Source organism: Brevibacillus sp. SYP-B805 (assembly GCF_011059135.1).
Lineage (GTDB): Bacteria > Bacillota > Bacilli > Brevibacillales > Brevibacillaceae > Brevibacillus_F.
Genome location: NZ_JAALGD010000002.1, coordinates 172,467 through 228,864 on the forward strand (window position 1 = coordinate 172,467; position 56,398 = coordinate 228,864).

The window sequence follows — 56,398 nt, forward strand, 5'->3', positions numbered from 1 at the left end:
GACGATGTCATTCTGCTGCTTAGAGCTCACCGATTTCACTCTCCTTTACCCCGTACCAGAACGGCTTCTTGAACATGTTCGCACGAATGAGCAGCCACAGCAGGAAACGGGATCCGAACACGTTGGTGAAAAGGCTGACGATCAGCGTCATGGTCAAGGTGACCGCGAATCCCTGAATCGAGCTGGTTCCGAAGAAGAACAGCACGGCGGCAGCGATCAGCGTCGTCACGTGCGAGTCGATGATGGTAATAAACGACCGGCGCTGGCCCGCACGGAAGGCGGACAGAATCGTCTTGCCGGAGCGGATCTCTTCCTTGATGCGCTCATAGGTAATGATGTTGGCATCCACCGCCATCCCCACGGAGAGGATGAATCCGGCGATGCCGGGCAGCGTCAGGGTCGCTTGCATCCAGTAAAGGACCACCAGACATAGATATACGAATCCGGCCAATGTGATATTGGCGATCATGCCGGGCATGCGATAGACGAGCAGCATGAACAGCACAATCAGCGCTCCACCGACATAGCCCGCATAAATGGTTTTTTGCAATGCGAGGGCACCGAGGCTGGCTCCCACCGAGGTAACCTGCTTCTCGATCAGCTTCGCCGGCAGTGCCCCGGAATTGAGAATATCCGCAAGCTCCTGGGCGGAGTCCACGGTATAGTCACCGGTAATCTGGGCACTGCCGCCCGTAATCACCGACTGGATAACCGGATTGGTCAGCATGTTTTCATCCAGGAATATAGCCATATGCTTGTGAAGGTTTTCCCGTGTCACTTTGGCCAGCTTGTCGGGATCGGAGAACTTCAGCAGCACCATCGGCCGTTTCAGTTCGTCAAAGCCGACCGATGCCCCGCCCGGCGCCAGGTCGCTGCCGCGCAGCAGGATATTGCCTTTCTCATCGCGGAACGTCAAGACAGCCGGTTTGCCGATCAACGCGCGCAGCTTGTCCTGATCCGCCACCTGCGTGGCGATTTTGACCCGAATCCGGTTCGGCAGCTCAATGCTGACATCAGGCTCTGCCACTCCGCCGATATTGACCCGCTTTTCCACCATCTGCGCGGTTGCCTTCAACAAATCCGTTGTTACCTTCTGATTGGCTTCGAGCGGCTGCACCTCATACAAAATCTCGAAGCCGCCCTGCAAATCCAGCCCCAGCGTAATGTTTTTGGCTGTCGGTACCGTCGTGGTGACGATCAGCGCGGCCAATACGCCCACCACAGCCAGGAACACCAGAAATCTGCTCCATTTGATCACGTCTCTGTTACCTCCCCTTGGGTTCGTCACATCCGGACTCCCCACATGCAACCCCTATGTAGTCAATATGCCCATTATAGCCAAGTGGGTAAAACAGGTCAAATTGCTGCCAAAACTTACGAATGATTCCGGTAGATGTTCATCATCTGCCAGTTCATATATTTGGTAATTTTCAGCGACAGGATATCGTTGACCAGCCGATGGATGGGCGGCAGTTCCTTGTAGCCGGCCGACACGCATTCCCAGACATCCTTGGCGGTGATGTTTTCGTAGCCGAGAAGCCCAAATTCTTCGGCCTTGCTTTTGCACAGATTGTATACCTGGAGAAACAGTTCGTCTTCCGTCAACCCGATGAAATCGCTCATACCATCACTCCCTTTAAAGTAGTCATTCTCCCGCCGGCACGTCCATATTTATAGAACAGAGAACGATCCATAAAGGAAAGGGCATTTACATGAGACAATCGTTTTTTTACGGAACCGTTATTCTGATCGTGTCGGGTGCCGTCACCAAGATTCTCGGTTTTGCCAATCGCATCGTCCTGTCGCGCATCATCGGCGCGGAAGGCATGGGGCTGTATCAGATGGTCGTTCCCATCCTGTATTTCCTGATCACGCTCACCACATTCGGGCTGCCGGTGGCGATTGCCAAACAGGTCGCAGAATCGGAAGCGGCCAACGACCACAAAAAAACACGCCGGGTGCTGCTGCTGTCCCTGTTCATCTGCGGAGGCATCAGCCTGTCTGTCTGCCTGATCCTCCTGCTCGGAGCCAAGTTGCTGACAGCCCGCCTGTTTACGGATGCCCGAGCCTCCGTGGTGCTGCTGGCAGCCGTTCCGGTCATCCCCATCGCCAGCATCTCGTCGGTTCTGCGGGGGTATTTCCAGGGAAAGCACAACATGATCCCGACTGCCGCTTCCCAACTGCTGGAACAGGTCGTGCGGATGACGCTCGTCGTCGTGATGTCGCTCTCGTTCATGCATCTTGGTGTGGAGTATGCCACGGCGGGGGCGGTAGCCAGCATCATCTTCGGCGAATGTGCCGGATTGTGGTACATCATCTGGCAGTATCGGCGCAGCAGCCGCCAATCGGCGGAAATGATGGCCAAAACGCCGCTGCTGGCCTCGCTGGCGGAAAGCAGGGAAAACCTGCGGGAACTGCTGGCCGTTTCCTTCCCGGTGACGATGAGCCGGCTGGTGGGCTCCCTGGCATACGTCCTGGAGCCGATGATCGTGCCGTTTGCCCTCTTGTACGCCGGCATCCGGACGGCCGAAGCCACCGCCCTGTACGGCCAGTTTGCGGGAATGGCCGTTCCTTTGCTCCTGTTTCCAACATTTTTAACCTATTCCATGTCGATTTCGCTCGTTCCTGCCGTCGCGGAAGCAGCCTTCCAAAAAAACGCGCCGCTGGTACACCACCGGATCTATCAGGCGATGCGGATCACCCTGGTGATCGGCGCCCCCTGCACCGTCCTGCTGTATGTATTTGCCGAGCCGCTGTGCGCCCTGCTCTACGGCAGCGCCGAAGTGGGCATCCTGTTGAAGGAAATGGCCCCTTTCTCCGTGTTTCTCTTCTTTCAGGCTCCCCTCGCCTCCGCCCTGCAGGGGCTGGACTGCTCCCGCACCGTCCTGAGAAACACGCTGATCGGCGCCGTTGTCAAAACAATCGCCATGTTACTTCTTACGGCCCAGCCCGCCTTTGGGATTCATGGAGCCGTCATTTCCCTGAATCTCGGCATCACGCTGGTCACGCTCCTTCATTTTGCCAGCCTGATGAAAGGCATCGGCTTCACCATGGATGTGACCGAATTCGCCAAGATCGGATCAGCCATGATTGTCATGGGCTACAGCGGCTCCTATATGGCGTCTCACTGGTTCGCCGATCTCCCCGTAGGCCGAATGCTGGCCGTCTGCTCCCTGGCGAGCTGCCTGCTGTATCTGCTGATGCTGGTTGGACTGCGGGTCCTGGGCAAGCAGGACGTCAGGCGCATTCCCTGGATCGGCGAACAGCTCGCCCTGTTTTTTCCCCGCCGTTAGCTAGCGCTGCGGGCGGGGCTTGTCTTTCAGATCGATAAACAGCACCCCCTGCCGGTCAATGGAGCAAAAGCTGATCTCCTTGATGTCCTTGATGCCGTGCTTGCGGATTTCCTTTTTGAGCCAGAATTTGTTCTGCCCGATCTTGCGCAGGGCTTCATCGCGGATCTTGCCGTCCATGACCAGCGGAATCGGCAGCCCGGCATATTGGATCGGGGAGACGGGATTGGGTTCCGGGAGATGCACCTCTTCCCGCGTGGCAGGCTTCTTCTCCCTTTTCGGAAAGACGCTGACCTGCCCGGTCGGCTCCAGCAGGGCGAACTCCACGTCCGCCAGGTTGCTGATGTTTTTTTGGCGCAGGTGAACCATCAGATCGTCGAGGTTCATGCGGTTCCGTTTCAGCGCCTCTTCCCTGATCTGCCCGTTCTCGATGATCAACTCGGCGGTACCGTCGACGACATCGCGGAACTTCTTGCTTTTCAAGGAGAAAAACGCCAGCACAATTTCCAATATTCCGATCAACAGCATCGGGGCATAAAAATAGACCCCGGGCTTTTTCACATCTTCAATGGCGAGCACAGCCATTTCCGCCAGCATGATGGAAATGACCACATCAAACACGGAAAGCTTGCCCAGCTCCCTTTTTCCCATGATGCGCAAGAGCAGCAGCAGGAAAAAATACGTAAAAAGGGTGCGCAGCAAAATGGTGGTCATCTGTTCCACTTTGTCCGTACCTCCCGCGTCGAGTATCGTTTTTAGTCTCGACGCCGGGTACCGTCGCTATGCGCGGGCGCGGGCGGGAATGATTGGCTCTCGCCCTACAGCCATTTTCGTTTCTTAAAGATATGCAGCATGAAAAACGTCATGATCAGCATGATGGCCAATGCCAGAACCAGCATGTACGGCTCCGCCTTCTCGCCCAGCCAGGTGAAGGTGTTCATCCCGAACAGGCCGGTAACGAACGTCAGCGGCAGAATGATCGTGGAGATGATGGTCAGCACGCGCATGGTTTCCGTCGTTTTGGCGCTGATGATGGTATAATAGGTATCAAGGGCGCCGTTCACCAGATCGCGGAACGTCTCCGTCGAATCGGCGATCCGCTCCAGGTGGTCGGTCAAGTCGATGTAGAAGGGAAGGTTCTCTTCAGAGATGTCAAAGGAATAGCGCCCGTTCACATTGGCAAAAATCCGCTTCTGCGGGATAATTACGCGCCGGATCAGAATCAGCGTCCGCTTCAGCGCCAGAAACTCTTCCGTGATCTCTTCCATTTGGTGCTCGTAGATCTCGTCTTCCAGCTCGTCAATCCGCACGCTGATCCGGTCCATGATGGGGAAATATTCATCCGTGATCCCATCGACGATCGCGTACAGCAGATAATCAGGTCCCCGGTTCAGGTAGGCGTTGCTGCGGTGGCAGTGGGCGGCGATCCTGCCGATCGTGTTCATGGGCGATTTATGAATCGTGACCAGGTAGTTGGGGCCAAGGAACACATTCAGCTCCACCGTGGTAATCTCATTGTCGCTTTCCTCATTGTAGCGCAAGGCGTGGAAGACAAAGAAATAATAATCATCATATTTGTCCACCTTGGCGCGAGGGCTGACGTGCAGACAGTCTTCAATAGCCAGCGGGTGAAAGTCAAAGATTTTGGCAATGTACTGCAGTTCGTTGTTTCCCACATCGTACAGATCGATCCACAGCAAATCTTCCGGTGAACGCAGCCATTCGTCTTTTTTCTCCAATTCCACATCGTGGTACATCTTCTGTTCCGAATGATTGTAAAAGTAGGTCTTGATCATCGTTTTTCACCCCCGTCTGGTTCCCCATCCATCATACGAAAATTCTCCCTGATGTTCAACGCGGAAGATGAATACCCCGCCCAAGCCCTTCATATAGATGGTACAAACATTACCTGCGAGGGAGGGGTTTTTCTGCGCAGTACATCCGCCTCTGTCATGACCGGCCTGGTCTACACCTTCTGCCTGGTTCTGATCGGTTCGCTGATTACCGCCCTGCTGCTCGCCTTTACCAGCCTGCGGGAAAGCACGCTGCCGTATTTCACCTATACCATCAATGTGATCAGCTTGCTGGTAGGGGGCTTCATCACCGGGCGCCGCTGCGGAGCAAAGGGCTGGTACTATGGGGGGCTTACCGGCGGCGCATACTTTCTGCTCGTGCTGTTGGTCGGTTTTTTGGGCTTTGATGTGTCCATGAAACTGACGACGCTGTTTTATCTGATCGGGGCGTTTGTCATCGCGGCGGCAGGGGGCGTGATCGGAGTCAATTCCGCCGCCCGCCGGTGAAGGATCAATCCCCCGGGCAGGAAATGAAGAAAGGCCGCCCTGCTGTGGACAGCCTTCCCGTATGCTATGTAACCTGCCTTACGATTTGGCGCCTTCCTTTTCCGCCTTGTCGGCATCGCCTGCCGATGTTGCGGCTGCGCTGGACTGCACGCTGTTGATGGCGCCCCGGTCGAAGGTGACGTTGACGTTGTGGGCGACCCGCAGGGTGACGGTATCGTCGGTGAGGTCCTGGATGGTACCGTGCATGCCGCCGATGGTTACCACCTTGTCACCTTTTTTCAACGCGCTGAGCATGGCGTTGCGCTGCTTGGCGCGTTTCTGCTGCGGACGGATCAACAGGAAATAAAAGATGACGATCATGATGATGATTGGCACAAACTGTCCGATGCCTTGCTGCATGGGCATGGAAACTCCTCCTTTGAGCGTTAAAATGATCTATCTTCACCCAATCCATATTGGGCGAAAAACTGGTCCCGAAAATCGCCGAGCCGGTCTTCCGCGATCGCCTGACGCACCTGCTCCATCAGTTTCAGCAGAAAATACAGGTTGTGATAGGTGGTAAGGCGAATGCCAAACGTTTCCTCCGCCTTGATCAGGTGGCGGATGTACGCCCGGGTGTAGTTGCGGCAGGTGTAGCAGTCGCATGCCGGATCCAGCGGGGTAAAGTCGCGCGCATACTTGGCGTTGCGAATCACGAGCCGCCCCTGGCTGGTCATGCATGTGCCGTTTCGGGCGATCCGTGTGGGCAGCACGCAGTCGAACATGTCGATGCCGCGAATCGCTCCTTCGATCAGGGCGTCCGGGGAACCAACGCCCATCAGATAGCGCGGTTTATTCGCCGGCAGCAGCGGCACGGTGTAATCCAGCACCTCGTACATCAGCGAAAACGGCTCTCCCACGCTCAGGCCGCCGATCGCATAGCCGGGAAAATCGAGCGAGATGAGATCGCGGGCGCTTTGTTCCCGCAAATCCCGGTACATGCCGCCCTGGACGATCCCGAACAAGGCCTGTTCCTGCGGGCGCTGATGCGCCTTGAGGCATCGCTCCGCCCACCGGGTCGTCCGCTCCATCGACTGCTTCACATAATCGTAGTCGGCCGGATACGGCGCGCACTCGTCAAAAGCCATGAAAATGTCTGCACCCAGCGCATTCTGGATCTGCGTCGCCTCTTCGGGGCCGATGAACAGCTTTTCCCCGCTCAAATGGGAACGGAAGGTGACGCCTTCTTCCGTAATCTTGCGCATGTTGCTCAAGCTGAAGACCTGAAAGCCGCCGCTGTCGGTAAGGACGGCTCCCGGCCAGTTCATGAACTTGTGCAGACCGCCCGCCTCACGGACGATATCGTGGCCGGGACGCAAGTACAGATGGTAGGTGTTGCTTAAAATAATGCCGGCCCCCATCTCGCGCAGCTCTTCCGGACTCATGGTTTTGACCGTGGCCTGCGTCCCGACGGGCATGAAAACGGGCGTGTCGATCGTGCCGTGGGGTGTATGCAGCTTGCCTAAGCGGGCGCCGGTTTGTTTGCATGTTTTGATCAGTTCATAGCGTACAGCCAATCTCTTGCACTCCTTGACGTTACTGTCTGTCCATGAGGAAGCTTTTCTTATTATAGAGGGAATGGCAAAGAATCACAAGGAAAGATGCATTCGTTTCTCAGACGATCAGCATCGCGTCCCCGAAACTGAAAAACCGGTACTCCCGCGCAATCGCCTCCCGGTAGGCGGCGAGGACGTTCTCCCGCCCGGCCAGCGCGCTTACCAGCATCACCAGCGTCGATTTGGGAAGATGAAAATTGGTCAACAGCCCATCCACCACCGAGAAGGTAAAGCCGGGATAGATAAAAATGTCGGTCCACCCGGACTGCGGCCGCAGCCTGCCTCCGTGTTCCCGTCCGACGGTTTCGAGCGTTCGGCAGGACGTCGTGCCGACCGCGATGATCCGCCTGCCCGCCTCCTTGGCATCATTGACGATCCGCGCCGTCTCTTCGGAGATCTCGTAATATTCGGCGTGCATCACGTGCTCTTCCACCGTATCCGCACTGACCGGCCGAAAGGTGCCCAACCCCACGTGCAGCGTCAGATAGGCCAGCCGTACCCCTTTTTGCTCCAATTCGTTCAGGTACTCCCGGGTGAAATGGAGGCCGGCGGTCGGCGCGGCGGCAGACCCCCGTTCCCGCGCGTATACCGTCTGATACCGTTCCTTGTCTTCCAGGCGGGCATGGATATAAGGAGGAAGCGGCATGGAACCCAATTGATCCAGGATTTCATAGAAAATGCCGTCATACTGAAACCGGACGATCCGACCGCCGGTATCCGTAATCGCTTCGCATACGCAGCGGAGCAGCCCTTCCCCGAAAAGAATCTCCGTCCCGATCTTGACGCGCTTGCCCGGCTTGACCAGCGTCTCCCAGCGATCTTCCCCGAGCGAGCGAAGCAGCAGCAGCTCGATGTGGGCCCCCGTATCCGCCTTCACGCCGATCAAGCGGGCGGGCATCACACGGCTGTCATTCAGCACCAGCACATCCCCCGGCTGCAGATACTCGCGCAAATCGACAAACCTGCGGTGCGCGATGGCACCCGTCCGCTTGTCGAGAACGAGCAGACGGGAAGCGGTGCGCTCCGCCAGGGGATGCTGGGCGATCAGTCTTTCTGGCAGTTCAAAATCAAATTGATCTACGTTCACGTCCAAAACTCCCTTATGCCTAAAATAATCCACCCGGCAATAGCGGGGCTATCGCCGGGCTTCCTTTTATCGTCCGATTTCCACTCCATAGTAATAGTGTTGCAAAATCTGCCGGTAGTCATACCCGTCCTCCGCCATCGCCTTGGCGCCAAACTGGGATACGCCCAACCCGTGGCCGAAACCGTTCCCGCGCAGCAGGAAAGCCTGCTCCTTGGTGGCTGTCCTCCATGCGCCCGCGCCGCTGTAGATGAGAAAGGCTTCCGCATAGCCGTTGGGTGCCTCCGGTACAAGGCTGCTGCCGATGGCGTAGAGTCCGGCGCTGCGTGGGTAGGTCACCTTGCGGCCGTTCGCTCCCAGCACGGTGTAGGAGCCCATCTCCTCCACCTCAAACTTGGTGCTGCGCAGGACGCTGCCGCCCTGGGCAAAGATGGAACGAATGGCGTCCGGCGACGACACCGTAAGCGGGATGCCGTCCGCCTCCATCGCCAGCACCCTTCCGGATGGACCGCGCGCCGTGACGCGGAGCGAGCTGATGTCATGGCGGAACTGCTCCGCCTTGTTCCGTTTCTGGCTCTCATTGATCATGGCGGTGATTTCCTGAGGCGTATACGGTCCGCGCGTCCAGGCATACGCATTCTCCTCGGGCTCCTGCCCGATGATCGTCACCTGCGCGCCGACGGGAAGCGTCTGCAGCACCTTGTGATAAGCGGTGCTCGGCCCGGAACGGAAATTAAGCTGATCGGTATTCACCACGGCAAGAGGCAGTCCGAGCGCATTGCTCTCCCCTGTCAGGGTGACCAAATCGCTGCGCACGTATCCGATCGTGCCATCCGCCAGCGCCACCTCATACCAGAGATTGGCATCCACCAGCGGCGCAACGTCGGGGCTGTCTACCGGACGCAGGTAGGGGACAGGATTCCCCCATACCTCCGTGCCGTCGGCGGTCATCCCTCCGGCATTGGAGTAAAAAAGCGCTTCGACAAGCTTGCCGCCATACGTGATCACTTCGCCGGCCGTTGCGTCCACAGCCTTGCGAATGTCCGCCGCCTCCCGGTCATAGCCGTAATAGGCCTGCTCCATCACCGTATCGGAGACATTGGCCACCCCGTATTTGTTCCCTTGGCCGAGCGCGCGGGTACGGGCCAGAACCGCCTGCGCCTTCAGCGCTTCCAGGGGCCAGCCGCTTGCCATCTCCGAACCGACCACCCCGTACAGATACTCCTCCAGCGGCAGCTCATTCACCAGCGTCAGGTGTCCTTTGTACGAGGAGAGCTCCATCTTGCCGCGGTACCTGCGCTGCTCCCGTTCCTCCACGCCGATGAGCGGCGGCTTGCCTTTCTGCGCGGCCACCGTTACCTTTGCCTGCGGCGAGAATGCATAGAATGGGATCGTTTTCGTTCCGCCTCCGGTCAGCACTTCCTGATCAAGCAGGAGATAGGTATCTACCGCAGGCTCCCGATAGGAAAAGCCGGGGAAGAGCGACTCCGCCTTTGCTTTCAGGGAGGAGAGCCTCTCTTTGGAGACTTCGTCACCGATCCAGACGGCGTAGCTCGTCTTCGCCTTCTCCCCTACCCAGACGGTATGGGCGGGTACCCCGGACAGTTCAAAGGCCGCTTCCCAGTCGCGCGCCTCTTTCAGGGACGCATATCGGCCCGCTTCCAGCCGGAACGGCCCTTTTACCACAGGGGTTCCTCCCGCAGCCTGGGCAAGTGTTTTCGCCTGCGCGGCCGCACTTTGATAATCGCTGTAGGAGCCGCTGACCACCTGGTAGCGATCGCTGCCGCCGCGCTCTTCCTGCAGAATCTGCGCATCCGCCTTGCGCTGGCTCAGGCGCTGCGCGATTCGTTCCGCCTCCCCCAGATCATCCGTCTCAGCCACAACCACCTGATATTCATCCACGCGAAAACGGATCGCTTGCTCATCCATCTTAGGGATAGCGATGGCATCCTTTTTCCCTGTAAGCGTCACGGCAAATCCGCTGTCGCTCGTCAGGGTGACAGCGGGCACCGTGCCGCGATACCCCTGACCCGTGTCCACAAACAAGGCGACGCGAATGTTTTTCGCCGCCGCTTCCAGGGGGGCGGCAGGCCATATCAACGAGAGTGCGATCCATCCTGCGAGGAACTGCCAACCCTTCTTCGCCAAACGTTTACTCATGCGCATCCGTTCCCCTTACGTCTTCATTGTCGAAATCTGCACGTAAGGTGGTATTTTTCGACAACCGTTGTGTCATCTCCTGCCCTTTTGCGCAATTTGGGTCAAGAGTAGGAGGTGTTCCGGTTTTGCAGGGAGAAAGAAGCTCCCTGCTTCCATTCGATCAGGGAGCTAGATTATTGAGAAAGCTTGACTTTTTAATCAAGGCTCAGAGTGATGGCAAAGTCCTGTCATGGATGACGGTTCCCGCTCGACCCGCGAAGAAGTTGGCCGTGGTTAGAAGCGAGTCTCCATGTGCGAGCGACTTTACCCAACCATCCAGCGAAGGGACGTGAGACACCGGCGCGCTTCCTTGCAGGTTGGGTATCGGAGCGAGCAACAGGAGGTCGCTTCAAAAGTAAAACGGCTGCCGACTTTATCGCTGGCCTGACTCCCTGCCCTTGTGAAGGCAGGGAGCTTTTCGCGTCCGGTTTATTTGAACAGCCGGAACAGATAGCTGGCCAGCGACAGCAGGATGCTGATCACGATGCAGGTGACGATCGGAAAATAAAACCGGACATTTTCCTTTTCCACCACAATATCGCCAGGCAGGCGTCCCAGCGGCAGGAAGCGGCCGCCCACCTGCCACAAGAGCCCGACAACCACCAGCACGATTCCCGCGATAATCAACAGTTTCGCAACCGGATTCACGCTTTCATCTCCCGTCCAAAGTGTTGATACGCATGCGGCGTCACCGTTCGTCCGCGCGGTGTCCGCTGAAGAAAGCCGATCTGCAGGAGATACGGCTCGTATACATCCTCGATCGTCTGCGGCTCTTCCCCGATGGTGGCGGCAATCGTGTCGAGTCCGACCGGCCCGCCTCCAAACAGGTCGATGATGGCGAGGAGCAGCTTGTGATCGATATGATCCAGTCCGCAGCTGTCCACCTGCAGGCGTTCCAGCGCCTCCTTGGCAATCTCGTGGGTAATCACCCCTTCGCCCTGCACCTGCGCGAAGTCGCGCACCCGTTTCAGCAGCCGGTTGGCGACGCGCGGCGTGCCCCTGGAGCGCCGCGCAATCTCCAGCGCGCCTTCTTCCCGGATGCCGATCTGCATGATATCGGCCGCGCGGGAGACGATGAAGGCCAGTTCCTCCACCGTATAATACTCCAGCCGGTTCACCACGCCGAAACGGTCCCGCAGCGGGGAGGAGAGCATGCCGGCACGGGTCGTCGCCCCCACCAGGGTAAACGGCGGCAGATCGATGCGCACGCTGCGGGCGCTCGGCCCTTTGCCAATGATGATGTCCAGGGCAAAATCCTCCATGGCCGGATAAAGCACCTCTTCCACGCTGCGGTTCAGGCGGTGGATCTCGTCGATAAAGAGCACGTCGCCTTCCTGCAGGTTGGTCAGGATGGCGGCCAAATCTCCCGGCCGCTCGATGGCAGGCCCGGAAGTGGTGCGGATATTGACTCCCAGTTCGTTGGCGATGATCTGGGAGAGCGTGGTTTTGCCCAGTCCCGGCGGCCCGTACAAGAGAACATGGTCAAGCGGTTCACGCCGCATTTTGGCCGCTTCGATAAAGACCTTCAGATTCTCCTTCACCTGCTGCTGCCCGATATACTCCGCCAGGTAACGGGGGCGCAGACTTCCTTCCACCATCTCGTCCTCCCACTGCATGTGGGTGGTGATAATGCGTTCGTCCATCTTCGTCTACCCCCTCAACAGCAAGGCGAGCCCTTGCTTGACCAGCTTTTCGACGGAAGCGCCGGCCTGCGCCTGTGCGGCAAGCTGCGATTTGATCCGCTGAATCTCCGCATCCGAGTATCCCAGCGCCATCAGCGCTTCCAGGGCTTCCTCCACGGCTGTCCCGCCGCCGGTCTCCATGACGGGCGCCGCTGCCGTCACGGCCGCCAGCATGGAGGGCGTATAGCCTTTCAATTTATCCTTCAGATCGAGGATGATCCGCTGCGCCGTCTTTTTGCCGATGCCGGGGAATTGGGTCAAATAATTAACGTTTTCCTGCTGGATGGCAAGAACGATCTGCTCCGGCGTTGCCCCTGCCAGAATCGTGAGGCCTCCCTTCGGCCCGATCCCCGACACTTCCAGAAGCAGCCGATAGAGATCCCGCTCGTCACGTGTGGCAAAGCCATACAGCTGAATGGCATCCTCCCGCACATGGTGGTGGGTGAAAAAACGGCGTCTCTCCCCTTCATGCGCCGCAAACGCATAGGGATTGGGACAAAACAGCCGATAACCAATGCCTCCCGTCTCCACCACCACATATTCGGGAGCAAGATAGGCGATGATGCCTTCCACAAAATCGATCATCGTTGCACACCTTCCGAAAGGGATAGATAAGTCCGAAATTGCGCATGCGTAATGGCGAGCCCCAGCGCATCCGCCACATCATCCGGCTTGGGCACACCCGGCAGCTTCAATAAAATGCGGATCATCTCCTGGATCTGCTTCTTGTCCGCCGAGCCGTAACCGGTCACCGCCTGCTTCACCTGCAGCGGCGTATATTCATAGACGGGCAGGCCCGCCATCTCTGCCGCCAGCAGGATCACCCCGCGCGCCTGCCCGACGGTAAAGGCGGTCGTGACATTTTTGTTGAAAAACAGCTTCTCCACGGCCATCTCCTGCGGCCGGTACGCCGCGAGCAGCTGCTGCATCGCCTCGAAAATCTGTTTCAGGCGCAGCGGCACGGGAAGTCCCGCCTCTGTCTGGATACTGCCATATTGGACAGGAAGCAGCTGGCTCCCTTTTTTGTCAAGAATGCCGAAACCGACGATGGCGATTCCGGGGTCTATTCCGATGATACGCATGATCCACTCTCCGCCTCTGTTGCGTTCTCCCTAACTGTACCACAAGAGGCAGAAAAAGCGAACATGCATTTCTATTAGAAAACTCGGCGATCGCCGAGCCTTGGGCGATGGCGGAGCCGTAGTTGCACTTATGCAGATAGGACAAAATTTATAAATTCCTATCTGCTAAACAGCCAAAAACCCAACCCCCACTGGGGTCGGGCCGGCACGGCGACGCTAGTGTTTGTTCATGCCCAGAGCTTCAGACAAGTCATGCTGCATGTGCGCATACTGGTCTACCTCTTCCTGCATGTTCTCGCGGATTTGGTTGATCCGGCGATAGTCCAGTTTGTTGCTGAACTGGTTCAACTGCACGTACAAACGGTGGTGGAATAAGTCGTTGTAGCCTCCTCTTGGCATCGAAGACATGCTGCAAGACTCCCCCTTTGGTTGCGTGCGCCGTATGACTCAGTATGGCGTACCTCCGGATCGACTATGCGTTTGGAAACAACGCCGCTGCGCATACTAGGACGGAGGTGACACCATGTTCAGAGGACTGATGTGTGCGCTGGTTTTTCTTCTTGCCTTTCCCGTCACGGCGTCCGCCTTTCCGCAGCAGCTGGTGACAATTACCGTGGCGGCCTCCTCCAAGTCCGCCTTTTCCACCACCTTGACCGTGGAAGACAGCGGCCGATTGGCGAAACAGATTTTGCGTTCACCTGCCCGGAAAACCTCGCAGAAACCGGAACTGCCGCGGGCGAAGATTGCCATCGGCAAGAAGCGGTTCGTCTATGACTCGCTCTCCCGGCTGTTCGAACCGTCGCACAGCCGGATGATTCTCTTGTCGGGAACGGTCAGCCGGGAACTGGAACACTGGGTGACCGCGGCGGAACAAAAACACTTCGGCCGCTTTCTCGCCTGGGAGCTGGTGCGCAAAGATTTCCACCGCATGTCCTATGCCGACGTGATCGATCTGGAAACGGGCCAACGCTTTCGGGTCCAGCGACGGGCCGGGAGCCGCCACGCCGATGTCCAGCCGCTGACCAAGGAAGACACGCGGATCATGAAGGGGATTTATCAAGGGAAGTGGAGTTGGAAGAGACGGGCGATCCTGGTGAAGGTGGGGAACAACTGCTATGCCGCCTCCATGCACGGGATGCCGCACGGGGCGGGCGCCATCAAGGGAAACGACTTTCCGGGCCATTTCTGCATCCATTTTGCCGGCAGCACCACCCATCGGCGGAATGTGCCCGATCCCAGCCACAGCCTGATGATCCTGAAGGCCGCCGGCAAGCTGCCCCAACAGCTCATGACGGCTGAGCCCCATATGCTGGTGGAATACTTCCTGACCGCCGCGCGTGAACAGGATACCGCCATCCTCGACATGATGACGGACGGCGCAGCGCTGCCTTTCCGGCCGGATGAGATTTTCTGGCTGACGCGTGTCGGCGGGGAAACCGATCCGGACGACGTTCATCTGGTCACAGCGAAGATCCCCGTCCGGGTCAGCTATCTGACAAAAGAGGGAGGGGAACGGAAAGAAACCTGGTTGTTCCATCTGGAGCGCTCTTCCTTTCTGGAGCGCTGGAAAATCACCGGCATCACCCGCGGGGAGAAAGCGGATGACTGAGCGGTTGAATTTCCATCTACTCGATCTTCCCATTCAATGGTACAATGGCTCAATGAATGCGATCGTCGAGGGAGAAGATCATGGAAAATCGTTTGCGTGAATTTGATTTCATCCGTGCCTTCGCCGCCCTCTCCGTCATCGCGATCCACGTGACGGCAGGGTATGTGGCGGCAAACGGGGCGGCTTATGTCTGGAATCAGGCGATGCGGTACGCCGTGCCGTTGTTCATCATCCTGTCCGGGTTCCTGCTGTACCATGTCGAGAAGGGGCGCGCCCCGCTCTCCTACCGGACCTTTCTTAAGAAACGGTTCAACAAGATCCTGTGGCCTTATCTGTTCTGGACCATCCTGTATGTGCTCTACCGCGAGCGCAGGCAGTGGGGGGAATGGCTCTCGGGCGATTATTGGCAGCCGTTCCTGTTGAGCGGGAAACATCTCTTGATGGGAACGGGGTATGTCCATCTCTACTTCCTGCTGATCATGCTCCAGCTGTACATGCTCTACCCGCTTCTGCGCCGCTGGCTCGAGAAGCATGCGTCTTCCTTCCTGCTGATCTCATTCGCGGTAACGCTGTTTGCCCAAACGATGATCTATCTGCACCAGACGCAGGTGCTGGTGCTGCCAAGCATCGGGATACCGTACGTCAGTCTGTTCCCCCTCTGGCTGTTCTTTTTCGCCTTCGGAATGGCGGCGGCCTTCCATAAAGATGCCTGGGAGAGCAGAATCGCCGACAAGCTGATCCCGCTCGCGCTGGTATGGCTGGTCTCCTTCGCCATCCTGCTTGCCGACAGCCGGCTTACCCAAACCCATGCCTCCTCCATCAAGCCGAGCGTCATCCTGTACTGCTTCGGCAGCTATTTTCTCCTGTATGCGCTCGCCCTTCGCCTCAAACGAGGACGTCATTGGATCGGCAGATGGCTGGACTGGCTCTCTACCCATTCGTTCATGATCTTTCTGCTGCATCCGCTAATGCTCAGCCTTCTGGCGGAGGCGGCACAACTGTTTCCGAGGCTCTGGTCAGGCACGGCCGGCATGCTGCTGCTGTATGCGGCCACCACGATCATCACCGTCCTCGTCACGCACCTGCTCAGCCGGTATCCGGGCTTTACCCTGATCGGCGGCGTCTATGCCGGCAAACGGAAAACCAAACAGCAGGCAACCATTTCACAATAGGAATAACCCCGCCGACTTAAGCGAACGCTCCACCCACTCGGCAATACCGAGTGGGGTCCCTTGCTGGTGTCGGCGGGGGCCCCAATCAACAAGGGGCTGATTCCAACGCAGCAGCCCCTTTCAATGTCCCTCCGGCATCGTCTCATCCGTCTGAAATTCGCTGAAGGTAGACAACACGCTGTTATATTCCGACAAATCGCGCACCCGGATCCCTTTTTTCAACAGCTCCACCTCTTCTTTGGGCAGCGCCGCTTCCATTTTGGCCGTATCGATCTGATAGAACGTCTGGATCACTTTCTGCTCGCCGGGCACGCCGTTGAACAGCGTCAGCACCCCGTCGGCCGACAAGCCGAAGTAACCGTTTGCCTTGCATGCCGGCGCGATGTCATTCTCCCGTTTCAGCAGAATCAGCTTCCCCTGCTCGGATGAGATGATTTCCCAGCCTTTGTATTTCGACAGCACCTGCTCCAGCGGTTCATTCGTCAGCCTGATGTGTTCCTCATCCTTCACACCGCACAGATAGGTACGGGCCAGCACCAATTCGTCCGGTTTGGCCATCGCTTCCACGGCCTGTCCGTCCGTGCCGCCAATTCGTCCGGCAAGCGGCGAGCCCGTTCCATACACATCCTGCAGCATGCCGGAAACCCAGACGTATCCCCCCGCCAGGATTCCTGCCGCCAGCACCGTCCATCTCCAAGAAAACCATTTGTGACGCTTCATGCCAATATCCCCTTACCCGACCAAGTTTTACTCTCCAGTATTGCCAAGGGAAAAGGGAAATATGCATACTCTTTTGATTTTGCAGCCAAAAGGGACCTGGGTCGCCACGCAGCCGGGGTGGCATGCATGTCATATGTTTCTTTCACATGAGATTTATACCAAATACACCAATTCTATGTTACAGTATACTTGTATTTTCAAAAAATTTTTATGGAGGAAGGTCTCATGAAGAAAGCTGGCAGACAGAAATTGGTTGGCTGTCTCCTTGCAGTCTCTCTCACGGTGGCCGCTCTCTCTTTTCCGTTGACCCCGGTCAGTGCGGAAACCGCATCCACCCTGAAGCTGAGACTGCTGGAAACGACCGACATCCACACGAACATTGTCAACTATGATTACTATCAGGACAAGGCCACGGATGAGTTCGGCCTGGCGAAAACCGCTACCCTGATCAAAAAGGCGCGCGAAGAAGTGACAAACAGTCTTCTTTTCGACAACGGCGACCTGATCCAAGGTAACCCGCTCGGCGACTATGTAGCCAAGATCGCCCCGCTGAAAGACGGCGAAACCCATCCGGTTTACAAGGCCATGAACCTGCTGAATTACGACGCTGGCAACATCGGCAACCATGAATTCAACTACGGCCTTGAATTTCTGCAAACCAGTCTGAAAGGCTCCAAGTTCCCGTATGTCAACGCGAACGTCTATGTAGACGACAAAGATCAGGATCCCAGCAATGATAAAAACTATTTTACGCCGTATCAGATCCTGGAGCGCACCTTCAAAGACGAAAGCGGCAAGGATGTCACCCTGAAAATCGGCGTGATCGGCTTTGTTCCCCCGCAGATCATGAACTGGGACAAGGTAAATCTGTCCGGCAAGGTGATCGCCAAGGATATCGTGGAAACCGCGAAGAAATTCGTGCCGGAAATGAAGGCAAAAGGCGCGGACATCATCGTGGCGCTTGCGCACTCCGGCATGGGGCCCGTCGAGTCGTCTCCCAATCTCGAAAATGCCAGCTATCAGCTGAGCAAGGTGGATGGCATCGATGCGATCCTGTTCGGCCACTCCCATCTCGTCTTCCCGGGCAAAGGCTTTGAGAATATCGCCGGTGTGGACAACACCAAGGGTACCATTAACGGCAAAGCCGCTGTCATGCCGGGATTCTGGGGGGACCACCTCGGCATCGTCGACCTTTCCCTGCAGCAGGTAGACGGCAAGTGGAAAGTGGTCGACTCCGTGTCCCAGGCGCTGCCCATCTATGACAAGGCAAACAAGAAGCCGCTTGCTGACGCTGATCCGGCGATTCTCGACGCGGTAAAGGAAGACCATGAGCATACCATCGAATGGGTGCGCTCCGCCGTTGGAACGACGACAGCGCCGATCTACAGCTTCTTTGCGCTGGTTCAGGACGATCCGTCCATCCAGCTGGTTACCAATGCCCAAAAATGGTACATCGAAAAAAATATCCAGGGGACCGAGTACGAAGGCATCCCGATTCTGTCGGCGGGCGCTCCGTTCAAGGCGGGCGGACGCGGCGGCGCCTCCTACTACACCAACATCCCGGCCGGCACCATCGCCATCAAGAACGTCTCCGACCTGTACATCTATCCGAACACCGTGAAAGCCGTCCTGGTCAATGGGGCGACCGTGAAAGAATGGCTGGAGCGTTCCGCAGGCCAGTTCAATCAAATCGACAAAAAGAAAACGGAAGAGCAGCCGCTGATCAACGAGGCTTTCCCTACCTACAACTTTGACGTGATCGATGGGGTAACCTACCAAATCGATGTGACAGAGCCGGCCAGATACGACATCGACGGCAAGCTCGTCAATGAAAAAGCGAACCGCATCAAGAACCTGCAGTACAACGGCAAGCCGGTGAAACCGGAAGACCGGTTCATCGTGGTGACCAATAACTACCGTGCTGGCGGCGGCGGCAACTTCCCGGGTCTTGACGGCAGCAACATCGTGATCGACTCTCCGGATGAAAACCGGCAGGTGGTGATCGACTACATCCTGGCGAACAAGACGATCAATCCGACCGCTGACAACAACTGGTCGTTTGCGCCGATTCAGGAGAAGGTCAACGTCACCTTCACCACGTCCCCGGATGCCAAACCGTTCGCCGAAAAACTTTCCAACATCAAATATATCACCACGCTGGAAAACGGCTTTGCGAAATACGCCATCGACCTGTCCAAAGCACAGAAATAACCCGGCCCGACAGCAGCGCTGCCGACTTTCTGCCCATAACAAAAAGGCTGATGACCAACCCGTCATCAGCTTTTTTTTACCCGACAAAATGATAGGCGCCCCACGGCGTCCGCTGCAGGATTTGCCCCTCGGCGGCAAGGAACCGTTCCCTTTCCTCCTGGTACCTTCTTTCCAGCAGCAGCAGTTGCTGCACGTTTCGCGCACGATATCCCGGCCGTTTGGCATACATGCCGGTCACTTCGCGCAGGATATTGTCCGGGTAACGAAGCAACTGATGGATCATCCAGATCTGCGTCTCCCGCAATGGCTTGATCTTGTTGTACGCATCAATCGCTTCGTAAAACGCATAGAGGCTGTAACCCTGCATGAGCAGCATTCTGCCGAAAAACTGAACCAGATCGGTAAGCTGCATGTCGCTGCCCACCGTATCGAGATCTATCAGGTAACAGCTCCCCGCCTTCGTAATCAGGAAGTTATGGCTGGCCACATCATGATGGGCCAACGTCCCCCTGATGGCGGCCTGCTGCATTTCTGCCGCCAGAGGCATCTTGTAGGAACTTTCGAGCGCCTGCTCGGCATCGTTTCGAACCTGTTCGGCCAGGCCGAGCACGATCTGCTCCAACCGGTTTTGCGGACCCCGTCTTGCAATCTTGGAAACGATCCGGTTAAATTCTTCCAACCGCCCCTCCCATTTTTCCAAGAGAGGCGGCTTGTAACCGGCCAAGGTGAATACAGCCGGAAATCCTTTCGCCGCCTGATGAAAACGGGCAAGGGTGGCGGCGGACCGCTTGACGTCGTAGAGGGACGCATTGTTCGCTTCCCGTGCGATGATCGCTTTCATCACCGTGTAGTAACGGCCGGCAATGGGAAACACTTTCTCTCCTTCGGCGTTGCCCAGATACTGGACGGTATGATAGAAGCCCTTCTCATGCAGCATGACGGACAGTCTGGTAACCCATTCCGCTTTTTCTCTCTGGGAATATCCTTTCACAATCCAGAGCCCGCGGTCTGACTTTGCCAACCAAACCTTTCGTTGCGGTTTCACCCCATGAATATGACAGCGAAATATTCGTTCCAGGTTAGGTACCAGCGTTTTGTCCATGCCGCTGGTCAACACGCCGAAGAGGATTCTTCATGCCCCTTTTCCCAATTCGGCCAAACCTCTTGCCTGGGCATTGGCGGCATGAATGTGGAGGATGGATACGTCGAGCTGTGCATATGAGGGTGGGGTGGCATACCGACCGCGCTGCTTCCGAAATCCGGATACCCATACGGCATCATCCAGGCGGGAGACTGCCCCGGCATTGACCTGTACATGTCAGAGGAATAGATCGATGACTGCTCCTTACTGTCGAAGCTCTCCCGCTCTGTCACGGACGACTCATCGAATGAGGATACCGTAGAGGAAGATGAATAGGGGTGCGTATAATGCGGATACGACGGATGGTAACTGGGCGATTGATACATCGGCATCATGGGGGACGGCATGGGCGGACAATCCGGCACGGCATACGGCATGGACGGAAACTGGGGCGTCTGCATGCACCGCGGGCAGGGAGGACATGGCGGGCAAGGCGGGCAGGGACGCTCAATGATGATCGGTGCCTGCGGCGGAGCCGGCATGATCCGTATCGGCGGTATCATCGGTACAATTTGCTGTGGCGGCACAGGCGGCATCGATGGTCTCATCTGCATCGGCGGCTGCGGCATCAGCGGTTGCTGTATCTGCGGTTGCGGCGCTTCCTGAACCGGCGGCATGGCGGGTGCCTGAAAAATTTCAGGGACGGAAGGCGGCTCCATCGGTGCTTGCGGCGGCTCTTCCGGATAGGGAGGCGCTTCCTCCAGCGCCGGCGGCATCTCTTCTTCGAATTCGCGAGGTCTCATTTCAACCTGCGGCGGTACCTCCGGCGGCTGCTCCTCTTCGATCATCGGCGGCTGCGGTGCTTCTTTTATCGGTCTTTGCGGAGCTGGCCGAGCCCCATCCTCGCTGCGCGGATGAACCGGCACCCGTCTCGGCGGAATCTTGATCTTTGCCCCCGGATAGATCACATCCGGCGTAATGATTTGGCTGTTCAACCGGAGCAGTTCATGGAAGTCCACACCATACTTCTTGGCAATTTTCCACATGGTGTCGCCCTTTTGCACAATATGAATCCTCACGTGGTGATTCTCCTCCAATCTCGCTGTAAGTCCTTACCATGGTATGCACCCATAGGCTGTTTGCTCACAGACGCAGAAGATTGGGCACGCCTAAAAATAACAAAAAACCCGGCTTGCCGCCCGATCCTCCTGGCAGCAGCCGAGTTATTCCACCCTGAAAATTTACCTGCCGATCTCCGAAGCCCTTTCCTACAGTTTTCCAGCTGCGATCGCCTCAATCTCGATTAAGAAGTGCTCGTTGACAAGCCGCCGCACTTCAACCGCCGAACTGGCGGGTGGATTCGCCGTGTTGATGTATGTATCGCGAATGTCCCGTACGACTTGAATCTGGGAAATGTCGGTGAGAAAAAACGTGAATTTCACGACATCGTCAAAGCTGGCTTCCGCCGCTTCCAGCGCTGCCTTGATGTTTTCGAACACCTGCTTCGTCTGGGCCGCCAAATCCCCGATTCCAACGATCTGCCCATCCCGGTTCAGGGCGACCTGCCCTGAGATATAGATCATGCGCCCGTTTCTGACTTCCACCACGTTGGTGTAACCGAACGGAGGCGGCATCGTGTCGGGATTGATGTATTTGATCTGCCTGCTTGCGGTCATTCGACAAACTCCTTTCTTTTTGAAATCTCGTTCCGCATGAACGTATTGGAGAATGAGCCTTCTTCTTCCAGTCTATTGCTTTTTTTACCGTCTGCAAATGCAATTTTTACGCTCACGCGGATATTCATAGACGTTCATCCTTTATCAGGTAAGCGAACTTTCATTTTCTGAAAGTGCAAAAAGAGAGCGATGCTCACTCGCTCTCCTTGCTGCCGTTGTGTACATACAACGGATAGGTTCCCAACTGGCGCACTTGGCAACCGAGGGCCTCGATCTCGGCAAAGGCGCCGGGCAGCAGCACCTCATCCATCCGCTGCTCGATATCGATCACGAAATGGTAGCTGCCCAATGCCTTCTTCGTCGGCCGGGACTCGATGCGCGACAGGTTGATCTTCCGCCAGGCAAAAGCGGCCAGCACCTGGTACAGCGCTCCCGGAAAATCCTCCGGCAGCGTCACCAGGATGGTCGTCTTCTCCGCAGGGGAAGCCGGCAGGGCGGGCGGCTGCTTGCCGACCAAGACAAAGCGCGTATAGTTGTTGTCGTAGTCTTCGATATTTTGGCGCGCGAACATCAGCGGATAGATCCGGGTGGACAGACGCGTCCCGATGGCGGCCCAGCTTTCTTCCGGATGAGCGCTCACGATCTGCGCAGCCATCGCGGTGCTGTTGGTATATTCGATCTCCGCATGCGGCAGATGCTGCTTGATAAAGTTGTGACACTGCGCCACCGCATGGGGGTGTGACAAGATTTTCCGGATGCTGCTGAGCGGCAGGGGCTGTTCCCGCCGAGCCACCACCAGATGCTGGGAAATCGGCAGGGCAATCTCCGCAACGATCGGCAGTTCCACCTCATGAATCAGCCAGTCGAGCGTCGAATTGACCGTGCCTTCGATCGAGTTCTCCAGCGGCACGACGCCGTACTCCGCTTCGTCTTTGTCGACTGCCGTCAGCACCTCGATAATGTTGGGATACGGCTGATACGCAATCTCTTCCCGGATGGGCAGCGAACGGGCCGCTTCCTCCGTAAACGTTCCGTGGGGACCCAAAAAAGCTAATCTGGTTTTCATGGCATCTCCTATCCTATCATGGCTCTCTCTGTAAGATCCGAACCCCGTGTTCATCCACGGGCAGCTCCATGGCGCGATAACTTATCCTGTATTTTGCCATGATTCCCTCGATAAAGGCAAGCAGAGATTCTTTCTGTTTGTCCCCCGCATAGAAGAACAGGGTAGTCGGTCCCGCTCCGCTCAATGCGGCCCCCAGCGCGCCGTGATCCGTCGCCTCCGCCAGCATCTCGGCCATTCCCGGCACCAGTGGCGCGCGGTAGGGCTGGTGGATGCGGTCGCGCATGGCTGTCGCCAACAAATCAAGTCTTCCCTGGGCCAGCGCAGCGACCAGCAGGCTGCTGTGCCCGACGTTGTACACCAGATCGGCTCTGCTGTAGCTCTCCGGCAGCACATGGCGCGCCTGATCGGTGGAAAGCCAGTAGTCCGGGATGACGGCGAGCGTATTCAGCCCCGCCGGTACGGAAAAGCGGACATACGGCACCTTGCTGCTGCCGGCTTCCGGCATGGTGGCCACAATAATGCCGCCAAAGAGGGAGGCCCCCACGTTATCCGGGTGTCCTTCCATCTCGGTCGCAATGGCGAACAGTTCTTCGCGGGAGAAGGGTTCCCCCGCCAGCAGATTGGCAGCCGTCAGGGCGCCGACGATGGCCGACGCGCTGCTGCCAAGCCCGCGGGTTAGGGGCGTTTGGGTCTCCACTTCGATGGACAGCTCCGGCACGGCCAGACCCGCAAGCTGGAACAGCCGTGCCGCCGTCTGGTAGAGAAGGTTGCTTTTATCGGCCGGCAGGCTCCCCAGTTCTTCTCCCTTCAGCGTAATCGTTGTTTCTTCAGCTGTCTGCATGGCAATATCCGTATAGAGTTGAAAAGCCATCCCGATCGCGTCGAATCCGGGACCGAGATTGGCCGTACTGGCGGGAACTCTGACCCGCACCGATCCTTTGACCACGAGTCTATTCACCTGCTTTATGCGCATTGATGATGGCCAGCACCGCATCGCGGGTGGCAGGAACCGTGCGCGGCTCCTCTGCAATTGTTTTCAAGGCGATATTGGGATCCTTCAGGCCATGACCGGTCAGCACGCATGCGATGCGAAGGCCTTCCTGCAGCTTTCCTTCGCGGCGCAGCTTCACCACCCCGGCCAGCGAGGCGGCAGAAGCCGGTTCACAGAAAATCCCTTCCTGGCTCGCCAGCATGCGGTACGCTTCCAGGATCTCCTCATCCGTCACGGCGTGAACCTGACCATCCGATTCCCTCAGCGCCGCCAGGGCTCCTTCCTTGCTGGCCGGATTCCCGATCCGGATGGCGGTGGCGATCGTCTCGGGCCGATCAACCGGCGCCCCGTGGACAAGCGGCGCAGCCCCAGCGGCCTGGAACCCGAACATGCGGGGGAGCGCATCGATGCGTCCGGCTTCCTTGTACTCTTTGAAGCCTTTCCAGTAGGCGGTGATATTGCCCGCGTTGCCAACCGGGATGGCGAGAATGTCCGGTGCCCCTCCCAGGGCGTCGCATATTTCAAAGGCAGCCGTCTTCTGCCCTTCGATCCGGTACGGATTGACGGAATTGACCAGGGTGATCGGTTCCGAGGCGGTGATATCCCGGACGATCCGGAGCGCTTCGTCAAAATTGCCGTCGATGGCAATCACTTCCGCGCCGTACGCGATCGCTTGCGCCAGTTTGCCCAGGGCGATGTTGCCGGACGGGATCAGGACGATGCAGCGCAGCCCGGCGCGCGCCGCATAGGCGGCGGCAGCGGCAGACGTGTTGCCGGTCGAGGCGCACATGATCGTCCTGCTGCCTGCTTCGACCGCTTTGGCGACGGCCATCACCATGCCGCGATCCTTAAAGGAGCCGGTCGGATTCAAGCCTTCATACTTGAAATAAAGTTCCACGCCCCATTGCTTCGACAGGTTGGGGGCATAAATCAGCGGGGTGTTCCCTTCATGCAGGGTGAGCGCCGGCGTCTTCTCCGTGACCGGGAGAAACGGGCGGTACCGGGCGATGATTCCTTGTTGGCGGCTGTCAGATACGTACGGGCGGACCATGGCTATTCTTCCTCTCCTTCTACTCGATAGCAGCTTTTGATCTCGTGAATCACATCCATGCCGGCGAGCGTCTCCAGCATCTCATCCATGTTGCGTTTGGCAGCCTGGTGGGTAACCATGATAATCTCGGCCTGCTGCCCGCCGTTGTAGGGCTGCTGCAGCACCTGAACCAGACTGATGTTGTTGTCGGCCAGCAGATGGGTGATCTGGGCCAGTACGCCCCGTTTGTCCGCCACGATCATGCGCAGGAAATAGCGGGACAGTTTATCCTGATCCTCTTTCAGCACCTTCTCTCGATACGGCGCCACCATGCCGCGGCCGTTTACGCCCAGCTTCATGTTTTTGACCACGGTCACCAGATCGGAGACCACCGCTGTCGCCGTCGGCAGTTCTCCTGCGCCCGGCCCGTAAAACATCGTCTCGCCCACCGCTTCCCCGTGGACATAAACCGCGTTAAACACCCCGTTTACCGACGCGAGCGGATGCGACTTGTGCACCATGGTCGGCTGCACGCTCACTTCGATGGCATCTCCGTCGCGCTGGGCAAGGCCGATCAGCTTGACCACATAGCCCAGCTTCTTGCCGTAGGCGATGTCTTCCTTGCTGACACCGCTGATGCCCTTCACCTCTACGTCTTCCAGCCGCATCGGCACGCGGAATCCCAACGTCGCGAGAATCGCCATCTTGCGTGCGGCGTCGTATCCCTCCACGTCGGAAGTGGGATCGGCTTCGGCATAGCCCAGCGCCTGCGCTTCTTTCAGCACCTCCGCGTAATCGGCCCCCTCTTCGCTCATCTTGGTGAGGATATAGTTGGTCGTGCCGTTGACGATGCCCATCATCTTGGTGATGCGGTCGGAGGCAAAACCTTCTACCAGCGCCCGCAGGATCGGGATGCCCCCGGCCACGCTGGCCTCATAAAACACATCGCAGCCTTTTACCTGGGCCTTTTGCAAGATTTCCGCCCCGTGCAGGGCCATCAAATCCTTGTTGGCGGTGACGACATGCTTGCGGTTTTCCAGGGCGGCCAGAATATATTCCTTGGCCGGATGGATGCCGCCGATCACTTCCACAATCACGTCAATCTCCGGGTCCCCGATCAGTTCCTGGGGATCCAGGGTCATCCGGTCCTCCATGCCGCTGATGCTGCGCGGCTTCTCCTTGTCCTGAACCAGAATCTTATGAATTTCGATGCCCAGCCCGGTCTGTTTGTACAGGTCTTCCTGATGCCCCTGCACAATCCGGACGACACCTGTTCCGACCGTGCCAAACCCCATCAATCCCACTTTTACGATGTTTCTCTCCATTCCACTTCCTCCTTGTGTCTCGAACCCTTTGAGGCAGGCAGTTACCCGCGGCCGACGATCATCGCCTTGCGCACACCCGGCAGCTCCTGCAGCCCATCCAGAAATTCGGTGCTGGAAATCGTGAGGTGCGCCATATCCACCGACATGGACACATTGGCGATGCCCTGCAGGGGAATCGTCTGATTGATTGTCAGGACATTTCCCCCCTGCTCCGCCACGTAATGAAGCACGCGGGACAATATCCCGGATCGGTGCTCCAGCGAGAAGGTAATCGTCATGATTTTCTCGCTCATCATCGCGTTAAACGGAAAGATGCCGTCTTTGTATTTGTAAAACGCGCTGCGGCTTAATCCGACACGTTCCACGGCTTCATTGACCGTATCCGCCTCGCCGGATTCCAGCAGTTTTTTCGCTTCAATCGTTTTGGCGATCGACTCCGGCAGAATATCGGAACGAATCAAATAAAATTTTTCCTCCCGTTTCGTCATATGTCCTCCTGAAAAGAACAGTTGTTTACTTATAGAGGACATTATAAACAACTCTTCCGGCCATGACAATCCCAAATCGCAAAATCTTTTTGAGAATTTCGCCTACATGAGAACCCCTGTTATGGCGCACACTATACCAGATCTTTCAGGAAGCGAGGTGAAAACGCATGCCACGCGGCAAATCGGACAAGTCAGAGCGGCGCAACAACCATCCGGCGGCCAAGCCAAGCGATCTGGATCAATTCGGCGGCGACAAAGGCGGGAAACGAATGGCTCAGTCCCCCAACGTTATAGAAGACCCCAGCGGCAACGGTTGAGTAGGAGGTTTGCTAAAAAAGAAAGGCGCACGATTGGTCGACCGCGCGCCTGTGGCCAAGATAAAAGCAAAAACCAAACGGGCATCCTTTCCGTTTGGTTTTCTTGTTGGAAGTGAAACTGTCAAGATAATAGAAAGAGCACATAGAGAACGCCGGTGTAGCAGATCCCGACGATCGGAATCGGCACAACCCACCTGAAAGCACGTTCATCACGCCTCAGCATCGCTATACAGAAACGGACGGCACAAAACAGGATCGTCGCGGCAGACAGGAGAAAGAGTACGGTTTCCATCATGGCAATGCCCGCAGGACCGCGATTTTTCGATTCAGGTTGCGCATCTCCGCCACGGATGTATCCGACAGGCTATTCATTCTCGCCATCAAGCGATGCTCCGACTCTACCTGAGAGCGCAGCGAACCGGTTGAGGCGGCAAGCTGAAGGTTGATGCCAGATACCTGCTGCAAGGCGTCGCCGGTCGAAGCAATGCTGCCATTCAAGGCGGTCAGGTTGGTCACGATCAACCGTTCACTGTTTGTCACGGAGGCAAGCCCGCGATTCATCTCCGTCAACAGCTGGGCTGTCGCCGTCAATCCCCCGTTCATCGTGCCCAGCATGGCCGCTGTCTCTTGCAGCGGTTTCATGCGATCGATGGTAACCGCCGTCAGGGCGCTGGCTTCCTTGATATGCCGGGCAACCTGTTTCATCTCTTGGTTGGTTTCGGCCTGACCGGCGATCTGCCAGTATGTGCCCCACCCAAACGTGCACAGGGAAAAGAGACTGATCAAGGCGAGCATGGCTCGCACATACATCCAAGGCAAGACCACATGGCTTTCCTCCTTTACGATCCGGGTAAAATCGGGATGGGCAGCAGATTCCCGCTGCCCCCCGATGGGACGGGCAACAGGTTTCCGGCTCCGTTCGAGGGGACAGGCAGCAGGTTGTTGATGTCTGGCAGCGGCAGCACGCCCGATGACGGCGTGAGCGCTTCCTGCAACTTTTGGACCGTATCCGCTACAGGGGGCGGCAGCATCTGTTTCAGCTGGGCCAGCCGTCCGATAAAGCGGAAGCTGTCCGCAGAGCGATCAAGCTCCTGGTTCAGGGCGGTCAGCTTTCCGATCAGGGCGTCTGTATCCGCCCGAAGCTTGACGGTGGTGCTGCCCGTCTGGGAGAGATAGCCCGACGTTTTCACGATTTGATCCGTCACCCGTGCAGCCTGTGTGCCAACCTGGCCGGTCAGCGCAGCCGTTGTGCCTTGCAGTGACAAAATGTTTTCCATCAGTCCCCGCGCCTCCCGGTTCAACTGGAGCTGTCTTTCCAACTGGGCCTGTATCTCTGCATTGGCCTTCACCTGTTTCATCAGCTCTGCCTGCTGCACATCCAGCTGGGCAAGGCTTGTGCCCACCTGCCCGATACGCTCCGATAATTGATGGGTATCCTCGATCATATCCCCTGTCACCTCAACCAGTTCATTGGTTAACCCGAAGATATCCAAATGATGAACCGCTTCGATCATGCGCGAATCTCCCACAGCCGCAGCGATTCCTGCCGTTCCGGCCACCACGATCCCGATGGAGGCCAGGATGGTGACCGATGATTTGCGCCACACGAATGACCAACGTGCCATCGCCGACCCTCCTACGGGGATAACCCCCAATTTTGCAAAAGCGAAGCATTCTCCAGAATTTTTGTTTTCTCGTTCATCGCCGCCAGATTCTGATTGACCTGCGTCTGGATCTTTTCCATGCGGGTCAGGGACGAGACAATCTGTTCATTTGTACGGGCCATCTGCTGCATGATCGCGATGTTTGCGCTGAGGGCGGCAGCAATTTGCGCAACCTGCTCCCGCGCGGTTTTGGTGTTGCCGTCGATCTGGCCCACCTTGGCCGCGATGCCCGCCACGATCCGGTCCAGGTCCGCGATTTCACGATGCATCCCCTGGGTATTGGCTTTGATGCGGCCAAGCTTCTCGTTCAACTGTTTTGTCATGAGGTTCAGCTGCTGGATCGCTTCCAGCTGTTCGTTCATTTTCCGGGAGGACTCCGCCGACCGGTTCAGCTCCTGCTCCAGTTTGACCGCTTTCTCATGGATCGCCTCCCCCAGCTGCAGCTGAAACAGCGTGTTGGCCGCCAATGCCGCCAGCATGGCGGCGACGATTGTCCAGACAAGCGGAAAGGCGGGCTTCTTCCCGGGCACTTTCGCTTCCGATTCCACCGCTTCTTCTTCGACGTTTCGAACCGCCTGATTCATGTCACAGCACCCCTGGAAGTTTTCGATTCATCTTTTCCGTACTGCGCCTGATGGCATCCAGATTTTCCGCATCCGATTCCGCCGCTTGTTGGATCTGTTCCATGTATGCTTTCATCCACGTTGTCTGGGGGTTCAGTTCCCGAACCAGACGGTTTACTTCTGCAATGGCGGAACCGGACTGGCGTGAAACGCTTTCCATATCCTGATTCAACTGCAGGGTTTGCGCATTCAGATCGACAACCTGTGCCAGCAGGAAAAGCAGCCGCGACGTGCGGGCCACAGCCTGGTCCATGCCGGCATCGATTGTTCCCACCGTGGACAGCATGTTCTGCAATTCCCCGTTTTTGGCGAGCATCGATTCCTGATAGTGTGCCAGCTCCTGGGTTGACTTCAGATTTTCGTTTAACCCGCTGTCGATTTTCTTGAGATAGTAGGTCATGACCATCGAATTGACCAGCAGCCCGCTGAGCAGCAGGATACCCAGGATGGCCAGCCCCTTTTTTACCCACACCATCCGATCCTCCCCCTTATGGGATCGATTGTTCGATTTTCCTGCTTTTTGCTTCGGCTTCCTGCAGGAGCCGGTTCAACTCCTCGTTCTCCTTTGCCACCTGTCCGAGCTGCTGACGTGTTCCGGATACCGTCTGCTGCATCCGTGCAAGCTCGTTTTTCTGCCTCAGGGAAACATCCTCAATCTGCTTCATGCTTCCCTTGATCTTCATGCTGAGATTGCGCAGGTTGGTGCTGAGCGTTACCTGATCCGCCGTCACGGGGATCAGGTCATGCAGCGTGCCATTTTGTCCGGCCAAGCCGCTGCTTACTTCCTGCAGCCGGTCGGCTACCTCTCCGGTTTTCCCCGTTTGCCGGTCAAGCGCTTCCATCCTGCCGACAATGGTTTTATTGGTCTGATCCAGCTCCGCATTGTGCCGGGAGATGGTATCAAGCATGCCGATCAAGTCGTATGCCTTCCAGTCCGTTTCTTCCTTCTCGTTTGCCAGGAGACTCGCAACACCTGCGGTCGCCAGAAAAAGGGCCAACATCAGAATCAACCAGCGCTTCCATGTCTTCCTGATCATGGGTATCCTGCCTTCATTGTCCCAGCAGCTTCCCGATGCCCTCAAGCGGGTTGGTCACGGAAGGCATGCGCATGTATTTCTGGGAGGTGGCAGCCGCTTCCACATCGCCATAGTACCAGTCGCCGGGTTTTACATCGCGGAAACTGGCCCTGCCGTTATTGTCCAGCGGGAAGCGGAGGATCACCTTGTTCGTGACGGCCACCACTTCCTTGCGGGACATGGATAATTGGGGCTGCAGGCTGCTGCCCGGAAAATCCCGCAGGGCCTGCAATTCCTGAAGCAGGCCAACCGCTGCTTTCAGATTCGGATCGGTGACATCCACATACGGGACATGAAGCTGGCTGACCGGTTGTTTGGCGAGGGCACGTGCAAGCATCAGCACATATTCGCCTCTGCTGAGGGGGCGGTCCGGCCGGAAAGTTCCATCCGGATAACCGGTGATCAATCCTTCCTTGACGCCTTTTGCAATTTCTTTCGATGCCCAGTGGGACTTCACATCGCTGAATGTCTCCCTGACCTGCTCTTTCCTGTATGTGCCGTCGGGGAAAGCAAGACGCACGATGATCGATATCGCCTGCGCGCGGGTCAGGGTGCTGTCTGGACGGAAGGTTTTGTCCGGAAATCCGTAAATGTAAGCCGGCCTCTCTTCCCATTCGGCAGCAGGGAAAATCACCGTCGTCGATGCTTCCGATCGGCTGAGCACCTCATTGGACCTGGACAGCAGATCGGCATAGTAGGTGACGGTTTTTGACATGGGCTGCGTCTTCACCCCCTGGCCGGAAAAGGCAAGCGTGTAGGAAACATCCCCGCTGTTTTTTTGCGAGGAAGAGAGGGACCAGACAATCATCCCGTCCTGCACCTTTCCGCCTCCAGCCGCTGTCACCTCCGCGCCATCCGGAACAGCAGCCCGCAGGGTCGCCTGTCCTTGGGCGCTGTATTGGACCCGGATGGTCACCCGATTGAAGTTGGGAATGCCCGCAAGAACCAGGGAACGGTCTGCAGTCATGCTGATGCTCCCCTTGGCCGCGATGCCGGCCGAACCGTTCAGGAGATCGGGAAGCTGATTTTGCAGCGGGTTTTGCAGCGTGTCTTCCAGAGGATTTTGCAGCGCGTCTTCCAGAGGATCCAGCAGCGGGGTAGAAAACGGATTTTCAAGTGGATTCGATAGCGGATTGGGCAGCAGGTTGGGCAGCGTGCCGTCGGGCAGGATGGAATCATCGATGGCGGGCGGGGGTGGGAGGATGTTCGGCGGCAGGATCGGCGGAGCAGGCAGAGGACTCTGCGGTAGTGGCAGCGGATTCCCCAGAATCGGTGGGACGGGAAGTGCCGTATCCGCAAAAGCGCTTCCAAAACTTAACATAAAGGCAAGGAAAAACGAAATACCCAAGATGCTTCTCTTCTTCATCATGACCCTCCTATCCGAAAAGTGGAATGCGTTCCCAATTTGCCTCTCAGACGGAGAAGGCTTGTACAATGTTGCAAGAACATTTTGAATTTTTACGACAGTCATCAGCCTGTTTGTCGACGATTGGAAAACCTGAGGCAGAAGCCCCGAGTCGGACGGAAGACAACCTGCTTATTCTATCATTGGAGGTCTGCAATTGGATCAGACGAAGCGGCAGAAAAAGTTGGGGCATGGCAAGATGGCAAAAAACGCCCCTCCGAATCAGGAGGGGCGCCAGACTGATGACAAACGTCTGTTTGGGGCATGGAGGAATGGGGCCAGGCGAGCTCCTTTGACGACCGGCTCAGCAGAGAAACAAAGACGCGGGGTCACAGGGGGCGTGAGTCTCACATCCCTGAGTCGCCCAGATGTTGAGCCCCCTGCCCGCGTCGCGTTTCGGAGCGGACACGGCCCGCTTCCTCGCGGGGCGTCAAGAGAGCGAGCAGGAACCATTACCCATGATCGACCGACTTTGTCTGCACACTGAGGCCCCTCCGAATCAGGAGGGGCGCCATTCGCTCTATTCTTCGTCATTCAATTCCACGTTGATTTCGGACGCTTCCAGCACTTGTTCCTTCCATGTGCCTTTCGCTTCAATCTCCATGCCTGGGGCGAGGTCGGCAAAGGTCAGCGTTTGATGATCCTCCGCGCTGATCCGTGTCGTGTCGCTGACGTGGACCGTTTTGCCGCCCACCGTCAGGGTCATGGCAGCCGCGTCAACCGCCTCCACCTTTCCTTCCACTTCGCCTTCCTTGTCCTCCGGCGCTTGTTTCACTTCGATTTTGAGGGCAATCCATTCTTCTCCCATCTGCAGGGCTTTTGCCTCAGCCTTGCTGCCGACGGTGAGATCCGCCAGCGCGATGGCCTTGTCGTCGGAAGTGATCTTGGTCGCGTCGGTAACCGTCAGCGTTTTCCCGCCAATGGTCACTTTCTTGCCTTCCACATCGACGCTTTCCACCTCGCCTTCCACTTCCACGGCAGTCCGCTGAACGTTGAGGATACGGGCCGTGAACAGCTTGCCGCTCCATTTGCCGGTAGCCACGACTTTATCGCCGACCGCCAGCTGTTCCAGCGCGGCATCGCTTCCATTCAGACGGATCTTGGCATCCGGTGCCACCACGATGCTTTTTCCGTCCACCACCAGCGTCCGGGTGGCGGCGTCGATGGACTGCAGGCTCCCTTTCACCACGGCGGCCTGGCGTTTCACCTCGATCTTTACCGCCTGCAGCGTGCCTTCTTTCAGATAGCCTTCCGCTTTCAGCTGGTCCCCTTCCACGATATCGGCGAAGGCCAGCTGTTCCTTCCCGGACCGGATGCTGGCATCGTCCAGGACGTGGATGGTTTTGCCGGAAACGGTCAGGGTTTGGGCGGCAGGATCAACGGCCGTTACCTTCCCATACACGACTCCTTTTTTCTTGGCAATCTCGATCTTCTTCGCCGTGTTTCCGGTATCGGCGGCCGTGTATTCCGCTTTTACCTGATCGCCAACCCAGATATCGGCAGCGGTCGCCGTTTTCCAATCCTTGACTTTGATCGACGTCTCGCTTGTCAGCAGCAGTTCCACCTGTTTGCTGCCGTTTGACACGGTGAGCTTGCCTGCCGCCGCATCCACGGCCGCCACCTTGCCGGCAATCTTCTCCACTTTCTTTTTCTCGGGCTTTCCTTTCTCGGGCTTCCCTTTGTCAGGTTTGCCTTTGTCCACCCATTTGACCGATTGTCCCGCAAGTTTCCCGTCAGATCCATGGGCCTGCGCCAGGGGGACAAGGGTAAGCATCAACATCAGTGCAAGAAGCATGGAGAACCATTTTCTCATCTGCATCGCCTCCTTCTCTCTCCTACCATGATCTTACAGCTTGTCCCCAAAAAGAAACATCCTGCGAAAGTCAGGAATCGCAGGATGTCAATTGTCGTACCTTGTATGATATTGTGGGAAAATCGGCCTACTCCACAAACTCGAACTCCATCTCGCCGATCCGCACCGTATCGCCGTGCTTGGCACCGTGGCGGCGCAGGGCGTCGTCCACGCCCATGCTGCGCATGATCCGGGCGAAGCGCTGGACGGCGTCGTAGCTGTTCAGGTTGGTCATGCGCACCAGCTTCTCGAGCTTCTCGCCATGTACCACGAATGTTTCGTTGTCCCGCGAGATGCGGAATTCGTCCGGTTCCGGTTCGGCCCGGTATACCACGCGCTCTTCCACCTCGGCCACTTCCTCCACCTGCAGCTTCTTCGGAATCGTCTCCAACCGATCCGCCACCGCGTACATCAGCTCCTGTACCCCCTGCTTCGTCGCGGCCGAAATGGGGTAAATCGGCACATCGGGCACGCGTTCCCGGAAACGGGCCAGATTCTCTGCGGCCTCCGGCAGGTCCATCTTGTTGGCCGCGATGATCTGCGGACGTTCTTCCAGCTTGATGTTGTAGAGTTTCAGTTCCCGGTTGATCTGCTGGTAATCCTCGTACGGGTCGCGCCCGTCCGTGGCCGCCATGTCGATTACATGGACGATCAGGCGCGTCCGTTCCACGTGGCGGAGAAACTGATGGCCCAGCCCGACGCCTTCGTGAGCCCCCTCGATGAGTCCGGGCAGGTCGGCCATGACAAAGCTCTTTTCGCCCAAATCGACGACGCCCAGATTCGGCGTCAGCGTCGTGAAGTGGTAGGCCGCAATCTTGGGTTTCGCCGCCGTCACGCTGGCCAGCAGGGTAGACTTGCCGACGCTCGGATAGCCGACGAGACCGACGTCCGCAATCAGCTTCAGCTCCAGTGTGACGTTCCGCTCCTGCCCCGGTTCGCCGTTTTCCGAAATCTCCGGCGCCGGGTTGGCCGCGGTGGCAAAGCGGATATTGCCTCTGCCGCCGCGGCCGCCTTTCGCGATGACGGCGCGCTGACCATGCTCCACCAGGTCGGCGATCACTTCACCCGTATCCGTATCGACCACGGTTGTCCCGGGGGGCACGCGGACGATCAGATCCTCCGCTCCCGCGCCATGCATGCCTTTATTCCGGCCGTTTTCCCCGCGCGGCGCCCGAAAATGGCGCTGGTAGCGGAAATCGACGAGCGTGCGCAGCCCTTCATCCACGACAAACACGACATCGCCGCCGCGGCCGCCGTCGCCGCCTGCCGGTCCGCCCAACGGTACGTATTTTTCACGGCGAAAGGAGACGGCGCCGTTCCCGCCATCTCCGCCCTTCACATAAATCTTTACCTGATCGACAAACATGGATGTCACCCTCTTCTTATGTACGGCAAGGGAAATTCATTGCCAATAACCATTCGTCTTCCGTCCTTGACCATTCGGTGACGATCGGCGCCAACCGCCCGCTTCTTTCCAAGAGTTTCTCCACTTCCTCATTCCCGGATGCAAGCAGGGTTCCGGCCAGATCGAACCGGATCTGGATCAATCCCTCTTCGTTGGCCATGGAGATGAGCAAACTGTTGGCGTTATGCGCTCCCGGTCGCTGGTGTTCCTTGATCAAAAACACCAGATTGGTAACAAACCGGAAGAACTCCTGGGTATCCATCGCCAGTGTGGAGAGATCCATTTGATCGCAAACCTCCACCTCGAGCAACAGATCATGATGAATGGCGTTAAATGTAAGGAAAAACACGGACAGCGGGGGACAATTGATGCGAGCGATCATGCTTTCCTGACAGACCAGCGCCGTTACGCGTTTGAGATATTCCTCTCCCTGTTCGGGACGTCCCAGCTTCAAATAGCCGAGCAGGACCTGAAAATGATTCAGCCAGTCATGCCGCTGATGGTTCAGTACCTGCAGCAGCAAGTCTGTTTGCTCCGTCAATAGCTTGCGCTCGTCCTTCATCAACCCTCACCCATGCACCATTGGATTTTCCGTACTCCTTATTGTACCATAAGACCGGTCGGCTCAAAAAGAAAACCCAGCGGCTTGGCTGGGTTTCTGCTCTTCATCTCTTACGCTTCCGTTGCTACCGGCTCGATTACCACTTGCTTGCGGTCGCGGCCAAGGCGTTTGAAACGTACAATCCCATCCGCTTTGGCAAACAGGGTATCGTCGCCGCCGATTCCAACGTTGGCACCCGGGAAAATCTTCGTGCCGCGCTGGCGAACAAGGATGTTGCCCGCTTTGACGAATTGACCGTCACCGCGCTTGGTTCCCAGGCGTTTCGCGATCGAATCGCGGCCGTTTTTCGTGGAACCTACACCTTTTTTGGAGGCGAAGAATTGCAGATCCATGGTAAAACGCAGGTTCATTGTGAAGCACCTCCTTGCCATTTTGCATCGTGTACAGAAACGTACTGACCGTACTGTTGGGCTACGCTGATCAAGGCGATCACCATGCCTTCCGCCAGCAGCTGCTGCTTCTCATGGAGCCCGTCATCGTCGGGATGACCAAGCCTCCAGCGGAGAAAGCCGCCGCCGCTGGGCGCTTGTTCCACATCGGGAAGAAGGCCCAGAAGAGGTTCAATCCCGTTCAGGATACCGATGCTGATCGCCGATACGGCGGCACAGACGATGTCGGAACCGTACGCGGCGGCATTGGCATGCCCGGTGATCTCGATCTCTCTGATGCCGGATGAATCGCGTTTAACGGTTACGGCAATCATCGCGGCACCCGATTATGCGTTGATTTTTTCGATCACGACTTTGGTGAACGGCTGACGGTGACCTTGTTTGCGGCGGTAGTTTTTCTTGGCTTTGTATTTATACACGATCACTTTCGCGCCTTTGCCGTGTTTTTCTACCTTGCCGGTTACCGTAGCGCCCGCAACAGTCGGAGCGCCCGCTGTCACTTTGCCGTCTTTGCTGACGAAGAGAACCTTGTCGAACGTAACGGTTTCACCTTCGGCGGCAGCCAGTTTCTCGATGTAGAGGACTGCGCCTTCTTCCACCTTGTACTGCTTTCCGCCTGTTTCGATAATAGCGTACATGAATTGCACCTCCCTATACTCAGACTCGCCTATCCAGGTGCGGCTCCCCGGGAACCGTCTTGTCCAACCTGTCTCGAGCGGTTACAGCATGCTTGAGGCACAAGCATATCTGCATGAACAAAAAATAGGATACCACGAATCACACAGGCCGGTCAAGTGTCAATCCCGCCGAGGCCGGCGAAACGCTGCCTGGCTTCCTGCAGGCTGCCCGCATAGATGATCCGGTAGGCATGAGGAGCAAGCCTCCCCTCTTCCTTTAGCAGAAGATGGACGGACAGCGCCTTCTCCTGCTCCGCCCAATCCAGACACGCCATCACCTGCGGCGGCAGCAGCCCGACGATGGCTTGGGCATCCTGGTGCATGACAAGCCCCCGCACCTCCCGCAAAAACCGGCGGGCCACTTCAGCGGGAGCCAGCGTCCGGCCGCTTTCCCTGCAGACAGGGCAGGGGGTTGTTAGCAGCTCCCCGATGCTTTTGCGCTCCCGCTTGCGTGTCATCTCCACCAGTCCCAGCCGGGTCATGCCGGCCACCCGTGTCGGCGTGCGATCTTTCGCCAATTCGGCTTGCAGCCGCTCCAGCACGCGCTCCTGATCTGCCGGCCTGGTCATGTCGATGAAGTCGATGATAATGATTCCGCCGATATCGCGCAGCCGCAGCTGGTGGGCAATCTCTGCGGCCGCCTCCAGATTGGTTTGGAGGATCGTTTCTTCCACCTGCCTGCCGCCCTGGCCGGTAAACGTTCCCGTATTCACATCAATCACGGTCATGGCTTCCGTGCGATCGATCACAAGAAAACCCCCGTGGGGAAGCGGGACCTGCCGCTGCAGCGCCCTGTCGATCTCGGCTTCCACGCCTTCCCGCTCAAAAAGGGATGCTTTCCCCTGGTAGAAGGAGAGCCTGTCCACCAGCTCCGGATAGAGCTTCTCCATCACCCGCTTCACCTGTTGATAGGTGGCGCTGTGATCCAGCAGCACCTCGCCAACCTCGTGATTCAGCCAATCGTGCAGCACGCGCGCCGCCAGTCCTCCCCCGTCAAAAAGGCGGCGGGGAGGTTTTGCCCCTTTCGCCCGCGCCGCCGCTTCCTGCCAAAGCCCGCGCAGATACTCCAGTTCGCGTATCAGGTCGTCGTCATCGGATCCTGCGGCCATGGTACGCACGATAACCCCCTCCCCGTCGTGCAGATGGCCCGCCATCAGTTCCCGCAGCCGGGAACGTTCCGCCTCCCCGACCATTTTCCGCGAAACCATCACCTGTCTGCCAAACGGCAAATAGACGAGTTTTCTGCCCGGGAGGCTGATCTCGGCGGTGAGCCGCCCCCCCTTGGTTCCCGTTTCCTCCTTCTCGATCTGGACGAGCAGTGCCTCTCCCTCATGGATTCGCCCGGTGTGGGAAGGGCTGCGTTTCTCTTCCGCCCTTTTCCCGCTGCTGCGGGGAACATCATCGAGCGCAAGATATCCGTTCTTCGGGAGACCGATATCGACGAACGCCGCCCGGATGCCCGGGAGCACGTCCGTCACGCGGCCGAGATAGATGCTGCCGGAAAGGCCATCGCTGCCTTCCTCCATGCGGTATTCGACAAGCCTCCCGGACTGGGTGACCGCGATCCTCACCGTCTCCCCGTCGGAGCTGATCAATATCTGTTTCAAGCCGCTCCCTCCTTTGTGCGCTGCCTTGATTGTACACCAGACAGTTCGTTTGCGCACGGAGGAGCGCCGCGCCACCCATGCCTGTCACAGCAAGGTGCTGATGGGCAGATGCTTCTTCTGTTCAAACAGCAGGGCATGCAGGAGCTTCTCTTCGGCGACCAATCCGCCCTCGCCTCCTGTGATGTAAATGAGATGGTAGCGTCCCTTGCGCAGATGAGAAGCGGCCTCCCAGACGGTTGTCCGGGGCGTGAGCCGTACCGGATACAGCCCATGCCCCTGCGGAGCCCGGCTGTACTTGATCATCAGGAAGCGGATGAACTGATACGGAAAGCGCAGGAAAGCCTGTACATTGACCGCCAGCAGGTATCCTCCCACCGCCACGGCGTTGACATGAAGCTGAAACACGCCTACGCCAAGCAGCACGGCCGATAACGAAATGCTGGCGCCGAGGGACCAGAGGGCGGCCATCCGGTAGGGAAGGCGGAGGCCAAGCAGCGCCTGGAGGATCCTGCCGCCATCAAGCGGCCAGATCGGCAGCAGATTAAAGCCGGCGATCAGAAAGTTGCTCGTCACAAAAAAGCGGGTCCACTCCTCCGACCACAGGCCGATGCGCCAGAAAACCAGGGATAGAAACGCCATGACGACGTTCATGAACGGACCGGCGAGCGCGACCACAATCTCATCCAACGGCTCGGCCGCCGCCTCTTCTTCCATGTGGGCCACGCCGCCAAAGGGCAGAAATTGAATCTCCGTCACCTGCCAGCCCAGCTCCCGCGCCACCGCAACATGGCCCATCTCATGGATCAGCACGATCACAAACAGCGTGAGGATCTCCACAAAATATCCCGCCGCCACGGACAGCCCGATGACAGCCCAGAAGAGCAGATGAACGCGCAGGCGGATGCCCGACACCCGTCGCTCATTCAAACGAAATCACTTCCAGCGGATTTGTGGCGCGCTCCTTGTCAAACATCGCCAGATAGAGGAGCCGCTGGTTTTCATTGGCCGCCTTGGCCACCCCCACCACGTCTCCCTGCCTGATCCAGTCATTTTTGGAGACGGCCACCGCTTCCAGATTGCCGTACCAGACTTCCCGCTGTTCCGCCAGCCGGACCACGACCGTCAGCCCAAAGCCATCCTTCTCCCCCACTTCGGCCACCCACCCGGTCTCGCCGTTCACCACCTGCCCTTTCGCCCCGACATCCAGCACCAGCTTGCCCAGGGTCGGGTCATACGGCTTCACCACTTTCCAGCTTCCCGGCAGATGCCACGGTTTCTGGCTGCTGACACCCGACTGTGCCGGCACCGCCTTATGCGTGGTAAGAACGGGCAGCACGCCGGGCAGGCGGCCAAAACGGGCTTCATACCATGCGGCCACTCCCGCAAAATTAAAATCCCGCGTCATCACTTCCTTGACCCCCTCTTTCCAGGAAGCCGGAACCGCGATGCCGGATTGAAACAGCAACCAGCATGAACCGATCAGCAGCAGGGAAAGAAACACCTGAATGCCCAGCTTCTCCTGCGGCGGAATCGACGGGGGATTCTCCTCATCCATCAGGCCGGCAAAGGGCAGCGTCCCCGGCGTATAGCGATCCTCCACGGGATCAACCAGGTCGTTTAGGTACGGAGGCATCCCGTCCCGCATTTGCGTGCGTATCCGTTCCAGTCGGGCGCGCCGCCTTTCCCGGACGCGCTCCACTTCATTGAACATGTGAGTCCCCCCCTGTCCCAACCGTCTACTCCATCTTATGACTTGTCTATGTGCAATATGATCAGGGGATCGACAGGGGAAACGGGCATCAAATAACCCCGCCGACTTAAGCGAACGCTCCACCCACTCGGCGATAGCCATCGCTGCGCCGAGTGGGAGCCCTCTGCCGAGTGGGGTCCCTTGCTGGTGTCGGCGGGGGCCCCCAACCATAACCCCGCCGACTTAAGCTAACGCTGATGTCGGCGGGGGCCCCAATCTTTCTTACTTTGCTTTAGCGCTTTAAAGATCTTGAACTTTCCGATATACTCAAAAAAGCAGTCCCTCCACAGAGAGACTGCTTTTTAACCAGCAGGACGATTACAGTTTTACAACGTTGGCTGCTTGAGGACCGCGGCTGCCTTGCACGATTTCGAATTCAACCTTTTGGCCTTCTTCGAGTGTTTTGAAACCTTCCGCTTTGATAGCGCTGTAGTGAACGAATACGTCGTCTCCGCCCTCAACTTGGATGAACCCGAAGCCTTTTTCTGCGTTAAACCATTTTACAGTACCTTGTTGCATGAAGAAAAACCTCCCAAAAATATACGCCGCCCGTGGAGACGTAAAATGATACGCTAACCGACTGCTTTCCCGCGATTCGTTCATGTATGAAAAAAAGCCGCACCTGAAAGAGATTTGATCACATGGGTGACGCATCTCATAAAAGGTACGACTTCTCATCCAATCATCAAATCACTTATAGGGAAAAAAATCCGGTTAACTTACATCGAGTTTAACACACTTTCCCCGCTTTGTCACGCGTTTTGCTTCCAGAAAAGATTTTTTCAATCAAATCGCAACTTGTCTTTGCGCATGCCGATGTTGAGCACCACGCCCATAATGAGAAAGTTGGTGATCAGGGAACTGCCCCCGTAGCTGATAAACGGCAGAGGCAACCCGGTGATGGGCATCAGCTGGATGGTCATCCCGATATTCTCAAACACCTGGAAGGTAAGCATGCCGACCACCCCGGCAACCACATAGCTGCCGAACGGATCTTTCGCTTCGAAGGCGATGCGGATCATCCGGTAGATCAGAAAGAAAAAGAGGATCATCAGGCAGCTTGCGCCAATGAAGCCCATCTTCTCGGCTATCACGGTGAAAATGAAGTCGCTCTCCCCTACCGGTACCCAGCCGAAACTGGCCTGTGTCGCCGTGTTTACCCCTTTGCCCAAAAGCTCCCCGGAACCGATGGCGATCATCGACTGGATCAATTGAAAGCCATCTCCCATCGGATCAACATCCGGATTCAGCCAGGTCACAATCCGTTTCCACTGATACGGTTTGATGATTTTGAAGAAGATCGTCTGTTTGTAGTGATACAGGAGCGTCATGGCGGCAAAAAAGCTGCCGATCAGGATCCCCCCCAACACGATATGGCGGGACCGGATGCCGCCTACAAGCATCATGGCGGCAAAAATGCCGCAGTAGACGAGCGCCGTGCCCAGATCAGGCTGCACCAGAATGAGCAGGAGCGGAACCCCGAGCACAAGCGAAACGGGTATCAAATCCTTGAGATGACGGTATCTTTCCGGGTTTTCCGCCTGCTTGGACATCAACCTGGCGACTGCCAGAATAGTAAACAACTTCATCGGTTCGGAAGGTTGGAACAGCACGGGGCCAAGATCATACCAGCTGGTTGCGCCATTGATCTCTCTTGTCTGAAACACGCCGAGCAGCAGAACGATCCCGAATCCGTACAGCAAGTAGGCGAAGGTATAGTACAGCCGGTAATCGAACGACAGCGTGGCAAACAAGACAAGGAAGCCCACGATATACCACAAGACCTGCTTGTTCGCGGTTTCCACGCCGGCAGCCGAGCCGGAAATCCCCAGGTAACTGAACAGACCCAGGGCAAGAAGAATCAGGAGGATCATCCAATCAAGCTGCTTCAGGTGCCGTTTTTCGAGGTCCACGCTTCTCCCTCCCATAAAATACCCAGCCGAGACTAGCGCTAGCGATCCACCCACTCGGCCAAGCGATCACTGGCGCCAAATGGGGGTTCTTCCTGAGTCGGCTGGGGCCTTTAGAAAAACTCGGCTTGTCGCCCAGTCCTATGGCGAAAGCCGAAGTTTTTCTTATACTTTCATCCTTTATCGCGTTAGCGAAATTAAACTTTCTGAAAGTGCAACGAAAGAAACAGGGTTGTCCCTGTCCCATTCGCACGATTTGCTATTTCAAGCCAAAAAACTTGCGTACTTTGCTCAACACGCCCGTTTTCTCCTCCAGCGGCAGCAGCGGCACCGATTCGCCCAAAAGGCGGCGGGCGATATTCCGGTAAGCCAGGGAGGCGCGTGATTCGTGACTCATGACAGCCGGCTCACCCATGTTTGCCGACTTGATCACAAATTCATCATCCGGCACAACGCCAAGCAAGTCAATGGCTAATAAATCCAGGATATCTTCCACATCCAGCATGTCGCCGTTTTTCATCATGTGGGAGCGGACGCGGTTGATCACCAGTTTGGGCATGCCCACCTTTTCCCTCTCCAACAGGCCGATGATCCGGTCGGCGTCGCGCACCGCCGCTTTTTCGGGCGTGGTGACCACGATCGCCTGATCCGCCCCGGCGATGGCATTGCGGAAGCCTTGTTCGATGCCCGCCGGACAATCGATGATCACATAGTCGAATTCCCGCTTCAGCTGGGTGATGATCTCCTCCATCTGTTCGGGCGTCACGGCCGATTTGTCCTTGGTTTGCGCTGCCGGCAGCAGGGAAAGCGTCTCGAACCGTTTATCCTTGATCAAGGCTTGCTGCAGGCGGCATGCTCCCTCCGCAACATCGACCAGGTCATAGATGATCCGGTTCTCCAGCCCCATGACCACGTCAAGATTGCGCAGGCCGATGTCGGTATCCACCAGACATACTTTCTGGCCATGCAGGGCGAGAGCCGTCCCGATGTTGGCAGAACTGGTCGTCTTCCCGACACCGCCTTTACCTGAAGTGACTACGATTCCGATTCCCACGTCGCTACCTCCTCATTCTTGCGCGCACTACCGTTTCTTCAATCCCAAATCGGGCCTGACCCGCGACAGATAATTCATTTTGGCCACCAGCATCTTCCCGTCCTGCAAATAGGCAAATTCCGTGGCTCCTGTCGTCTCCGCCCATTCTTCGCCCGGCCGGCTGATCACATCCGCGATCCGAAGCTGTGTCGGACGCATCGCCGCCGCCGCGATAATCACCTGGTCATCCCCGTTGGTTCCCGCGTGGGCAACCCCGCGCAGATGACCGATCACGAAGATGCTGCCCGTGCTTTTCACCGTACCGCCCGGATTGACATCGCCCAGCAGCAGCACATCCCCGTCAACATCCAGCACCTGTCCGGAACGGACGGTATGCGTCTGGATTTTGAACCCCGTCTTGAGACGCTCGGCAAACGCCTCTTCCCTGGTGATCACATCGGAGTCAATGGTATGAATGACCAGGTTGCCCCGCTGGCGGATGATGCCGGTAAGCTCTTCCTGCTGTTCAGGGGTGCAGTAGCGCTTGCCCAGCTTGAGCGATACCCGAACCAGCGGACCTGTCAATATTTGCTGATGGCTGTGCTCAATCTTTTCCCTTAGGTCGGCGAGCAGCTCATCGAATGAACATGTATCGTCCATGAAGAAGACCAAGCCCTCTTTTGTTCCTTTGATTGTTACCTTGTTTCTTCCCGTCGTCATGGACCTGTTTCACCTCGACCGTTACCATTCGCCATGATAAGGAGAGATTCCTGCTCATTAGCAAAATTTGCCGAAACAGGTCGCTATTTTTGAACGGCTGGCTGGGAAGGTTTCTGGCCGGTCAGTTCTCCCGGATAAAGCTCGTTGTAAGCCTCCAGGATTTGACGGGCGATCGGCCCGGAGGCATCGGAGCTGTGCGCCCCTTCCAGCAATCCGTTCGGAATGATGACCACAAACGCAACCTTGGGATGCTCATAGGGGGCATAGCCGATCAAGAGCGCATTGTCCGTACGTTTTCCCGTCTGGGCGGTACCGGTCTTGGCCGCCACGTTGAAGGGCAGACCGGCGAAGGCCCGGGAGGCCGTCCCGCCCGGCAGGGTAACCATGTGCATCCCTTCCTGGGCCAGTTTCAGCCATTGGGGATCGATCTGGATCTTGTTCAATACTTCCGGTTCGAATTTCATCAAGGTCTTGCCCGGCTTTTTCGGATCGTTGGACCCTTCCCGGATCTCTCGGACAAAATGCGGGCGGATGCGATACCCGCCGTTGGCGATGGTGCACACGTACTGCCCCAACTGCATGGGCGTAAACAGGTCGTACTGGCCGATAAACGCATGGGCCAGGTTGCCGTAGTAGTCGTTGGGGTTTTCCCAACCGGAGCTTTCATACGGCAGGTCTACGCCTGTCTTTACCCCCAGGCCGAACTGTGCATTGTAAAAATCGAGAACGGAAAACTGTTCCTTGTAGCTGTTTTTGGCCCGTCTGGCGAAGCGGACCGCCATCTCGTACATGTAGGTGTTGTTGGAAACCTGCAGGGCGCGGCGGGCATTGACCGGACCATGGCCTCCCGCCTTCCAGTTGCGCATGAAGACGTTCCCCACTTTCAGTCCGCCCCGGTCAAAAATGGTTTCATTGGGCGTCGTCAGCTTCTCCTGCAGGGCAAGCATGACGGAGATCGGCTTCACCGTGGACCCAGGCGGATACGCACTGCCGATGAAGCGGTTGGCTTCGTTGGGGAGAATCTGGGTTTCCCACTTCTCATTGAACGTTTTTCGGTCATAATACCAGTTCAGATTGTAATCCGGATAGCTTGCCATGGCCAGAATTTCGCCGGTATTCGGGTCCATCACCAGGGCATGGGCGTCTTTCATCTCCTTGGGATACGCCGGGTTTTTCTTCATGGCCTCAAAGTTGGTTTTCAGGATTTGTTCCACACGGCTCTGGAAGCGCCAGTCCAGCGCCAAAACCAGATCGTCCCCGGGCTGCGGGGCCTGCCGCTCCCGCTTCTCGATGGTTTCGGAATCCTTGTTGACGTGAACTTCCATCACGCCGTCCTTGCCGCGCAAATAGCGTTCATAATACTTTTCCAGATTGGTGATGCCCACCTGGTCAAACGGGTTGTATCCCTGCGCCTTGTATTCCTCCACCTGATCGGGAGGAATCGGCTTAATGTACCCCAAAAAGTGGGTGCCCACCGTGGTCCCGTCCGCCTCCTCGCGAATCTGCCGGATCGGTTCCAGCACCACGCTGACACCCGGCAGCTCGTTGCGCCGCTCTTCGATCATGAACATCTCTTTCTCGGAGATGTTTACTTTCACCCGGCGCGGGATGTAGCTCGCGATATTGTAGGAGCGCATCTCTTTCAGAATGTTCAGCTTGTGCCATTGGAAGCGGCGCTGCTGGTCGGTCAGCGGCAGCGGCACATCGATGTCAAGCATGGCGGCGTACCGCAGCAGGTCCATATCCGATTTTTCGCGCAGACTGGCCGGGTCGGGAAGCATCCGCAGCTGCGCTTTTACCTCTTTGATCAGGCCATCCCGTTCCTCCGACGTGAAGGAAATCTTGAAGGGAAGATTGGCTTGCAGCGCATATTTGAGCAGCTCGCTGTCCGGGATCTCCGCGAGAACGGCAGGCTGCCCGGCCGCCTTGTTCTTCACCGTGCCCTTCAGGCTGTTTTTGATCAACTCCCGATCCTTGCTGTCGAGCGTGACCCGAGCCTTCAGCCCAACCGCGCTTGCCGTCTTCACCAGCTGCCGGTTGTCCAGGGCGTCCACCTGGGCGACCGTGGGCAGCGCCTTCAGCTTCGGTTCGATCTGCGCAATCAGCTTCTCCGTCTCCTTCGGTCCGAACGCGACCGGCAGGGTTGCCTGCAGATCAAGCGCCAGCTTCAGCAGCTCCTTGTCCGTGCCGGTCTTTTCGCCGTCCATGTTGAGGATGCGGGCCAGTTTGTCCGCCACTTCCTCTTCATCGATCGACTGGTTTTGCTCTTCCACATAGGTGACGGTGTACACCGGCTTGTTGGAGACCAGCACTTCTCCGTTCCGGTCCAGAATGCGACCGCGCGGCGCGGCGATCGGCAGCTCACGGGTGCTGTATTTCTCCAGTGCGTGCTTGTACTGCTCTCCTTCCACCAATTGGACGAAAGCCAGACGCAAAATAATGGCGGCAAAAAACAGGAAGACAATGAAAAACAAGATATTCAATCTTGTCGGGATATGGGACAGGTGCTCTTTTTTTTCTCCCATTGGCCGGTATCCTCCTTATCGGCGAGCCCTGCGCCGATGATGCTTCCTTTCACGCCTTGCAGCTTACTCATGTCGTCCGTTCTTTTGCAGCGCTACCTCCCTGCAGAGCCGTGAAAACGGGAGGTAGATCAGCATGGCGAACAGCAGGTTGCACGCGACGCTGGGCAAGATCTGTTTGGTTAATATCCATTGTACATCAACAGGGAAAGTGGAAAACAGGCGGAATAAACTGTACAAAAACCACTCATGTCCAAAAAGCACCAGCGCTACCGTGACAAAAAGAACCGCGGGCGTCCGGTGGAACAGCAGCACGGCCAAACCGGCAAAATAGCAGGCGACCATCATGGTGAGGGCGTAGACGCCGATAACCTGACCGTAAAGCACATCCTGCAGCAGGCCGATCGCCAGGCCGTAGAAAAGCCCTTCTCTGCGACCCAGCAGCATGGCGACCAGAATGGCGCCGACAAGCGCAAAGCGGGGTACTGCCATCCATGACAGACCCCAAGCGCTTGGTGTAAGTATTTGCAGGACGGTGCCTTCCAGGATGAAGAGTACCAGCAGTGTGGAGGTGAGAATCAGTCGTGCCATCAATGACCTCCTCCGCTGCCTGCCGCCGGAGCGGGATTGGCAGCCGGTTGTGAATCAGCCGTGGCAGGCGGTTGGCCGGAAACCTCCGCCTGCTGGGACGGAACGAGATCACCGGAAGGCGTCACCGTAACCATTCGCTCCACCACGAATACTTCGCTGATCTGGGAAAAATCGGCGTTCGGCTGAATATAGACGGTTTGAGTCAGCCCAAGCACGTCCGGCTGGGCACGCACCACCCGGCCAATCGGCAAACCCCACGGCATCACACCGCCAAGCCCGGAGGTAATTACCTGCTGTTTTTCCCCAATCTTCTGGCCCAAAGGAATTTTGCGCATTATCAAAAGCTGCTGCTGCGGGTCGTATTCCTCAACGACGCCGTTGACAGGCAGGTAGGTCGTCTTGCCGTTCACAGTCTGCTCGGTCAGAATGGTGGCAGAGATGTGGTTGCTCCGCTCAATGTTCGTCAGCAGTTCCACCGTCGAGGAAAAATTGGATACCGATTGAATCCGACCGATCAAGCCTTTGGACGTGATGACGGCCATATCCTTCTTGATCCCTGCTTTCAGGCCTTTATCGATCGTCATCACGTCATTCCAATGATCGCTGCTGCGCGCCACCACTTCCGCATACCGCAGCTGAAACTTGTTCAAATTGGATTTGGCCTGAAGCATGTCGCGCAGCCGCTCGTTTTCCGCTCTTAGCATGGTTAATTCCGCAGCCGTCTGCGCATATTGGTCCAGGCTTGCCTTCAGCGCGCGATTTTCTTCATACACATTGTAGGCATCCTGCACGTCATGAATAAAATCGGAAAAAGCCTGGGCAGGGCGGTAAAAAATGCCCTGCACCACGCTAAACAAGTCTTTCACAAACATCTCGGGCCAGGTAAGACTGGTGCGTTCTCTGGAGGTATACCCCATGACGGTGATAAGCAAAACCAACCCGACGAGCACGATGATCAGCCGTTTGTTACCGAAGAACGACATGCCGACTCCTCCGTCTATCTGCCCCGTTTCGTGCGGGAGGAAGTAATGCCGTGTTTCGATTTAAACAGGTGCAGATTCTCCAGCGCGCGGCCCGTGCCGATCGCAACGCAGTCCAGCGCATTCTCGGCAACGTGAACAGGCATGCCTGTCTCCTTGCTGAGCAGGCGGTCCAGATTGCGCAGCAGCGCCCCTCCACCGGTCAGCACAATGCCGCGATCCATAATGTCGGCTGCGAGTTCCGGCGGGCTTTTCTCCAGGGTGATCTTGACCGTTTCAATGATGGCGGATACCGTTTCCGACAAGGCTTCCGCAATTTCGGCGCTGGAGACGCTGATCGTTTTTGGCAGGCCGGTGACCAGATCGCGGCCGCGGATATCGACCGACTCCGGCTCTTCCGGCGGGAGGGCGGAGCCGATTTCCAGCTTCAGGGTTTCCGCCGTGCGCTCTCCGATCATCAGGTTGTAACGGCGTTTGATGTATTGGATGATCGCTTCATCCATCTCGTCCCCCGCCACGCGCAGGGAACGGCAGGTGACGATGCCGCCGAGCGAAATGATGGCCACCTCGGTGGTCCCGCCTCCGATATCGACGACCATGCTGCCGGTCGGCTCCCATACCGGCAGATCGGCACCGATCGCAGCCGCAAACGGCTCCTCGATGGTGTACGCCTCCTTTGCGCCCGCCTGCTTGGTCGCATCTTCGACCGCGCGTTTCTCCACGGCGGTTATCCCGGACGGTACGCATACCATCACGTTGGGGCGGCGCGAGAACAATCCCTGGTTCTTTTGCGCCTGACGGATAAAGTAGCGCATCATGGTCGCCGTGGTTTCAAAATCGGCAATCACGCCGTCTTTCATCGGCCGGACGGCCACGATATTGCCGGGCGTGCGGCCGATCATGCTTTTGGCCGCGTTCCCCACGGCTTCAATGGTATTTGTATCGGTACGGATTGCCACAACGGACGGTTCCCGTACGACAATTCCTTTTCCTTTCACATAAACAAGCGTATTGGCTGTGCCGAGGTCAATCCCCATGTCACGCGAAAATCCACCGAGCATAGTAATATCTCCTTCCGTTTGTCCAGCACAGTCTCGATGTGAGTTCTGCACATGATCCTTGGTGAAGCCCACCCTCAGAGCTTTTGCTGTCCAGGGCGGATACAGGCGATGCTGCATTTGCTTCTATTTCTTACACATACCCTTGCTCTTTCAAACTGACAAATCGCCCATCGCCGATGATCACATGATCCAGGAGGGGGATGCCCACAATTTCCCCTGCCTGACGAAGCGTTTGGGTCACCTGAATGTCTTCTCTGCTGGGAGTAGGATCGCCGCTGGGATGGTTGTGCAAGCAGATGACAGCGGCGCTGCTCCGCTTGATGGCCTCTTTAAAAACCTCGCGGGGATGGACGATGGAGGAATCCAGGCTGCCGACAAAAATCGTCTGCTTCCCGATAATGTGGTTCTTGGTATTCAAAAACAGGCAGACAAAGTGTTCCTGGGTAAGATGGCTCATCTCCGGCAGCATGATCTCCGCCACATCCTGCGGGAGGCGAATGGAACGGGGCTTTGATCTGGTCATGCCGGAAAGCCTGCGCCCCAGTTCGAATGCAGCTTGCAGCTCCGCCGCTTTTACCGGGCCAATGCCGCGAAGCCCGATCAACTCCTCGTGGGAAGCCTGGGCCAGCCCGCGCAGATCCTGAAACGTTGCCAAGAGCCGCTGGGCCAATTGAAAGGCGGTTTCCTGTTCCGTGCCGGTGCGCAGCAGAATGGCCAGCAGTTCGGCATCAGCCAAAGCAAAAGCGCCGTTTGAGAGCAAACGCTCGCGCGGCCGCTCATAGGATGGGACGTTTTTAACGCGAAATTTGTTACATGCCGCCTGTCTCAACATGACCGCCTCCCTTTGCATGGCAGCGGCAAGCCTCTGGGAGACGGTCACAGAAGCGATGGCCTGTCCGCTATAACAGATGGACGCCGAAACGTGACAGCAGTGCTGCCGTGAGGTGAAGCGGCAGACCTACCACGGTGAAGTAGTCGCCTTCAATCCCCTCTACAATGGTGGCGCCCAAGCCTTGAATCGCATATGAACCGGCCTTGTCCATCGGTTCGCCGGTCGCGATGTACGCCCGGATCTCCCGCTCGGCAAGCGGTCTGATCCGCACGAGGGTCGAGCAGTGGGCAACCTCTTCCCTGCCGGTCGCGGCATCAACGAGAGCCACTCCGCTGTAAACCGTATGCTCCCGCCCCTGCAGAGCTTGCAGCGTGCGGAATGCGTCTTCTTCATCCTTTGGTTTGCCGAGCACCCGGCCATCGAGCACGACGATGGTATCGGCTCCGAGAACGAGGCCTTCCTTCTCTTTCCCGGCAACTGCCCGGGCTTTCCGCAGGGCCAGGCTTTCCACAATTTCCGCCGGCGATAACCCTGGCGATGTCTCCTCGTCCACGTCGCTGGTCATTACGGTAAATGGCATCCCGATCGCCTGCAGCAGCTCCCTGCGGCGCGGAGAAGAAGAAGCCAGGATAATGGGTAATGGCGTTTGCATGATTTTCCACCTACTCGCACGAATGCCAGACATCCGCCCGGCTACTTGATCCTGCGATAGATCCAGAAAGCCAGGGCAAGTCCGCCGATGCTGCACAGATTTAGTTTTACCTGCAAGTTCAAATCATACTTCAAAATTTCCAAATCGGCAGCCGGAGACCAGGTGATCGTCTTGGACACCTTCAAGAACGGCAGCCACGGCCCCAGAATATCGCCGATGATGCTGCCGAAGATCATCCCTGCCAACAGGACGACCACAAACGTAAGGGTTTCCCAGCCCTTCATGCTCCTCATCCCTTGTCCCCGGGTCACCGGGAAAAAAATCATTTTCTCGTAGCCACACTTAAGTGTAGCAAATGGGCAGGGGGGATACAATCCCTCATTCCTCTCATCCTAAATGTACGAAAAGACAGATTTTGCACGCAAGGAAAGATTGCGCAAAAAATCTGTCTTGTCCTCCATTATTTGGTTTCTTCGCCTACCAGCATCGCATAGTGTTCCAGATAGGAAAGCGCCCCCGCCTGAATCTGCCACGCGTTCGCTTCCGCATTGGCTGTCTTGCCTTCCGCCATCACTGACTTCGCCTGTTCCATCGCGGTAACCGCCTGATTCAGCCCGTTCAGCATGCCGGTGACATGGGGCTGCCAGCTCTCGGGGGCCGTTGTTTGCAGAATCCGGCTGCCATCGAGCACTCTGCGGTGCAGTTCCTTGATCGCGCCTTCTTCCACTGCCGTCAACGCGACGCCCTGCGCATTGCCCAGATATCGTCCCGACCAGCTCGTCAAGCGGCGGGCCAGTTCCATGCCGTCTGCAAAAAACGCCTGAATCCGGGCGGGATCGGCCGTGCCAACCATCTTCACTTCCTTTTGGAAGCCGGGCAGCGTCACATCCTTCACATAGACGTCCAACCCCTGATTTTTAAACAGGCTGGCCATTCCCAGCAGATCATCCCGAGCCGATGCGGTGGCGGCGAACAGATACGCTCTGTCGCTTCCCTTGTACAGGAAATGGGGAAACCCTTTTTTCGCCAGCTGCCCGATCGCTTCCTGGGCCGCCTCCGGATTGGCGAATGCCCCTACCTGCGCCATGGAGAAGGTCTGCTCCGCAAGCGCCAGGTTCACCGGCTGCCCCGCCTGCTCTGCGGTCGTTCCGGTTGCAGCTGTATGCCCGTCGCCCCCATCCGTAGCCGACTCCTGTGCCGCCTGATCGGCCGCCATCGTTTTCAGCGTATCGCCCAGCACATTGCGATAGGACTCGCCAAGCTGCTCCTGGGTAAAAACGGCAAGGACAAGAAATCCGAACACCAGGCCGAGCGCAACGGCCCCGACGGTGGAGATCATCAGCTTGATCGGCGGCCTGGAAAGCCACGACGGCATTTTTCTTGCCCGACGAGGCGGCAGTGGCTCACCGCCATCTTCTTCCTCATGCACCCGCGTGCCGGCGAACGAGTATTCCGGCTGACCGAACGTCGCGTCCGCCGGTTGGTCCGCCATTTTTCCCATGGTGATGCGCAGCTTGTGCAAGCGCTCATAGGCGCTCTCTTCCGGTTCCATGGCGGGCGGCTTCGGCTCTGCCGCCGGCGCCGCTTTTTCCGGAGGGCGCTGCCTCAGCTCTGTCTGCTGGCCGTTCAGCTTGATCGAAATCCGCCCCGCTCCATTCCTCTCCATGAAAAAACCTCCTCGTTCCGCAGCTCTGGTAGTACTAGCTTACGAGGGGAGGAGGATGGTTATGACTGATTGTCCTTCATCTAAATCAATAAAACGGATTGGAGCGATGGGCCGGCTGCGGCGTAATGATCGGGAGCGGCTGCGGAAAGTACTGCTTCAGCTTGGGAGCGTAATAGGCCGAGAGGGTGACTTCCGCGCTCAACTCCTTGCGCTTGTCCTCCTGCGGGTTGAGGAAGATGAAGTCGTCCTTCCCGCCTGCAGACAGCTTCACCTGTTCGACACGAATAAGCCGCGGCAGGCTGAGCACCTCGGCAAAGAACCGGTGAATCTGCTCGTAGTTCCCTTTGATTTTCGTGGTGATGCTGACGCGCTTCAACCCGGGGATGGCCCCGTTTTGTCCCTGTGGGGCACCGCCGATGGGGGTGAATTGGATCTCCTGCTCCTGTTGTTGCTGCGCGCCGCCCTCTTCCTGCCGGCCGCCGTCGGACAGCCCGATGCCGTCCATCTCCACGCCGCTGATTGTTTCCACGCGGGTCATATCCAGCATCAGCTGCTCGAGATAGGGCGCTTCCGGAATCCGATACTGAAAATCGGGCGGGAAACGGATCTCCCCGTTTGTCTTTTTCTCTTGCGACGCTTTTTGCAGGGCGGTGACAAACTGGCGTTCCCGCTTCAGATCTTCCTGCAGTTTTTCCTGTTCACCGGCAAGAGGATGAATGAACACGTAATAGAACCCGCCGCTTGCCAGAAAGCAAAGCATGAGGATCAGGAGAATCGTTTGTCTCGTTATGGTCATCAATGCTTCCTCGCTTTCATTGCCAACGGTGTCAGCGCTGCTGCGCAAGGCCTGCCTGCCGGTCCGCTTTCTCCAGCGTGTTGCGTTTCACCGTAAGCTCAAAGGTGATGCTGTAGACCGAACCGATCTTGTCGCCTTCGGACAGGATCTCCAGGGAGCCCTGCATCTTGCCCTCGGCAACGGAGCCCACGCTTTTCACGCCAAAATAGGGAGAATGCTGCGCAGCCTGGATAAAACCGGCCGCTTCCTCGATGGTGGCGAAGCGAATGCCCACCTTCACCTGATCGGGTGCCTGGTATTCGAGCGAGCTGACCAGACTTCCTTCCGGCAGCAGCGCCGCCAGCCTTTCCAACAGGAACGTGGTATCTACCGAAGCTGCCTCGATCAGCTGCGGCAGCTCTTTGTACCTTGCCCCAGCCTGCGCGTCGGAGGCTTGCTGCTCGGCAGTCAGCTGCTGCTGCAGCTTTTCCTTCTGCGCACGGACGGCCGCAAGCTCGCGCTCCGTCTGTTCCCTGTCCGCCAGGGTGTGCTCGTAATGCCGATACAGCACGTAATCGCAGCCGAACAACAGCACCAGCCCCAGCAGCAGGATGAGCGGCTCCTGCCGGATTTTCCGCCTTGTCCGGGGCAGCAGGTTAATATTGATCGTCACAGGCCGCTCACATCCTTCAAGCCGAGGCCCACCGCAACGGCAAAAGCAGGACCGGCAAAGTCGTCTCCAGCAGCGAGAAAATGTTTATATCCCGGTATGTAAACCGGTGCCAGCAGGCGTTCCTGCAGATGGCCGGCCAGACCGGCCAGATCGCAGAAATCGCCGGTCAGGCAGATTTGTTCCACCTTTTGCCTACCCTCGTACATCGAATACTGGTAGAAGTTCATGATCCGGTTCACTTCAGCAAGCAGATCGTGCAGGTATCCGCCGTACGTCCCTTCCCGCTCCATATGGGAAACGGCATGTTGGGCCAGCGCAAGGGAGGTGGTTACATCCGTTTCATCAAAAAAGGGGACGGACAAGGGAATATGGCGGATAAATTCGGGGATTCCCCCGGAAAAAATGGCGACGTCCACGCCGCTCAGATTGATGTTGAGCAGCATCGTACCGGCTCCGGCAATCGCCGGCCATTCCACTTCCAGCGACCGGTAGAGGGCGAGCGGCTCCACATCGGCGGCAACCGGTTTCAAACCGGCTGCGCGGGCGACGTCCACAAAGCTCTGCACGGCTGCTTGCGGCGCAGCGACAACGAGCAAACTCAGCTTTTCTTCCTGCGGCCCCTCATCACCCGGCGCCTTCAGGGTTGACAAGCCGGGCAGATGGGCATGCTCCGGCGACAGCTTGACGTAGTCGAAGACCGGATGGGTAAAGGGCAAATGCAGGGTGTTTTCAATCTCGATATCGACCAGATCGCGGATTTCCTTGTCCGGCACCCGGGGAATCTGCAGCCACCGGATCACCACCGTAGAGAGCGGCACGGAGAGGACGACCTCCCTGCCTTTGCAGTTCCATTCCAGCACTTTTTTCTGCAGTTCAAACGCAACCCATTCCTTGTCGCGGACACGCCCGTTTTCCACCATGCCGCTCTGGAGGGGAATCGTCTCGTGTTTGCGAATGGACAGGGAATCTTTTCGTCGGACATCCGTGAGGCGCATGGCATAAGGAAGCACATGCAGCCCGAGCTGCCATCTGGCTTTATTGGAGGAAAAGAGACGCTTCCACATAACCTTCACCTCAGAAATGGGGGTATAACGACAGATAACCGGCCAGCAGCTCAGGGCCATAAAAGTAGGCGAGCAGCGCCCCTGCACACAGGGACGGGCCAAAAGGAATGCTGCCTTTCCACTTCACCTTGCCGGCGAGCATCAGCCCGATCCCCAGCAGCAGCCCGAGCAGCGAGGAGAGAAACAGGGTCACAACCAGCGCCTGCCAGCCCACCGCCAATCCGAGCACGCCCAACAGCTTCACGTCGCCCATACCGATCGCGCCGGGCTTGATCACGGCGATCAGGAAAAGGACGAGAAAGCCTACCGCGCCGCCGATCACATAGGCGAGGAACGGCTGCGGATGAAAGAACAGGCGCAGGATCAGCAGAATCGGCAGGAAAACGAGCAGCACCGCATTGGGAATGCGTCGGTAGACGATATCGCTGATCGAGACGATCACGCAGAGCGACGCGAGCGCCAGGGCGACAAGCAGTTCGCCGGGCTCATGGACGCGCTCGATGTACGCCAGGGCAAACAGCAGCCCTGTACCCAGTTCCGCCAGCGGATAAAGGATCGGGATGCTTCCCCCGCAGGAAGCGCATTTACCGCGCCGCAGCAGGTAGCCCAATACCGGCAGCAGATCCAGTGCGTTCAGGCGGCGCCTGCACTTGGGACAATGGGACGGCGGTCGGATGATGGACTGCTTCCGGGGGACGCGCAGGGCGACCACGTTGAAAAAGGAACCGAAGATGAGTCCCAGCAAAAAGAAGAAGAGCAAGAGAAAGATGTCCAAGGGAGCCATGGGTACTCCTTTCCGGATTTGAAAAAAGAGGACACGACACCACGGGTGTCGTGTCGGTTATTGTAAAAATTATTGAACCTTGTATTTGTCAATATCTTTTTCTTCGATAGTCTTAATATAAGTATTCGAGTTACCTTCTAATTTAACCGCATATGTGTATGCTTTATCGGAAGAATTTTTCTTGTACACGTAAACCGCTGAGCTGCTACCAGAATAGTTGTTGTTAGATTCTGGATCTTTTATGCCGGTAAAGTAACCAGCTGATTCAAGTTCATTGAGCGTAATCTCCATAACTTCCTTATTATTGCCACTATCATCCCCTTCTACTACTGCAGTACCAAGTGTTCCATCATTATTTACTGGATAGACACTAACATTTGGTGTATCAGGATTGAATCCGCTAATCGCTACGATTTGCTTCGCAGCTTCGATCATTTGTCTAGCATTCGCCTTGTGAGCTTCTTTCTTGGTATTGCTCGTAATCCCCGTAATCGCCGGCACGGCAATCGCCGCGATAATCCCCAAAATCACGATGACCGCCAGCAGCTCGATCAGCGTCAGCCCTTTCTCCTCTTTCCATATTCTTTGCAGCCACTTTTTCATGTTTCTCAACCTCTTTTCCCTTTTTTTAATGTATGGTTTCATAGATTTTAAACATCGGCATCATGATTGATGCGATGATGGTGCCCACCATGGAAGCGACAACGAGCAGCAGCAGCGGTTCTATCAACGATTTCAGCTGATCCACCGTATTCTCCACATCGGCCTCGTAAAAATCGGCGATTTTCGCGAGCATCTGGTCCAGCGCCCCTGTCTCTTCCCCGATGGCGATCATCTGGGTCACCAGCGGCGGGAAGACCCAGGATTTGCGCAGCGGATCGGAAAGGCGCTGCCCCTGCCGCAGGCTTTCCCTGGATTCGTTGATCACCCGTGCGATCACCGCGTTGCCAATCACCTTTTCCACCACCGTCAGCGCCTGCAGCACCGGGACGGAGCTGTGGAAAAGAGAGCCCAGCGTCCGGGTAAAGCGGGCGATGGCCGCCTTGCGGAACAACACGCCGAAAATCGGCATGCGCAGCTTCACATAATCGACGGCGTATCTGCCTTTATCCAGCCGGATCAATACGTGCCACAGCAAAATCAGGGC

The 56,398-nt window shown here is 57.1% G+C and carries 62 protein-coding genes, 1 pseudogene and 1 other annotated feature (2 of these 64 only partly in view); of the genes and pseudogenes, 6 read left to right on the top strand and 57 right to left on the bottom strand.

From position 1 onward, the window contains the following. The 3 genes from secF to G3578_RS03615 form a co-directional block, all read right to left on the bottom strand. Positions 1–30: the 5' portion of a protein translocase subunit SecF gene (gene secF, locus G3578_RS03605; RefSeq protein ID WP_165208716.1), read on the bottom strand. The gene continues 903 nt to the left of window position 1, outside the view; the window shows 30 of its 933 coding nt (coding positions 1–30); its start codon is at positions 28–30; its stop codon lies off the left edge, out of view. Next, entirely contained in the window at positions 20–1,258 is a 1,239-nt protein-coding gene (gene secD, locus G3578_RS03610; protein ID WP_165208718.1) for a protein translocase subunit SecD, read from the bottom strand. Before secD ends, secF begins: the two co-directional genes overlap by 11 nt. A 116-nt stretch (positions 1,259–1,374) precedes the next feature. Next, complete coding sequence (locus G3578_RS03615; RefSeq protein ID WP_165208720.1) at positions 1,375–1,623, bottom strand: post-transcriptional regulator; 249 nt, start codon at positions 1,621–1,623, stop codon at positions 1,375–1,377. An 89-nt stretch (positions 1,624–1,712) separates the two neighbouring features. On the opposite strand from G3578_RS03615, the gene spoVB reads away from it, so the two are divergent. Further along, the gene (spoVB, locus tag G3578_RS03620; RefSeq protein WP_165208722.1) at positions 1,713–3,293 is read left to right on the top strand and encodes a stage V sporulation protein B; all 1,581 of its coding nucleotides are present in this window, start codon (positions 1,713–1,715) and stop codon (positions 3,291–3,293) included. Here spoVB and G3578_RS03625 read toward each other — a convergent pair whose 3' ends face one another. Continuing rightward, a complete protein-coding gene (locus G3578_RS03625) occupies positions 3,294–4,013 on the bottom strand; it encodes a YetF domain-containing protein (protein WP_165208723.1) in 720 nt (239 codons plus the stop codon). It abuts the gene before it with no gap. Positions 4,014–4,108: 95 nt separating this feature from the next. Beyond that, positions 4,109–5,086 (bottom strand): magnesium/cobalt transporter CorA, encoded by a 978-nt coding sequence (gene corA / locus G3578_RS03630; protein WP_165208725.1) that lies wholly within the window; start codon positions 5,084–5,086, stop codon positions 4,109–4,111. Positions 5,087–5,218: 132 nt separating this feature from the next. Between corA and G3578_RS03635 the strand changes: the two genes are divergently transcribed. After that, complete coding sequence (locus G3578_RS03635) at positions 5,219–5,590, top strand: TIGR04086 family membrane protein (RefSeq protein ID WP_165209349.1); 372 nt, start codon at positions 5,219–5,221, stop codon at positions 5,588–5,590. A gap of 78 nt (positions 5,591–5,668) precedes the next feature. Here the strand turns inward: G3578_RS03635 and yajC are convergent, their stop codons facing one another. From yajC to G3578_RS03680, 9 genes are all read right to left on the bottom strand, one after another. Then, positions 5,669–5,989 carry a preprotein translocase subunit YajC gene (gene yajC, locus G3578_RS03640; RefSeq protein WP_165209351.1) on the bottom strand — a complete coding sequence of 107 codons (321 nt, stop codon included), beginning with the start codon at positions 5,987–5,989 and terminating at the stop codon, positions 5,669–5,671. A 26-nt stretch (positions 5,990–6,015) separates the two neighbouring features. Beyond that, on the bottom strand, positions 6,016–7,146 hold the full coding sequence (gene tgt / locus G3578_RS03645) for a tRNA guanosine(34) transglycosylase Tgt (protein WP_165208726.1): 1,131 nt from the start codon (positions 7,144–7,146) through the stop codon (positions 6,016–6,018). A 97-nt stretch (positions 7,147–7,243) separates the two neighbouring features. Beyond that, entirely contained in the window at positions 7,244–8,272 is a 1,029-nt protein-coding gene (gene queA, locus G3578_RS03650) for a tRNA preQ1(34) S-adenosylmethionine ribosyltransferase-isomerase QueA (RefSeq protein ID WP_165208728.1), read from the bottom strand. A 66-nt stretch (positions 8,273–8,338) separates the two neighbouring features. Then, positions 8,339–10,429, bottom strand: coding sequence for a SpoIID/LytB domain-containing protein (locus tag G3578_RS03655; RefSeq protein ID WP_165208730.1), 2,091 nt, complete (start codon positions 10,427–10,429; stop codon positions 8,339–8,341). Between the two features lie 468 nt (positions 10,430–10,897). Further along, positions 10,898–11,116, bottom strand: a complete 219-nt coding sequence (locus G3578_RS03660; RefSeq protein WP_165208732.1) for a DUF2905 family protein — start codon at positions 11,114–11,116, stop codon at positions 10,898–10,900. Continuing rightward, positions 11,113–12,111: a Holliday junction branch migration DNA helicase RuvB gene (gene ruvB / locus G3578_RS03665; protein WP_165208734.1), complete on the bottom strand. Its 999-nt coding sequence runs from the start codon at positions 12,109–12,111 to the stop codon at positions 11,113–11,115. Before ruvB ends, G3578_RS03660 begins: the two co-directional genes overlap by 4 nt. 6 nt (positions 12,112–12,117) lie before the next feature. Continuing rightward, the gene (gene ruvA, locus G3578_RS03670; protein ID WP_165208736.1) at positions 12,118–12,735 is read right to left on the bottom strand and encodes a Holliday junction branch migration protein RuvA; all 618 of its coding nucleotides are present in this window, start codon (positions 12,733–12,735) and stop codon (positions 12,118–12,120) included. Further along, complete coding sequence (gene ruvC / locus G3578_RS03675) at positions 12,732–13,232, bottom strand: crossover junction endodeoxyribonuclease RuvC (RefSeq protein ID WP_165208738.1); 501 nt, start codon at positions 13,230–13,232, stop codon at positions 12,732–12,734. The genes ruvA and ruvC overlap by 4 nt, the downstream gene beginning before the upstream one ends. Positions 13,233–13,448: 216 nt before the next feature. Further along, complete coding sequence (locus G3578_RS03680; protein WP_165208740.1) at positions 13,449–13,640, bottom strand: hypothetical protein; 192 nt, start codon at positions 13,638–13,640, stop codon at positions 13,449–13,451. A 115-nt stretch (positions 13,641–13,755) separates the two neighbouring features. On the opposite strand from G3578_RS03680, the gene G3578_RS03685 reads away from it, so the two are divergent. After that, complete coding sequence (locus G3578_RS03685) at positions 13,756–14,841, top strand: hypothetical protein (RefSeq protein WP_165208742.1); 1,086 nt, start codon at positions 13,756–13,758, stop codon at positions 14,839–14,841. A gap of 80 nt (positions 14,842–14,921) precedes the next feature. Further along, complete coding sequence (locus G3578_RS03690) at positions 14,922–16,013, top strand: acyltransferase (RefSeq protein ID WP_165208744.1); 1,092 nt, start codon at positions 14,922–14,924, stop codon at positions 16,011–16,013. A 120-nt stretch (positions 16,014–16,133) separates the two neighbouring features. Here G3578_RS03690 and G3578_RS03695 read toward each other — a convergent pair whose 3' ends face one another. Then, positions 16,134–16,733, bottom strand: a complete 600-nt coding sequence (locus G3578_RS03695) for a BofC C-terminal domain-containing protein (RefSeq protein WP_241254439.1) — start codon at positions 16,731–16,733, stop codon at positions 16,134–16,136. 225 nt (positions 16,734–16,958) lie between these two features. Between G3578_RS03695 and G3578_RS03700 the strand changes: the two genes are divergently transcribed. Beyond that, the gene (locus G3578_RS03700) at positions 16,959–18,944 is read left to right on the top strand and encodes a bifunctional 2',3'-cyclic-nucleotide 2'-phosphodiesterase/3'-nucleotidase (RefSeq protein WP_165208746.1); all 1,986 of its coding nucleotides are present in this window, start codon (positions 16,959–16,961) and stop codon (positions 18,942–18,944) included. A 76-nt stretch (positions 18,945–19,020) separates the two neighbouring features. Here the strand turns inward: G3578_RS03700 and G3578_RS03705 are convergent, their stop codons facing one another. The 9 genes from G3578_RS03705 to G3578_RS03740 form a co-directional block, all read right to left on the bottom strand. Continuing rightward, on the bottom strand, positions 19,021–19,965 hold the full coding sequence (locus tag G3578_RS03705) for a phosphotransferase (protein WP_346773949.1): 945 nt from the start codon (positions 19,963–19,965) through the stop codon (positions 19,021–19,023). An 89-nt stretch (positions 19,966–20,054) separates the two neighbouring features. After that, positions 20,055–21,104, bottom strand: coding sequence for a SafA/ExsA family spore coat assembly protein (safA, locus tag G3578_RS03710; RefSeq protein WP_165208750.1), 1,050 nt, complete (start codon positions 21,102–21,104; stop codon positions 20,055–20,057). 189 nt (positions 21,105–21,293) lie between these two features. Further along, positions 21,294–21,701 (bottom strand): RidA family protein, encoded by a 408-nt coding sequence (locus G3578_RS03715; protein WP_165208752.1) that lies wholly within the window; start codon positions 21,699–21,701, stop codon positions 21,294–21,296. Next, positions 21,698–21,829, bottom strand: a complete 132-nt coding sequence (locus G3578_RS21115) for a hypothetical protein (protein WP_277603114.1) — start codon at positions 21,827–21,829, stop codon at positions 21,698–21,700. Before G3578_RS21115 ends, G3578_RS03715 begins: the two co-directional genes overlap by 4 nt. Before the next feature lie 65 nt (positions 21,830–21,894). Next, complete coding sequence (pheA, locus tag G3578_RS03720) at positions 21,895–22,767, bottom strand: prephenate dehydratase (RefSeq protein ID WP_165208754.1); 873 nt, start codon at positions 22,765–22,767, stop codon at positions 21,895–21,897. Positions 22,768–22,783: 16 nt separating this feature from the next. Next, complete coding sequence (gene thrB / locus G3578_RS03725; protein ID WP_165208756.1) at positions 22,784–23,740, bottom strand: homoserine kinase; 957 nt, start codon at positions 23,738–23,740, stop codon at positions 22,784–22,786. Beyond that, the gene (gene thrC, locus G3578_RS03730) at positions 23,718–24,809 is read right to left on the bottom strand and encodes a threonine synthase (protein ID WP_165208758.1); all 1,092 of its coding nucleotides are present in this window, start codon (positions 24,807–24,809) and stop codon (positions 23,718–23,720) included. The genes thrB and thrC overlap by 23 nt, the downstream gene beginning before the upstream one ends. Positions 24,810–24,811: 2 nt before the next feature. After that, a complete protein-coding gene (locus G3578_RS03735) occupies positions 24,812–26,113 on the bottom strand; it encodes a homoserine dehydrogenase (protein ID WP_165208760.1) in 1,302 nt (433 codons plus the stop codon). Between the two features lie 41 nt (positions 26,114–26,154). Continuing rightward, positions 26,155–26,601, bottom strand: a complete 447-nt coding sequence (locus G3578_RS03740; RefSeq protein ID WP_165208762.1) for an ACT domain-containing protein — start codon at positions 26,599–26,601, stop codon at positions 26,155–26,157. Positions 26,602–26,768: 167 nt separating this feature from the next. Here G3578_RS03740 and G3578_RS03745 point away from each other — a divergent pair, with 167 nt between their 5' ends. Continuing rightward, the gene (locus G3578_RS03745; RefSeq protein WP_165208764.1) at positions 26,769–26,918 is read left to right on the top strand and encodes a hypothetical protein; all 150 of its coding nucleotides are present in this window, start codon (positions 26,769–26,771) and stop codon (positions 26,916–26,918) included. Positions 26,919–27,209: 291 nt separating this feature from the next. Here G3578_RS03745 and G3578_RS03750 read toward each other — a convergent pair whose 3' ends face one another. The 33 genes and pseudogenes from G3578_RS03750 to G3578_RS03910 all read right to left on the bottom strand — a co-directional run. Further along, positions 27,210–27,743 carry a hypothetical protein gene (locus G3578_RS03750; protein ID WP_165208766.1) on the bottom strand — a complete coding sequence of 178 codons (534 nt, stop codon included), beginning with the start codon at positions 27,741–27,743 and terminating at the stop codon, positions 27,210–27,212. A gap of 14 nt (positions 27,744–27,757) precedes the next feature. Continuing rightward, positions 27,758–28,543 carry a hypothetical protein gene (locus tag G3578_RS03755; RefSeq protein WP_165208768.1) on the bottom strand — a complete coding sequence of 262 codons (786 nt, stop codon included), beginning with the start codon at positions 28,541–28,543 and terminating at the stop codon, positions 27,758–27,760. A gap of 11 nt (positions 28,544–28,554) precedes the next feature. Continuing rightward, the gene (locus G3578_RS03760) at positions 28,555–29,166 is read right to left on the bottom strand and encodes a hypothetical protein (RefSeq protein ID WP_165208770.1); all 612 of its coding nucleotides are present in this window, start codon (positions 29,164–29,166) and stop codon (positions 28,555–28,557) included. A 1-nt stretch (position 29,167) separates the two neighbouring features. After that, on the bottom strand, positions 29,168–29,680 hold the full coding sequence (locus G3578_RS03765) for a hypothetical protein (RefSeq protein WP_165208772.1): 513 nt from the start codon (positions 29,678–29,680) through the stop codon (positions 29,168–29,170). Between the two features lie 13 nt (positions 29,681–29,693). Then, a complete protein-coding gene (locus G3578_RS03770) occupies positions 29,694–30,242 on the bottom strand; it encodes a hypothetical protein (protein WP_165208774.1) in 549 nt (182 codons plus the stop codon). Positions 30,243–30,255: 13 nt separating this feature from the next. Beyond that, on the bottom strand, positions 30,256–31,647 hold the full coding sequence (locus tag G3578_RS03775) for an S-layer homology domain-containing protein (RefSeq protein ID WP_165208776.1): 1,392 nt from the start codon (positions 31,645–31,647) through the stop codon (positions 30,256–30,258). Between the two features lie 559 nt (positions 31,648–32,206). Continuing rightward, positions 32,207–33,499: a DUF5666 domain-containing protein gene (locus tag G3578_RS03780; protein ID WP_165208778.1), complete on the bottom strand. Its 1,293-nt coding sequence runs from the start codon at positions 33,497–33,499 to the stop codon at positions 32,207–32,209. A gap of 127 nt (positions 33,500–33,626) precedes the next feature. Next, positions 33,627–34,904 (bottom strand): GTPase ObgE, encoded by a 1,278-nt coding sequence (gene obgE, locus G3578_RS03785; protein ID WP_165208780.1) that lies wholly within the window; start codon positions 34,902–34,904, stop codon positions 33,627–33,629. 16 nt (positions 34,905–34,920) lie between these two features. Then, on the bottom strand, positions 34,921–35,505 hold the full coding sequence (locus tag G3578_RS03790) for a Spo0B domain-containing protein (protein WP_165208782.1): 585 nt from the start codon (positions 35,503–35,505) through the stop codon (positions 34,921–34,923). Positions 35,506–35,615: 110 nt separating this feature from the next. Beyond that, the gene (gene rpmA, locus G3578_RS03795) at positions 35,616–35,915 is read right to left on the bottom strand and encodes a 50S ribosomal protein L27 (RefSeq protein ID WP_165208784.1); all 300 of its coding nucleotides are present in this window, start codon (positions 35,913–35,915) and stop codon (positions 35,616–35,618) included. Then, positions 35,912–36,268 carry a ribosomal-processing cysteine protease Prp gene (locus G3578_RS03800; protein ID WP_165208786.1) on the bottom strand — a complete coding sequence of 119 codons (357 nt, stop codon included), beginning with the start codon at positions 36,266–36,268 and terminating at the stop codon, positions 35,912–35,914. Before G3578_RS03800 ends, rpmA begins: the two co-directional genes overlap by 4 nt. 12 nt (positions 36,269–36,280) lie before the next feature. Further along, positions 36,281–36,592: a 50S ribosomal protein L21 gene (rplU, locus tag G3578_RS03805; RefSeq protein WP_165208788.1), complete on the bottom strand. Its 312-nt coding sequence runs from the start codon at positions 36,590–36,592 to the stop codon at positions 36,281–36,283. An 11-nt stretch (positions 36,593–36,603) separates the two neighbouring features. Next, positions 36,604–36,685, bottom strand: a sequence feature (ribosomal protein L21 leader region). A 59-nt stretch (positions 36,686–36,744) separates the two neighbouring features. Continuing rightward, positions 36,745–38,238: an Rne/Rng family ribonuclease gene (locus G3578_RS03810; RefSeq protein WP_165208790.1), complete on the bottom strand. Its 1,494-nt coding sequence runs from the start codon at positions 38,236–38,238 to the stop codon at positions 36,745–36,747. Positions 38,239–38,322: 84 nt separating this feature from the next. Further along, positions 38,323–39,165 (bottom strand): M50 family metallopeptidase, encoded by an 843-nt coding sequence (locus G3578_RS03815; protein ID WP_241254440.1) that lies wholly within the window; start codon positions 39,163–39,165, stop codon positions 38,323–38,325. Further along, on the bottom strand, positions 39,158–39,949 hold the full coding sequence (locus G3578_RS03820; protein WP_165208792.1) for a M23 family metallopeptidase: 792 nt from the start codon (positions 39,947–39,949) through the stop codon (positions 39,158–39,160). The genes G3578_RS03815 and G3578_RS03820 overlap by 8 nt, the downstream gene beginning before the upstream one ends. Positions 39,950–40,306: 357 nt before the next feature. Beyond that, entirely contained in the window at positions 40,307–40,507 is a 201-nt protein-coding gene (locus G3578_RS03825) for a cold-shock protein (protein ID WP_134686073.1), read from the bottom strand. A 263-nt stretch (positions 40,508–40,770) separates the two neighbouring features. Next, positions 40,771–41,901, bottom strand: a complete 1,131-nt coding sequence (gene rodA, locus G3578_RS03830) for a rod shape-determining protein RodA (RefSeq protein WP_165208794.1) — start codon at positions 41,899–41,901, stop codon at positions 40,771–40,773. 256 nt (positions 41,902–42,157) lie between these two features. Then, positions 42,158–42,952, bottom strand: a complete 795-nt coding sequence (gene minD / locus G3578_RS03835) for a septum site-determining protein MinD (protein ID WP_165208796.1) — start codon at positions 42,950–42,952, stop codon at positions 42,158–42,160. A gap of 27 nt (positions 42,953–42,979) precedes the next feature. Next, positions 42,980–43,679 (bottom strand): annotated as a pseudogene (minC, locus tag G3578_RS03840) (septum site-determining protein MinC). Positions 43,680–43,734: 55 nt separating this feature from the next. Next, positions 43,735–46,176: a peptidoglycan D,D-transpeptidase FtsI family protein gene (locus G3578_RS03845; protein ID WP_165208800.1), complete on the bottom strand. Its 2,442-nt coding sequence runs from the start codon at positions 46,174–46,176 to the stop codon at positions 43,735–43,737. A gap of 63 nt (positions 46,177–46,239) precedes the next feature. After that, on the bottom strand, positions 46,240–46,764 hold the full coding sequence (gene mreD, locus G3578_RS03850) for a rod shape-determining protein MreD (RefSeq protein WP_165208802.1): 525 nt from the start codon (positions 46,762–46,764) through the stop codon (positions 46,240–46,242). Further along, a complete protein-coding gene (gene mreC / locus G3578_RS03855; RefSeq protein WP_165208804.1) occupies positions 46,764–47,747 on the bottom strand; it encodes a rod shape-determining protein MreC in 984 nt (327 codons plus the stop codon). The genes mreD and mreC overlap by 1 nt, the downstream gene beginning before the upstream one ends. A gap of 14 nt (positions 47,748–47,761) precedes the next feature. Then, the gene (locus G3578_RS03860) at positions 47,762–48,805 is read right to left on the bottom strand and encodes a rod shape-determining protein (RefSeq protein WP_165208806.1); all 1,044 of its coding nucleotides are present in this window, start codon (positions 48,803–48,805) and stop codon (positions 47,762–47,764) included. Between the two features lie 130 nt (positions 48,806–48,935). Next, complete coding sequence (gene radC, locus G3578_RS03865; protein WP_165208808.1) at positions 48,936–49,637, bottom strand: RadC family protein; 702 nt, start codon at positions 49,635–49,637, stop codon at positions 48,936–48,938. A gap of 67 nt (positions 49,638–49,704) precedes the next feature. Further along, positions 49,705–50,289, bottom strand: coding sequence for a Maf family protein (locus tag G3578_RS03870; protein WP_165208810.1), 585 nt, complete (start codon positions 50,287–50,289; stop codon positions 49,705–49,707). 41 nt (positions 50,290–50,330) lie between these two features. Then, positions 50,331–50,573, bottom strand: coding sequence for a DUF4321 domain-containing protein (locus G3578_RS03875; protein WP_165208812.1), 243 nt, complete (start codon positions 50,571–50,573; stop codon positions 50,331–50,333). 176 nt (positions 50,574–50,749) lie between these two features. Then, on the bottom strand, positions 50,750–51,955 hold the full coding sequence (locus G3578_RS03880) for an SPOR domain-containing protein (protein WP_165208814.1): 1,206 nt from the start codon (positions 51,953–51,955) through the stop codon (positions 50,750–50,752). An 85-nt stretch (positions 51,956–52,040) separates the two neighbouring features. Further along, complete coding sequence (pilO, locus tag G3578_RS03885; RefSeq protein ID WP_165208816.1) at positions 52,041–52,751, bottom strand: type 4a pilus biogenesis protein PilO; 711 nt, start codon at positions 52,749–52,751, stop codon at positions 52,041–52,043. 31 nt (positions 52,752–52,782) lie between these two features. Then, entirely contained in the window at positions 52,783–53,403 is a 621-nt protein-coding gene (locus G3578_RS03890) for a hypothetical protein (RefSeq protein ID WP_165208818.1), read from the bottom strand. Then, positions 53,400–54,467 carry a type IV pilus biogenesis protein PilM gene (gene pilM / locus G3578_RS03895; protein WP_165208820.1) on the bottom strand — a complete coding sequence of 356 codons (1,068 nt, stop codon included), beginning with the start codon at positions 54,465–54,467 and terminating at the stop codon, positions 53,400–53,402. The genes G3578_RS03890 and pilM overlap by 4 nt, the downstream gene beginning before the upstream one ends. A 10-nt stretch (positions 54,468–54,477) precedes the next feature. Next, positions 54,478–55,251 (bottom strand): prepilin peptidase, encoded by a 774-nt coding sequence (locus tag G3578_RS03900; protein ID WP_165208822.1) that lies wholly within the window; start codon positions 55,249–55,251, stop codon positions 54,478–54,480. A gap of 69 nt (positions 55,252–55,320) precedes the next feature. After that, entirely contained in the window at positions 55,321–55,854 is a 534-nt protein-coding gene (locus G3578_RS03905; RefSeq protein WP_165208824.1) for a type II secretion system protein, read from the bottom strand. Positions 55,855–55,879: 25 nt separating this feature from the next. After that, positions 55,880–56,398: the final stretch of a type II secretion system F family protein gene (locus G3578_RS03910; protein ID WP_165208826.1), read on the bottom strand. It continues 690 nt past the right edge of the window; only the last 519 of its 1,209 coding nucleotides appear in the window; its start codon lies beyond the right edge, outside the window; it ends in the stop codon at positions 55,880–55,882.

What these genes read in the sequence shown, in the direction of transcription:
- G3578_RS03790 (WP_165208782.1), bottom strand. Translation starts at nt 35,505, where the DNA reads ATGAAGGACGAGCGCAAGCTATTGACGGAGCAAACAGACTTGCTGCTG.
- radC (WP_165208808.1), bottom strand. Translation starts at nt 49,637, where the DNA reads ATGTTGAGACAGGCGGCATGTAACAAATTTCGCGTTAAAAACGTCCCA.
- G3578_RS03700 (WP_165208746.1), top strand. Translation starts at nt 16,959, where the DNA reads ATGAAGAAAGCTGGCAGACAGAAATTGGTTGGCTGTCTCCTTGCAGTC.
- G3578_RS03690 (WP_165208744.1), top strand. Translation starts at nt 14,922, where the DNA reads ATGGAAAATCGTTTGCGTGAATTTGATTTCATCCGTGCCTTCGCCGCC.
- yajC (WP_165209351.1), bottom strand. Translation starts at nt 5,989, where the DNA reads ATGCAGCAAGGCATCGGACAGTTTGTGCCAATCATCATCATGATCGTC.
- G3578_RS03775 (WP_165208776.1), bottom strand. Translation starts at nt 31,647, where the DNA reads ATGAAGAAGAGAAGCATCTTGGGTATTTCGTTTTTCCTTGCCTTTATG.
- G3578_RS03755 (WP_165208768.1), bottom strand. Translation starts at nt 28,543, where the DNA reads ATGGCACGTTGGTCATTCGTGTGGCGCAAATCATCGGTCACCATCCTG.
- pilM (WP_165208820.1), bottom strand. Translation starts at nt 54,467, where the DNA reads ATGTGGAAGCGTCTCTTTTCCTCCAATAAAGCCAGATGGCAGCTCGGG.
- G3578_RS03740 (WP_165208762.1), bottom strand. Translation starts at nt 26,601, where the DNA reads ATGACGAAACGGGAGGAAAAATTTTATTTGATTCGTTCCGATATTCTG.
- G3578_RS03905 (WP_165208824.1), bottom strand. Translation starts at nt 55,854, where the DNA reads ATGAAAAAGTGGCTGCAAAGAATATGGAAAGAGGAGAAAGGGCTGACG.
- G3578_RS03760 (WP_165208770.1), bottom strand. Translation starts at nt 29,166, where the DNA reads ATGAATCAGGCGGTTCGAAACGTCGAAGAAGAAGCGGTGGAATCGGAA.
- pheA (WP_165208754.1), bottom strand. Translation starts at nt 22,767, where the DNA reads ATGAAAACCAGATTAGCTTTTTTGGGTCCCCACGGAACGTTTACGGAG.
- ruvB (WP_165208734.1), bottom strand. Translation starts at nt 12,111, where the DNA reads ATGGACGAACGCATTATCACCACCCACATGCAGTGGGAGGACGAGATG.
- corA (WP_165208725.1), bottom strand. Translation starts at nt 5,086, where the DNA reads ATGATCAAGACCTACTTTTACAATCATTCGGAACAGAAGATGTACCAC.
- thrB (WP_165208756.1), bottom strand. Translation starts at nt 23,740, where the DNA reads ATGCGCATAAAGCAGGTGAATAGACTCGTGGTCAAAGGATCGGTGCGG.
- pilO (WP_165208816.1), bottom strand. Translation starts at nt 52,751, where the DNA reads ATGACCATAACGAGACAAACGATTCTCCTGATCCTCATGCTTTGCTTT.
- rplU (WP_165208788.1), bottom strand. Translation starts at nt 36,592, where the DNA reads ATGTACGCTATTATCGAAACAGGCGGAAAGCAGTACAAGGTGGAAGAA.
- G3578_RS03770 (WP_165208774.1), bottom strand. Translation starts at nt 30,242, where the DNA reads ATGATCAGGAAGACATGGAAGCGCTGGTTGATTCTGATGTTGGCCCTT.
- mreD (WP_165208802.1), bottom strand. Translation starts at nt 46,764, where the DNA reads ATGGCACGACTGATTCTCACCTCCACACTGCTGGTACTCTTCATCCTG.
- G3578_RS03695 (WP_241254439.1), bottom strand. Translation starts at nt 16,733, where the DNA reads ATGAAGCGTCACAAATGGTTTTCTTGGAGATGGACGGTGCTGGCGGCA.
- ruvA (WP_165208736.1), bottom strand. Translation starts at nt 12,735, where the DNA reads ATGATCGATTTTGTGGAAGGCATCATCGCCTATCTTGCTCCCGAATAT.
- ruvC (WP_165208738.1), bottom strand. Translation starts at nt 13,232, where the DNA reads ATGCGTATCATCGGAATAGACCCCGGAATCGCCATCGTCGGTTTCGGC.
- G3578_RS03765 (WP_165208772.1), bottom strand. Translation starts at nt 29,680, where the DNA reads ATGGTGTGGGTAAAAAAGGGGCTGGCCATCCTGGGTATCCTGCTGCTC.
- G3578_RS03735 (WP_165208760.1), bottom strand. Translation starts at nt 26,113, where the DNA reads ATGGAGAGAAACATCGTAAAAGTGGGATTGATGGGGTTTGGCACGGTC.
- G3578_RS03880 (WP_165208814.1), bottom strand. Translation starts at nt 51,955, where the DNA reads ATGGAGAGGAATGGAGCGGGGCGGATTTCGATCAAGCTGAACGGCCAG.
- spoVB (WP_165208722.1), top strand. Translation starts at nt 1,713, where the DNA reads ATGAGACAATCGTTTTTTTACGGAACCGTTATTCTGATCGTGTCGGGT.
- G3578_RS03715 (WP_165208752.1), bottom strand. Translation starts at nt 21,701, where the DNA reads ATGACCGCAAGCAGGCAGATCAAATACATCAATCCCGACACGATGCCG.
- G3578_RS21115 (WP_277603114.1), bottom strand. Translation starts at nt 21,829, where the DNA reads ATGAATATCCGCGTGAGCGTAAAAATTGCATTTGCAGACGGTAAAAAA.
- G3578_RS03825 (WP_134686073.1), bottom strand. Translation starts at nt 40,507, where the DNA reads ATGCAACAAGGTACTGTAAAATGGTTTAACGCAGAAAAAGGCTTCGGG.
- G3578_RS03800 (WP_165208786.1), bottom strand. Translation starts at nt 36,268, where the DNA reads ATGATTGCCGTAACCGTTAAACGCGATTCATCCGGCATCAGAGAGATC.
- G3578_RS03900 (WP_165208822.1), bottom strand. Translation starts at nt 55,251, where the DNA reads ATGGCTCCCTTGGACATCTTTCTCTTGCTCTTCTTCTTTTTGCTGGGA.
- G3578_RS03680 (WP_165208740.1), bottom strand. Translation starts at nt 13,640, where the DNA reads ATGTCTTCGATGCCAAGAGGAGGCTACAACGACTTATTCCACCACCGT.
- G3578_RS03860 (WP_165208806.1), bottom strand. Translation starts at nt 48,805, where the DNA reads ATGCTCGGTGGATTTTCGCGTGACATGGGGATTGACCTCGGCACAGCC.
- G3578_RS03615 (WP_165208720.1), bottom strand. Translation starts at nt 1,623, where the DNA reads ATGAGCGATTTCATCGGGTTGACGGAAGACGAACTGTTTCTCCAGGTA.
- mreC (WP_165208804.1), bottom strand. Translation starts at nt 47,747, where the DNA reads ATGTCGTTCTTCGGTAACAAACGGCTGATCATCGTGCTCGTCGGGTTG.
- G3578_RS03685 (WP_165208742.1), top strand. Translation starts at nt 13,756, where the DNA reads ATGTTCAGAGGACTGATGTGTGCGCTGGTTTTTCTTCTTGCCTTTCCC.
- G3578_RS03820 (WP_165208792.1), bottom strand. Translation starts at nt 39,949, where the DNA reads ATGTTCAATGAAGTGGAGCGCGTCCGGGAAAGGCGGCGCGCCCGACTG.
- obgE (WP_165208780.1), bottom strand. Translation starts at nt 34,904, where the DNA reads ATGTTTGTCGATCAGGTAAAGATTTATGTGAAGGGCGGAGATGGCGGG.
- G3578_RS03845 (WP_165208800.1), bottom strand. Translation starts at nt 46,176, where the DNA reads ATGGGAGAAAAAAAAGAGCACCTGTCCCATATCCCGACAAGATTGAAT.
- rpmA (WP_165208784.1), bottom strand. Translation starts at nt 35,915, where the DNA reads ATGAACCTGCGTTTTACCATGGATCTGCAATTCTTCGCCTCCAAAAAA.
- G3578_RS03875 (WP_165208812.1), bottom strand. Translation starts at nt 50,573, where the DNA reads ATGAAGGGCTGGGAAACCCTTACGTTTGTGGTCGTCCTGTTGGCAGGG.
- G3578_RS03780 (WP_165208778.1), bottom strand. Translation starts at nt 33,499, where the DNA reads ATGAGAAAATGGTTCTCCATGCTTCTTGCACTGATGTTGATGCTTACC.
- G3578_RS03745 (WP_165208764.1), top strand. Translation starts at nt 26,769, where the DNA reads ATGCCACGCGGCAAATCGGACAAGTCAGAGCGGCGCAACAACCATCCG.
- thrC (WP_165208758.1), bottom strand. Translation starts at nt 24,809, where the DNA reads ATGGTCCGCCCGTACGTATCTGACAGCCGCCAACAAGGAATCATCGCC.
- G3578_RS03870 (WP_165208810.1), bottom strand. Translation starts at nt 50,289, where the DNA reads ATGCAAACGCCATTACCCATTATCCTGGCTTCTTCTTCTCCGCGCCGC.
- G3578_RS03655 (WP_165208730.1), bottom strand. Translation starts at nt 10,429, where the DNA reads ATGAGTAAACGTTTGGCGAAGAAGGGTTGGCAGTTCCTCGCAGGATGG.